Genomic DNA, 56,049 nt, shown 5'->3' on the forward strand with positions numbered 1-56,049 from the left:
CCGGTAGGACCCGTAGAAGACGAGGATGCGATTGCTCATGGTGGCAGGCTAGCACGAAACGGCGGGACGGCCCCAACCGATCTGCCGCGCTATCGTTTTCGCCCGAATTCCAGCGTTTGCGACGGCGTCTCGCCGAACTGGTCGCGATAGCTTCGGGAGAAATCGCTGAGGTGCCAGAAGCCGAAAGCCAGCGCGACGGCCTTCACGCTCTCGGCGCCGGCCAGCAGCCGTTGGCGTACCAGCCACAGCCTGCGCATCCGCAAAAAGCGATGCAGGCTCATGCCGCGATAACGGCGGACGACGTCATGCATGGTGCGGACGGAGAGCCCGAGCTTGCGCGCGATCTCCTCGCTATAGATCGGTTGGGAGAGGTCGTCGGACAGCAGCGCGCGGATGTCCTGGAATATCTTGAAGTTCCGCTCATCGTTGGGGCGCAAAACCCAGCGCGCGGAAACCACGCTTTCGAACGCCTGGTCGACGGCGCCGAGCAGCGACTCCTTCATGGCCGCGGCCTTCAACGGTATCTCGGCGGCCTCAACCGGCTCCCACGCAGCGGCCAGCACCTCGCGGACCACGTCGCGCAGCTGGCCCAATCCGGCCGCGCTCACCTCGAATATCTTGAAGGTCGAGGCAGCTCCCGGCCATCCGCGATCGGTCACCTCCGGCCTGAAGACCACCGAGGCAATTTGCCTCTGCACCTCCTCGATCGTGGTGTAAGCGGCGCCACTGCTGCCAATGACGATGACCGGACGAGCCCGCTGCGAGCCATTGAAGCGAATGGGCACGTCGAGGTCGTCCATCGTGAAGCCGATCGCCGTGCAATTCTCCACGAGTTGGGCGTCGACAACGCGAGGAAACGCGTGCGTCAAATTCACGTCGCAGCCGGGCAACGACAAGATGGTCTGCTCAGCCGAAATCCTCCGTACAAAAGGCGTGAATTCGAAATTCAGGCCCCGTATGGCATTCCGAAATTCATCGACATCAGAGAAGCGAAATATTCTGGGCGCCAACCCGGGCGCATCATCAATACTATTCATGGCAATATGAAACGAAGCATCGCAACCGATGCGCGTCCGGCGACGATGCCGGTTCAATTCCTCCCCTTCGGCTGTCCTGTTAGCCCGAAAGAATCATCCTGACTTGCCCCGATAGTTGGCGAGCGTCCCGGCCAAAGGACAAGCCGGCGCTTCAAGGCTCGCCAAATTTCGATATCGTTTCCGGCCGCTTCGGCGGTGCATGGATACCCGGACCGTCGAAGTCTAAAATCCAAATTAACGCCTCTCTGGCGCAATAGGCCGGTTAATTCGTCAAAGTCCTTTTTAGAATTCAGGCTCCTGCCATGATGGCAAATTCACCTGCCGATATTCTTGCTGAGTTGGAAGAAGCGGTCGCAGCCTGCCCGCCGGAGCGCTGCGCCCGTATCTTGTCAGGCATCATTCGCCTGCTCGCATCCGGCCGCGACAAGCCTCAAGACCTGCTGGTCAATGTGGTCGATGGCGTCTTGCTTCGGCTGATGGGGCGGGTCGCGCCCACCGCGCTCGCTCAACTGAGCGAGGCACTTGCCGGACTGAATGTTGCACCGCAGGACACGTTGCGACATCTGGCATCCCACGAAGACCCGGTTATCGCATGCCCCGTCCTGCTCAAATCGCAGGCGCTCTCGACCGGCGACCTCGCCGCGGTCGTGAGATCCTGTGGTGAAACCCATCAGCTCGCGATCTGCGCCCGTGACGGGGTCGAAGCGGCCGTGGCTGAAGCGCTGGTCACGTGTGGCACGCGCGCGGTCCGCCTTGCCCTGATCAAGAACCCCGGAGCCAGGTTCTCCGATGCGGTCTGCGCCCTGCTCATCGAGAACAGTGCGGCGGACGACGAGATCACGAAGGCAATGGCGCTCCGGCCCGGCATACCTGACATCGTCCTGCGCAAGCTGCTCTCGGCGCCACCCGGGCCGAAGGCCCCCGCCAAGCCCAATGCCTCCGCCCAGCCCCCGGCCCAGAGCGCAGCAACAGCCCCCGCGCCTGTTGCGCCGAAGCGGCCGCGCCCCGACGACTATGCGAGCGCAAGGCCTGAGATCGTCGCACTCAACCGCGTCGGCAAGCTCAACGATTCCACGGTGAACCGTTTCGTGATCCGCGGCGAGACCGCCAATCTGTTCACCGCCTTGTCGGTGCTGTCAGGGGCTCCGACCGAAATCGTCGAGCACCTCATGAACGACGACGATTGCGAGGGCCTGGTGATGGCCTGCCGGGCATCGCGTCTGAACTGGGCGACCACGCTCGCGATCCTGAGCAACCGCAGCGGCGCCCGGCTCTCTTTCGCGCAGCGCGAACGCGCGCAACTGATTTTCGAAACGCTTCTTTTGTCGACCAGCCAATGGACCGTGCGCTGGGGGGAAATCGCAGCAAGCGCCAATACATGCGATCCGGGAAATCGCGGTGCGAAAATGGGGGTTAACCGATGAGGTTCGATGGTCGCAAGGACTCTCGTGTGAAAATGGACCACCGCCAACCCGTCAATTTGATGGGTTCGGACGGCACCTGGCGGCGCACTTGCGTCCTGCTCGATGTATCGAACACCGGCGCAAAAATCGAGGTCGAGGGCACACTCGACGTACTGCAAGCCAAGGAGTTTTTCCTGGTGCTGTCGTCGACGGGGCTGGCGTATCGGCGCTGCGAGCTGGTTTGGATCGATGGCACAATGGCCGGCGTTCACTTCGTCAATGGCGATACACGGAAAAAGCCGGCGAGTGCGAAGGCGACCGCTGAGAAGACCAAGTAGGCGGCAAGACTCAAAACATCATCAAGCTCGTCAACTCAGCATAGTTCAGGTCACCCGTGCAGAACGCGCGAACCATCACCGGCCCCGTCAAAGACGGCGGCAACATCCGAGCGGCGCAATCAGCACGTCCGTTTGTGCACGTGCTCGCAGATACATCCGACAAATTGTCGGGCGCTTGCACTGTTCTGGAACGGCAATTCACCGTTGCGGGCGAACGGCTCGATGCGGAGGCAAAGCTATCGCAAGTGCCGTTCGCGATCGTCATTCGTGCGGAATTGCGGGATGTCGGCGCAATCGCAGCGCTCAAGAAGCGCGCGGCCAAGATGGCCAAGGCGCAAAAGCGAATTTTTCTTGTCGAGCACAACTCCCATGCATCTGTTTCACAGGCCTATGCGCTCGGCGCGACGCTGGTTCTTCCGGGAACGATGAATCGGATCAAGTTGCTGGCAGCGCTGGCCGATGAGGCCGACGCGGCACCCAGCAACAAGTCGCAGCCGGACAACGCCGTCGAGACCGCGGCAACCGCCATCGCATCGATGTTCACGGCCGTCACCACGGGCGAGCCGCTCGACGTCGACGGCACCAAGGACGCAGGCCGCAAGATTGCCGAACGCATCACCGAGCATGGCCTGTCCGAATGGCTCACGACCGTGCGGCGCCACCACGAGGGAACCTACCAGCACTGCCTGCTCGTAACAGGCGTGGCGATCGACTTCGGACTGAGCCTCGGCGTTCGGCGAATGGATCTGGAGCGCCTGTATTCGGCCGCCATGTTCCACGATATCGGCAAGGCCCAGATCCCGCTTGCGATCCTTGACAAGCCCGGCCGGCTCGATCCCGAAGAGCGCGCCATGATCGAGACGCACCCGGCAGCAGGTTACGATTTTCTCAAGGGCCACGAGAAGATCTCGCCGGAAATTCTCGATGCCGTCCGGCACCACCACGAATATCTCGACGGCAGCGGCTATCCGGATGCGCTGGCCAGCGAGAACATCAACGACATCGTGCGCATTCTCACGATTTCGGACATCTTCGCCGCGCTGATCGAACACCGGCACTACAAGCCGACGATGCCGCGCACGGAGGCCTATGGTATTCTCTGCGGGATGACCGGGAAACTCGAGAAGGCGCTGGTCACATCCTTCAAGGAGGTCGCACTCTCACGCTGAGCCCGCGCTAAACCAGCGGGCGGATAATGACGTCATGGGTGCGCCTAGTGCGTCGCCCGGTATTTGATGCGGCGCGAAATCGAGCGGCTGGCCAGTCCTTCGGCAAGCAGCTTCATATCCTCGCGCCGGCCACTGCAGACCAGCCTGCTGAACTCTTCAGGAGTAAAAGGAAGACTGGGATCATCATCGCTCGGACGCCGCATCCGCGGGCCGAAGAACCGTCGAACCAGGCTAGCCAGCCGCCGCATGTCAATTCCCTCGCGCCAGCAACAAACCTTTCAGTCGGCGTATTGTTCCTCCTGCACGATGGAGATTGCAAGAGGCCGCAAGAAGGTCGCACGAAAACTTTCGTAAGGGGATAATTTCCTCCGGCCTCTCCGCGTCAATCGGCGAAGCCCACGAAGCGTACGAAATCCTCGTTGCCCTCGCGACCCGAACGAACGGCGTTCGCGGCAAAGCTGTCGTCGGGATAGCCCATCGCGACGCAGGTCATGATGACCTCCTCCTCCGGAATCCTGGCGACCTCGCGCACGATATCGGAGCGCATGATGCCCTGCCCGTTGATCACGGAACCGAGCCCGCGATCCCAGGCCGCCAGCACGATACCGTAGCAGAGCGCGCCGAGATCGAAATGACAGACCGCGCCGGGATCGAGCACACGGTCATAGGTGAGCACCAGCGAGACCGGCGCGTCGAACTGGCGGAATCCGCGCAGCACCCAGTCCTGCCGCATCGGCTTGTCGTCGCGCGCGATCCCCATCGCGCTGAACAGTTGCTTGGCGATATCGACCTGTCGGGTGCGATGCACACCCTGGTATTCGCCGTGGCTGACGATGTCACGTTTGACCTTTGCGCCGCCAACCATCTCTTCCATGTTGCGACGCCGCAGCTCTTCCAGCGGGCTGCCGGTGAGCACGTGGACATGCCAGGGCTGGGTGTTCATCGAGGACGGCGCGCGCTTGGCGCTCTCGATGATCGCCTCGACCACGGCACGCGGCACCTGCTCGTTCTTGAAACCGCGCACGCTGCGGCGCGACTGGACCAGCGTTTCGAATTCCACCTCAAGGCCTCCTGCCCGTTCATTCTCCGGCATGACGATTGTAATGCGTCGCCGGTTGCCGATGCGGCGCGCGAAATCTATGCTAACCCGCAAGCAAGACCAAGAACCCCGTCAGGAGCTGTCATGGCCGCACCGCTCGATCCCGTCATCGCCCAGATCATTCCGCTGCTGCCGCTGCGCGATCCCACGACGATGACGCCACAGAGCGCCCGCGATTCCTTGCGCGCACTGGCTGACTCGCGCGCGGCCGTACCGCCGCCGCCCGTCGATGACGTGCAGGATATCAAGGTGAAGGGCGGCGCCGGCCCGCTGAATGCACGGGTCTATCGCATCGGAAGCGCGCCCGCGCCCACTGTTGTGTTCTTCCACGGCGGCGGCTGGGTCGCGGGCGACCTCGAGACCCACGACCGGCAGGCGCGCAACCTTGCGATCGAGACCGGCGCGGTCGTGGTCTCGGTCGACTATCGCCGCCCCCCGGAAACGCGCTTTCCCGGTGCCTTCGAGGACGCTTTCGCGGCTGCCAGCGACGTGTTCAACCGTGTCGCGGAATTTGGCGGCGATGCAAAGCGTCTTGGCGTTGCCGGCGACAGCGCCGGCGGCAATCTCGCGGCCGCCACCGCGATCGCCTGCCGCGATGCCGGCATCAAGCTCGCCGCGCAGCTCCTGGTCTATCCCGTGACCGACGTCGCGGGCAGCTATGCCGACGCGCGCGAGAACGCGCGCTTTCCATCGCGCGCCGAGAATGCCGAGGGCTACTTCCTCTCGCGTGCCGTCATGGAATGGTTCGCCGGCCATTATCTCTCCGACGCCAGTCGCGCCACCGACTGGCGGGTCTCGCCGCTGCGTGCCGCCTCGCTCGCAGGCCTCGCGCCCGCGATCGTGACCACCGCCTGGTACGATCCGCTGCGCGACGAAGGCGCAGCCTATGCGCGGGCGCTGGAGACCGCCGGCGTGCGCGTGAAGCATCACGGGGGCGCCGGCTTGATCCATGGCTATTTCGGCCTCGGCGACGCCTCCGAGGTCGCCCGCGCCGAGGCCCAGCGTGCGCGCGCCGATTTCAGGGCGTTGCTGGTGCGGGGGATTTGATCGCGTTACGGCCCGGCGGAGTCCGCGCCGACGTCCGCGGCGGCAAGCCGCGCCCGGGACTCAGACGGCCATGGATGACGCTCCCGTCAAGGCCATTGCTCCCGTCGACCGCTGGAAAAAATGAAGCGTGGGCCGATGCCGGGCCGCGATCCTGCTTGATTGCGCCACGATTCCGGGCTCCAATTCCCGCGCCATCTTTTGGTTTAGGGAGACACCCATGATGAAGCGAATTTTCCTGGCTGCGATCGTCGCCACTTTTGCAGCAGGCTCGGCGTTTGCGGACGATACTTGCGAGAGCAAGGCGGTCGGCAAGGACGGCAAGGCGCTCGCCGGCGCCGCCAAGACCTCGTTCATGAAGAAGTGCAAGGAAGACGCCTGCACGACCAAGGCTGTCGGCTCCGACGGCAAGGCCCTCGCCGGTGCCGCCAAGAACAGTTTTATGAAGAAGTGCGAGATGGGCGCCTGATCGCTGCGGATTCGCTGCCTCTTTAGCGAGCACTCAGCAAACGAACGCCGTGATGGCCGGGCCAAAGCGCGAAGCACGTTTTCGCGCGTATGTCCCGGCCATCAGCGTTTTGCGCACTGGATCGCCCAAACCAATCCATTCGAGAGCATCACAACCCTAGACAGAACACCTCGGCTGACGGATCATGGCGTGCTGAGCGAATTGGGGCGCATCGACGAGGCTTTCCAGGAAAGGGACGTCAAGATGTGGCAACTCCGAGTGCGTCACCAGATATTGGCAACAGTGAGCGTGCTCTTTGCACTGCTCATCGGTCTTGAAGTCGCGCATGCAAGGGGCGTTGGTCTGCCCAACGTCATGGTACTGGCAACCGGCGGCACGATCGCCGGTACCGGGGCGAGCAGCACCACCGTGGTCGGTTACACCGCAGCCACCGTAGGCATCGAGACCCTGCTGAACGCCGTCCCGGAACTGAAGACGGTGGCCAACGTCAAGGGCGAGCAGGTCTTCCAGATCGCCAGCGAGAACATGAACAATGACTACTGGCTGAAGCTCGCCAAGCGCGTCAACACGCTCCTCGCGCAGGACGACGTCGACGGGATCGTGATCACGCACGGCACCGATACGATCGAGGAAACCAGCTACTTTTTGGACCTGGTGGTCAAGAGCCGGAAACCTGTCGTCATCGTCGGCGCGATGCGGCCGTCGACCGCGATCAGCGCCGACGGACCCGTCAACCTCTTCAATGCGGTGATCCTCGCAGGCAGTGACGAGGCTGTCGGCAAGGGCGTGCTGGTTGCTCTCAACGATCAGATCAACGCGGCGCGCGAGGTCACCAAGAACAACACTTCGACGGCAGACACCTTCCGCACGCCGGAGCTCGGTTTTCTCGGCTACATGCAGGGCAACAAACCGTATTTCTATCGTCAGTCCACGCGCCGGCACACGGCAGACTCCGAATTTGACGTCTCTAACCTCGATACCCTGCCGCAAGTCGATATCGTCTACGGCTATGCCAACATGAACCGGGTCGCGATCGACGCTTTTGTCGCCGCCGGCGCCAAGGGGATCGTGCATGCCGGCACGGGTGACGGCAGCCTTGCCCGACCCGCGGTCGAGCCGGCTCTCGACGAGGCCCACAAGAAGGGGGTCGCGATCGTTCGCAGCAGCCGTGTCGGCAACGGCATCGTCGCGCGCAATGGCGAAGCCAAGGACGACGAACACGACTTCATCGTCTCGGATACGCTCAACCCGCAGAAGGCGCGTATTTTGCTGATGCTGGCGCTGACCAAGACGACCGACAGCAAGGAAATCCAGCGGATGTTCTACACTTATTAGACCATCCGGTGAGGTCTGTTTCGACCATCCGGTGAGGGCTGTAGCCCGGATGGAGCGCAGCGCAATCCGGGTCCCGTGCCACGCTGACGGTCGTACGATGCGGATGGTCTTGCCCCGGATTGCGCTTCGCTCCATCCGGGCTACGCCCCGACTAACGGCGGAAAGCCTCACTCCCGCTTGTAGCGGTAGTCAAAGGCGTCGCCGAGCGGCTTGACCAGGCCGACGGTCGGCGCCGGAAAATGGATCGGCAGGATCAGCGTGTCGGTGTCGGCGACGGAAGCGAAGAACTTCCGCCGCGACACCGCCGACTGCTTCGCATCCCAATCGGGCTTGGCCGACCAGTCCGGCTCGCGGCACTGGATCTGATGGTGCATGAGGTCGCCGGCGACCACCGCGCGCTGTCCCCCAGAGAAAATGTTCACGCAGCAATGACAGGGCGAATGCCCCGGCGTCGGCGTCAGTGTGACGGTGTCGTCCAGCGCATAGTCGTCGTCGACCAGCAACGCCTGCCCCGCCTCGACGATCGGCAGGCAATTGTCGCGGAAGACTGTGCCGGGCGGATTGTTGCCTTTGGCATTCTCGGCTTCCCAGGCCGCGTACTCGCCCTTGTGGAAGACATACTTCGCGTTCGGAAATGTCGGCACCCAGCGGCCATCGCGCAACGTCGTGTTCCAGCCGGTGTGGTCGATGTGCAGATGGGTGCAGAAGACGTAGTCGATCTGCTCGAAGCCGATACCGAGCGCGAACAATTCGTTGCGCCAGCGCTCCTTGCCGGGAAAGTCGAACGGCGGCGGATGACCCTTGTCCTCGCCGGTGCAGGTGTCGACCAGGATGGTGTAGCGCGGCGTGCGCACGACGAACGTCTGATAGGTGATGACCATCATGCCGCGCGCGGTATCAAACACCTCCGGCTCCATCGTCGGCAGATGTCGCCTGAACACGCCGTCGTCATAAGCCGGAAAAAAATCTTGCGGCCGCCGCCACGGCCCTTCCCGCTCGATCACCGCATCGATGGTGATGTCGCCGATCCTCAGCTGCTTCACGCGCCCCTCCTGATTTTTCTCAAGCGTAACGAATGAGTTCACGGCGTTCAAGACGCGTGATCGCAGGCCTGCGTTGCCGAGTTCCCATCACGCTCGCGAGAGAGAGTGAGTTGGGCCCTTGCGACAACGATCGCGCAACGACGCAGGCGCGTCGTTCAAGCGTCACACGCGCGTCGTCGGCGGCACTCGATACTCCACGTGTCATTCCAGGTGAAACGCGCACAGATTGTGCGGCACAAAACACGGGGCAGCACGTGGACAAGAAAAGGCTTTTCTCCCTGATATCGTCGCTCTCGCTCGCAGCATCGTTGGCCGGCACTGCTGTGCCTGCATATGCCGATGAGGATGGCAACGGTCGCGACCGCGGTTCCGACAACGGGCGCGACCACGATCACGGCGGACATCGCTCCCCGCAGTTTCGCACATCGAAATCGCAACCGGCTCCACCGCCGTCCACAACGACATTCCCTCCAACACGTTCCAGGCGATCGTTGGGGCGAGCACATCGAGCCTCAGCGGCTTCGCCGCGCCGATCGGCGGCTACCGCGAGAGCCCGCTCGGTCCCACGCCGCGGCCGGCGGCCTTGCCGCTGTGGGTGCAACTGCGCCAGCAGGGCAAGAAGGTCGTCACCGCGACCTGGCCGGGCGGCGACGGCGCCGACATCTCGATCAACGGCACCGTGGTAGAGCCGGCGCAGCCGATCCGCGTCACCGATTACACCGTGCCGTTCGGCGCCTTCGGCGGCCTCGGTGCCCAGGGCTTTTCGCTCACGCAGACGGACTTCGCTCCGGATCCGGCGGTGGCCACCGCGCTGCAGACGGCCGGCCGCTTCTCGTTCAGCCCGGTGCTGGCGACGTCCAATCCGATCGAGACCTTTTCTTGCGCGTCGGCCACGACCGCAACCTGCACCAGCGCGGCAACGCTCGACCTCAAATACGCCATCCGTGTTGCCGCACTCGACACCACCAACGACAACACGGTGAATTACGACACGCTCGTCTTCTTCGACGTCACCCGCGGCATCACGGCGGGACCGTTCGCGCCGCCGGCGACGGGACCGGCCTATGTCATGTTCGGCGGCGAGAATGCGCCGTTCTTCTTCGACGGCAGCGGCTCCAGGGTCGGCGCGGCCTATTTCGTCTCGCAGCTCGCGCCTGATCTATCGGTGGTGCGCTTGGCCCGCTACGGCGCCAACTTCATCCCGCGCAACGCGCCGGTGCTAGCGGATGTCGACGACATCAACAACAGCATCGGCTTCTGGCGTCCGCAGGCCGACTTCCGCATTCCGGAGCGGCTGAGCCCGGGCTTCACCAATTTCCCCGACGTCGAGATCGAGGCGATGTTCGAGGACATGGTCAAGACCTTCGTGCGCTATCAGGCCGAGATCGGCGAGCGCGCGATCCAACCATCCCGACGCCGACCTCGTGATGGTCTATATCGAGCAACCCGACGGCTCCGAGCATCAGTTCCTGCTCACCGATCCCCGCCAGGGCACCAACCCGAAGGACCCGAACTCGATCGGCGCCAACCAGGATCCCGCCAAGGTCGCGCGCTACGCGTCGTATATCCGCTTCGCCTATCAGACCGCGGACAAGGCGGTGAAACGGATCAGCGACGCGGCCGGCCCCGATAGCAACGTCATCGTCGTCTCCGACCACGGCTTTGCGCCGTTCCACACTTCGGTCAGCATGACCAACATCCTGAAGGACGCCGGCATCGATACCACCAAGGTCGCGATCCGCACCTCGGGTCCCGCGGCCAACATCTACATCAACCTGCAGCAACGCGGGCAAGGCGGCACCGTCGATCCCGCGACTTACCAGGCGCTGCTGGCGCAGATCACCGCAGCCGTGCAAAACGCAGCCGACCCGAACCCGAAGTTCAACGGCTCACTCGATAACGCGAAGATTTTCACGGTGGTCGAGACCCGTCCCGCGCAGTGCGAAGCCGGGCTCGGACAGTGCACCAGCAAAACCATCGGCCAGGATTTTGGCGACGTGTTCGCGTTGATGGCTCCGGGCTACAATTTCGACGGCATCCAAAACCCCGGCGTCGCCCGTCTGATGCCAAACTTCTACGGCGCCCACGGCCACGATCCCAAGCTGCCGGTGATGAGCGCGACCTTCATCGCCTCCGGCCCCGGGATCCGCGACAACACCACGATCCGCCGCATGCGCAATCTCGACGTGGCCCCGACCATCATGCAAATCCTGGGCGTCAGGCCGCACGGCGTCGATGGCGAAGTGCTGAACGAGATTTTGCGGTAGGGACTGACGGTGAGAAAGGATGGGCGCCGATCGGCGCCCATCGCGCGAGTTCATTGCAACTCTCTCGATTTGGTTGTAGCCCGGATGGAGCGAAGCGCAATCCGGGGCCGGACCATCCACCCGCACAACTGCCGGTGGGGCACGAATCCCGGATTGCGCTGCGCTCCATCCGGGCTACCGCCCCAACGCTACGACCGCAACCCCGGCGCTTCCTGCCCGGTGCGCGCGACGTACTCCGTATAGCCGCCGCCGAACTGGTGGATGCCCTCGGGCGTCAGCTCGAGGACGCGGTTCGACAGTGTCGCCAGGAAATGGCGGTCATGCGAGACGAACAGCATGGTGCCCTCGAAATCGGCGAGCGCCGTGATCAGCATCTCTTTGGTAGCAAGATCGAGATGGTTGGTCGGCTCGTCCAGCACCAGAAAATTCGGCGGATCGAACAGCATCTTTGCCATTACCAGGCGTGCCTTCTCGCCACCTGAGAGCACGCGGCAGCGCTTCTCGACGTCGTCGCCTGAGAAGCCGAAGCAGCCGGCGAGCGCGCGCAAGCTCCCCTGCCCCGCGGTCGGAAACTGATCTTCCAGCGACTGGAACACGGTGCGCTCGCCGTCGAGCAAATCCATCGCGTGCTGGGCAAAGTAACCCATCTTGACGCTGCCGCCGATCGCCACCGTGCCCTCGTCCGGCTCGCTCGCCCCGGCAATGAGCTTGAGCAGCGTCGACTTGCCGGCGCCGTTGACGCCCATCACGCACCAGCGCTCCCTGCGGCGGATCATGAAATCCAGCCCGTCATAGATCCGCTTGCTGCCGTAGCCCTTGAACACCTTCTTCAAGGCGACGACATCCTCGCCGGACCGCGGTGCCGGCAGGAAGTCGAAGGCGATGGTCTGGCGGCGGCGCGGCGGCTCGACCCGCTCGATCTTGTCGAGCTTCTTCACCCGGCTCTGCACTTGCGCGGCATGAGATGCGCGCGCCTTGAAGCGCTCGATGAACTTGATCTCCTTGGCGAGCATCGCCTGCTGGCGCTCGAATTGCGCCTGCTGCTGCTTCTCGTTCAGCGCGCGCTGCTGCTCGTAAAATTCGTAATCGCCGGCGTAGGTCGTCAGCGAGCCAGAATCGATCTCGACCACTTTGGAGATCACCCGGTTGATGAACTCGCGGTCATGCGAGGTCATCAGCAGCGTGCCTTCGTAATCATGCAGGAATTTCTCGAGCCAGATCAGGCTTTCGAGATCGAGATGGTTGCTCGGCTCGTCGAGCAGCATGACGTCGGGACGCATCAAAAGAATACGGGCCAGCGCCACGCGCATCTTCCAGCCGCCGGAGAGCTTGCCGACGTCGCCGTCCATCATCTCCTGACTGAAGCCGAGACCGGACAGGGCTTCGCGCGCACGCCCGTCGAGCGCATAGCCGTCGAGCTCCTCGAACGCGTGCTGCACCTCGCCATAGCGGGCGATGATTTCGTCCATCTGGTCGGCTTTGTCAGGATCGGCCATGGCCGCTTCGAGCGCGCGCAATTCGGCCGCGACCTCGCTGACGGGGCCAGCGCCATTCATCACCTCGGCCGCGGCGCTGCGGCCGGACATCTCGCCGACGTCCTGGTTGAAATAGCCGATGGTGATGCCGCGATCGGTCGAGACCTGCCCTTCGTCGGGCAGTTCCTCGCCGGCGATCATCCGGAACAAGGTGGTCTTTCCGGCCCCGTTCGGGCCGACGAGGCCGATCTTCTCGCCCTTGTTGAGGGCAGCGGAGGCTTCGATGAACAGGATCTGGTGGCCGGCTTGCTTGCTGACGTTGTCGAGGCGGATCATGACTATCTTTTGGGGGAATTTTGCGTTGCAGCGTAATAAGCCATGCGGGCCCCCAGGGGAAGCCCGGCCGGACCCGGTTTCGCCTCGCCGGACCTCAAAACCCGCCAGTTTGCCCGGGATCTAGGCCTTATAGACCTCGACCGTCTGCATCATGCCCATCTCCTCATGGTTCATCATGTGGCAGTGGAGCATGTAGACGCCGGTGAAATCCAGGAAGCGCGAGCGGAACACGACCTCGCCCCCCTTGCGCTCGACGATGACGGAATCCCGCCATTCCGGCACGGCCAGCGCCTTGCCGTTGACCGAGACCACCTGGAACGGATTGGTGTGGATGTGGAAGACGTGGTCGTCGTGGTCATGCGTGTTGACTATAGTCCACTCCTCGACCGCGCCGAGCTTGACCCGTTGGTCGATCCGGCCGGGATCGAACTTCTTGCCGTCGACGAAGAACTCGAATTCCTGCCAATGGCCGGCGGCATCGGCTTCCGGCGCGGTCGCGGACAACACCACCTTGCGGCGGTTGGTGATCTCGTTGTCCTTGATGCTCGCGAGCGGCGGCGCCGGCAGGGTGCCGGGCAGCTGCATCTCCATCGGCGCACCCGCCACCACGATCCGGGCCAGCGGCCCGACCGGTGACGGGTGGCCCTGATCATAAGGTGCGGCGCTGAAGGCGTAGGTGCCGGGGCTGCCGGCCTTGACCAGAATGTCCGCGCGCTGGCCGGGCGCGATCAGGAGCTGCTTCAGCTTCTGCACCGCGCCGAGCTGGATGCCGTCATAGGCGATCGCATGCAGATCGTGCCTCTCGAGGTCGAGCAGCATGTCATCCTGATAGGCGGCATTGAGGATGCGCCAGCGCTGCACTTCGCCGGGGCGCATCTCGATCACGGGGCGGCGCTGGCCGTTGATCGCAAGGAAGCGCGTCGCCGTCTCCGGAAACAGCGTCTCGAAATTCTCGATCATACCGCTGGCGTCATAGACCACCTGGGTCAGCACCAGCAGCCGCTCGCGCGCGGCCGTGATCTCGGGCACGCCGGCGAAATCGCCCTCGACGATGAGGGCGCCCACCATGCCGCTCGACATCTGGATGTCGGCGCTGCCGTGATGGTGCGGGTGATACCAATAGGTGCCGCTGGTATGGTCGGCCGGCAACGCGATCTCGATATTGTAGCTGTGACCCGGCGCCATCGAGCGCATGACATTGTCGGCGATCCCGCTCGGGCTCGCATGCGCGCCGTGGAAATGGAAATTGGTGTTGTTGAACTGATGCGGATGGCTGATGTCGGCGGGCAACCCGTCGCGGTTCGGCGGCAGATCGTTGATCAGCTTGATGCGCAGCGTCTCGCCGGGCTTCATCCGCAGGGTCGGGCCGGGACTGCCGCCTTCATAGGACCTGACATAGAGCCTGACGCCGCCGATCTGGCGGTAGGCGTAGGCGCAGCGCAAATTCGTGCTCAGCACGCCGTTGACCGACCGGCGCACCTCCGGCTCGACCAGCGGCTGGTCCATGGCCGGCGGCGGCGCTTCCGGCACCATGCCTATTGTCGGCGACATGTCGGCGGCGTGGGCCATGCCCGCGTGGTCGTGCATGGCATGCTGGGCCTTGGCGGTGCCTCCAATCAGCGACAATGCCCCGGCCGCGCCGAGCAACTGCCGCCGCGACAGCCTCGCCGTGCCCGCCACATTGCGCTCCGGAGAGCCGTCGTTCGGATCGTGCTGCATGCGTCTCCGCCCCTTGTGTCGCGAACCGTCTTATTCGATTCGACTGCAAATCAAGCGGGAAAACCATGCTTCTCAATCCGGGCACGTGCGAGAGCAAGGCGTCTTCATCGGATGGTAACGCGCCGCTGGTTTTGATTTCGCAGTGGCGAATCATGACAGCTTCAGGCCAGCGTTGGCGCGTACCCATTCCAGAGTTCCTGGCAGCGATGCCGTCAGCGTCGCGACCACCTGAAAACCTTGTACAAGGATGAGATCATGCGGCCTTCGCGACGCGAGTTCGTGAAGTGGTTGTCGGCGGGCGGCATTTCGGTCAGCCTGTCGCATCTCGCTGCGGCGGCAAACGCGCCCTTCGCGGCACACGAGACGCTGCCCGGACGCGGGCAATTCAATCCCGCGACTAAGGGCGCCGGCCGCGTCGACGGCGTCGCAAAGGTTACCGGCGCAAAACTCTACGCCTCCGACTTCCGCGCCAACGACCTGCCCGGCTGGCCGCAGACCACCTCGCATGCGATCCTGGTGCGCGCCAATGACGCCACCCACGTCTACACCGGCATGGACCTCGCCCGCCTCACCGGTCCGCTGAAGCCTTCGGTCGTCGTCACGGCTGATGATCTCGACCGCATCGGCACGCAGGTGCCGGAATTCTATGCCGGCGACCTGTTCTGCCCGCTCGGCAAGACGCCGCTCTATCTCGGACAGCCGGTCGCGCTGTTGATCTTCGAAAAGTTCGACGCCTTCGACCAGGCCCGCCTCGTCCTTCGCGACGGCACCTTCGTCAAGTTCGGTGAAGAAACCGGCCCCGTGATCGCGCCCGATTACGGCTCCTACCGCTTCACCCGTGTCGCAGACCCCTCGCCCGACAAGCCCGACATCTATTCGCCGATCCAGGCCGGCTGGGTTTCGCCCAAGAAGGTGCAGACCACAGCGCTGCCGGTGTGGTCGCCGCTCGCCAGGGAGATGCCGGCCGACTACGTCAAGGCGGCCAAGCTTGGCGATCAAATCCGCGCTGAGTTGGCCGCGGACGACGCTTCTCTGCTCGTGCTCGACCGCGAGTTCGAGACGCAATCGGTCGACCCGATGTTCCTGGAGCCGGAATGCGGGCTCGCCTGGTACAGCGGCAAGGAAGGCAATAAGGGCGGCAATCTCGAGCTGGTGCTCGGCGTGCAGTCGCCCTACGAGGCCGCGGAATCGCTGGCGCACCTGCTCGGCAAGGCCCACGCGCCCTACAAGCCGTCGCATATCAACGCGCAGTTCGCCCATGTCGGCGGCGGCTTTGGCGGCCGCGACCACACGCCGTTCATCCTCTACGTCGCGCTCGCTGCGATCTGTTTCCCCGGCAAGCCGGTGCGGCTGGCGCATGACCGCTACCAGCAATTCCAGGGCGGCATCAAACGCCACCCGATCAAGATGCGCTCGCGGATCGGTATCGATCGTTCGACCGGCCTGATCAAGGCGTTCGCCGCCGATCACATCCTCGACGGCGGCGGGCTGCAGAACTTCTCCGCCAATGTCGCGGTGGTGGCCGCGACAGGCGCGATCGGCATCTACGACATCCCCAAGGTCGACGTCACCACGATCGCGCTGCATTCGCGCGGCGTCACGGCCGGCTCGATGCGTGGCTATGGCACGCTGCAGACCATGACCGCGCTCGAAGCGCTGATCGATGAAGCGGCCTCCGAGCTGAAACTCGACCCGATCGAATTCCGCCGCCGCAATGCACTGAAGCAGAACGGCCGGACCATGACCGGAAATCCCTACATCGTCTCGGTGCGCACGCCGGAAATCCTCGACAAGCTCGAAAAGCATCCGATCTGGCAGCAGCGCGCGCAGCTCAGGCAAACCTCAGGTGATCGGCTGGTCGGCACCGGGGTTGCCTGCGTCACCAAGGACTACGGCTCCGGCGCGGACTGCTCGCTCGGCCGCGTCGAGCTCGGCGCCGACGGCAAGGTTTCGATTTTCTGCGACCATGTCGAGATGGGCAACGGCATCGGCACGGCGCTGGCCAATCGCGTCGCCCGCCATCTCGGCGCCATCGCCGACGAGGTTTCGGTTGCGCGCGTCGACAGCTACGACGTGCTCGGCCTCGTCACATCGGGCGATCCCTACACGATGGACCAAAAGACCCAGGACACGGCAGAGCGAAATCCGCGTTGGGTCCCCGCGATCTCCTCGGCGACATCGGCCTCGATCGGCGCCCATGTCGGCACGCATTCCGCCGCGGAAGCCGCCCGCGTGATCTTCCGCTTCGGCCTGTGGCCTGCGGCACTGGAGCTGTGGCGCATTCCAAAGACCGACGCCCGCGCAAAGCAATGGGCGAGCGCGAGCTGGCAACACGGCCAGCTCACGATGCCCGGCCTCGCGCCGCTGGCGCTGCCGACGCTTGCCGCAACCGCGCATGCGCACGGCTTCATCACCGGCGCGGTCGCGCACAGTTTTTCGCGCTGGGCCTGGTCGCGGGCGCGCTTCCCCCTGTTCGGCGAGCGATATCGCGCCGAGATCGATGCGCTCGCGATCCGCCGCGGCAACAACAAGTTCGAGCGGATCAATCGTGTCAGCGTCAAGTTCCCGCCAACCGACAATAACCGCATCGGCACCGCCTACACCTCGATGTGTGGCACCCTCGTCCGCGTCGAGATCGAGCGCGCCACGGGCGCGATCCGCATCGCGAAGGCCTACAGCGTGTTCGAATGTGGCACCGCGCTCGTGCCAGAGGTGGTGATGGGCCAATCCCATGGCGGCTTCGCCATGGGCGTCGGCTACGCGCTCCTCGAAACGCTCCCACCTTTCGAGGGCGGCCCCGGCAACGGCGAATGGAATCTCGGCCGCTACCTCGTCGCGCGCGGCTCCGATCTTCCCTTGCGCGATCTCGAGATCGAGATGCTGAAGCCGCTCACCCCTGACGAGGCCCCGAAGGGTATGGCGGAAGTCGTCATGATCCCGATCGTGCCGGCGCTGATCAATGCCATCCATGACGCCACCGGCCATCGTTTCCGCGCGCTGCCGGTGACTGCAAATCTCCTGAAGGGAGTGCTCGCGTGACGACCCTCAGCCTCACCATCAACGGCCAAAAACATGGCCCGATGGATGTCCGCGACGATCTCTCGATGAACGATTTCCTGCGCGAGATGCTCGGCATGACCGGCACCAAGTTCGGCTGCGGCGCCGCGCAATGCCTGAGCTGCGCCATCATCGTCGACGAGCCCGACGGCTCGAGCACCACCAGCCCGACCTGCGTCGCGCCGGCCGTGAATTTCAACGGCAAGTCGATCCGCACCGTCGAAGGACATGCGAAGGACGGCCAGCTCTCGGCCCTGCAACAAGCCTTCATCGATCACTTCGCCTTCCAATGCGGCTATTGCACCGCAGGCTTCCTCAATGAAGGTCAGGTGCTGCTCGAACGTCTCTCGCGCTCGCCGGTCGCCCGCGCGGCGCTGGAGCAGACCATCGCGGACGCGCTCGACGGTCACCTGTGCCGCTGCACCGGCTACATCAAATACCACGAGGCCGTGCGCGACGTGATCCTCGCCGATTCAGATCGCTATCTCGTCGCCGCCAAATGAGTGCGCCAGCGATGTCACACGTCAGGATCATGACTGTCATTGCGGCATTGACGAGCAGCCTTTGTGCAGGCTACGCCGCGTCGGATACGACGAGCCACGGCCTCGCCTCGCCTGAGAGCTTCGCGAACATCACAGACACCGAAGAGCGTTCGGCGGCGATCTTCACCGAACTCGGCAAGGTGCTGACGCATCCGCGCTGCACCAATTGCCATCCAGCCGGCGACAGCCCGCGCCAGGGCGACACGCCCCGCCTTCACCAGCCACCGGTCACACGCGGAGCCGACGGCCACGGCCTGGAGGCCATGCGCTGCAACACCTGCCACCAGAAGACCAATTTCGAACCTGGCCGCATGCCCGGTCATCCCGAATGGCACCTCGCCCCGCGCGAGATGGCCTGGGAAGGCAAGACTGTCGGTGAGATCTGCGAGCAGATCAGGGACCCCGCCCGCAACGGCGGCCGCAAGGTCGAAGCGCTGATCGACCACATCGGCAAGGACACCCTCGTCGGCTGGGCCTGGAAGCCCGGCTTCGGCCGCTCACCTGCCCCCGGCACGCAGGCACAGGCCGGCGCGCTGGTCGAGGCCTGGGTGAAGACCGGAGCGGCGTGTCCGACGCCGTGATGAGGCTGGTGCGGGCATTCTTGAATGCCGGCTTCCGGGGTTAAGACGGAAGTCGCCTCTCTTGCCGGCACCGATGGCTAATGACCCGACGCGGGTCTTTGCGTGACCATCATCACAGATCGGCGGCTTGCCTTCCGGCATGCTCTGACTAATTTGGACGGCATTGCATCAGGGGCAGCAATGGGCGTGATTCGACTGCTTGGTTTGACCTTTTGTTCCGTCTGGCTGGCTTGCGGGCCGGCGATGGCCGAACGGCGCGTGGCGCTGGTCATCGGCAATTCGGCCTACAAGAACGTGGCCCGGCTTACCAATCCGGCGAACGATGCCACCCTGGTCGGCAACATGTTCAAGAAAGCAGGATTCGACGCGGTCGACATCAAGCTTGACCTCAATGTCGCGGAGATGCGCAGGGCGCTGCGTGACTTCGGCGGCAAGACGAGGGATGCCGAGGTCGCGGTGATCTATTACGCCGGGCATGGCATCGAACTTGATGGCACCAACTACCTGATCCCCACGGACGCAACGCTGGAGACCGATAGCGACGTTCTCGACGAGACGATTGCTCTGGATCGCGCGCTGTTCGCGGTCGAACCCGCGAAGCAACTTCGCCTCATCATTCTCGATGCCTGCCGCGACAATCCGTTCGCCACGACGATGAAGCGCACGGTCGCTGCCCGCGCCATCGGGCGCGGCCTCGCCAAGATCGAGCCGACGAGCCCAAACACCATGATCGCTTTCGCAGCGAAGGCAGGGTCGACGGCGTCAGATGGCGACTCCAAAAACAGTCCGTTCGCGGCGGCCCTGGTCGAGCGCCTCCCCACGCCGGGGCTGGACCTGGGCAAGGCATTTCGCTTCGTCCGCGACGATGTCCTGAAGAAAACCGGCAACAAGCAGGAGCCCTATGTCTACGGTTCGCTCGGCGGCGATGATTTGGCGCTGATTCCCGCGAAGCCTGTGGCGGCGGCGCCGCAAGGGCCGCAAGCGAACTCGCAGGATGGAATCCGCAGGGACTATGAGCTTGCCCTGCAGACAGGAAACCGGGACGGATGGGAAGCATTCCTTCAGGCCTATCCCGACGGGTTCTATGCAGGCCTGGCTCGCGCGCAGTTGAAGAACGTCGCAGCCGAAGAGGCGCGAGCGGCTGCTGTCGCCAAGGCGCGCCAGGCTGAAGACGAAAAGGCGCGGCTCACGGCTGAGCGCGCGAACAAGGCCGAACAGGAGAAGGCGGCGGCCGCCGCCAAGGCTGCAGAGAACGTACGAATTGCAGCTGAGAAGACCAAGCAGGTCGAGGAGGCCAAGGCGGCGGCAGCCGAGCAGCGCAGGAAGGATGCCGAGGCCGCCGTAACCAAGAAGGTGTTGGCCGACAAGATCGAGAACGACAAGGCGGCTGCCGAGCTGGTTGCAAAACAACCAGCCGACAAGCCAGAGGGCGAGCAACAGGTCGCAGCAGTCGCCCCAACACAATCGCCGTCCAGTCTCTCGCCGCAGGAGACCGCTAAGCTGGTCCAGTCCGAACTCCGTCGCGTGGGATGTCTCATCGGAACATCGGACGGAGAGTGGAACGCGACGTCGCAGCGGTCGCTCACGCTATTCAATAAGCATGCCGGGACGAAGTTCGATACCAAACAGGCAAGCTTCGACGCCCTTGATGCGATCAAGGGCAAGCAGGGTCGTGTCTGCCCGTTGGTCTGCGACCACGGGTTCACGGCTGATGGCGACGCATGCGTGAAGATCGCTTGCCGCGCTGGCTATCGCGTCAACGACGATAACCGGTGCGAGAAGGTTCAGGACAAGAAGCCTGTTGCGACCCGTCAGGATGCCAAGCCGCGAGACGACGAGAGAAAGAAGGGCGAGGCCGCACCAGCGAAGCCTCAGGCCAAGGGCCAGATCTATTGCAACAGTACGGGCTGCCGTCCAGTTCGGTCGGGCTGTCGCCTTGAAAGCGTGGGCGGTCAGGCAGGGTATATGCGGAGTGGAGGCGGCGCCGGCATGGCTGTCGAAGTCTGCAACTGAGGAGTTCGCTTCTTACGGATATGGTGCGCCGATTTTCTGTGAAGCAGACGTATCCAGCACTTTGGTCAATGTCCGCTTGGTATTTCGGTATTACGTTGACAGTGCACTTGATCATCACCGTCAGACAGCACTTCGATCCGCGCCAGCCGGCGCTTAGGGCGGAGCGCGTTAAATTGAGTGCACTGTCACGTAATGCGGAACACGGGGCCCATCCAACGTTCATCCCGGGATCTGCATCACCCTTGCCGCCCTTTGGTAGATGCGCCTGAGATCGTCCACCAGATGAAATGCATCTTCGAACTGTCTGAAATTATAGGCGGGTTGGAGATGTCTGAGACGCGCCCATTCGGCGTCGGCCTCTTCCATTCGTCCCGCCGTCGCGAGCGTCAGGACCGCGATCGCGCGCGCGTGGATGTGAGCATTGGGTTGCTCGGCGCCGCGAAGGGCAAAGACGGCCGCCTCCTCGGTTTTTCCGAGCCGCAACAGACCGAAGGTCCGCGCGCCGAAGATCGCAAACAGCATCGGGTCCAGAGGGCTGAGAAGAGCTGCGGTGTCCGCGGCTTCGACAGCGCGCCCGGGGTCCCCGATCTGGCAATGGACCATTGCCAGGGAGTAATGAGCCGATGCGTAGCTCGGGCTTAAGCGCGTGGCCTGGTCAAGCGCGGTAATTGCACTCTCGTGGTCTCGTCGAAGCCACAGCGCTCGACCCATCGCCCAATGTGCGGCCGGATCGCTCGGGTCCACCTCTAGCCCCTGTCCAGCCGTGTCAAGAGCTGAAGCGATTTCCTGCTCTCTTTCGCGTGTCTTCAGGACGAAGGCATTCTGGAAGTGCGTAAAGGACAAGCCGGCGTAGCTTCGCGAGAAAGTCGGGTCGAGAGCGATTGCTCTGCTGAATAACCTCTGCGCATCGCGATTATTCTCGTTTGTAAATCGGTACATATTGGCGAGGCCACGATGATACGCCTGCCATGCATCGAGCGAGGTCGGCGGTATGAGGAGGGCCCGGTTGCGTTCAATGATGTGAATCTCCGCATCGAGACCTGCCACGATCTGCGAGGCCAATGGCTTCCCTGCGGAGAAAGCGTCGCCGATTTTGCAAGAAAGCTCGTTGGCCCAGAAGATACGTCCGCTTGCGGGCTCGATCAGCTCAATTGATGCGAGATACTCCGCTCCACGGCGCTCCAGGCGGCCGATCGCAACATATTGCGCGTTGACGCGGGCGGCCGCGACAGCTGGCAATTCACCGCTCAACGAACATGCGGTGCTCCGGGCGATGGTGCTGACGCTCCGCAGCTTGGCGATGCCGAAAATAATGTCGCTGGTAACGCTGCCGGCGTCTGCGACCTCCTCGGGTGTCGCCGCCGCGAACGGCATGACGAGGAGTATCGGCCGGCTCGTGCGCGCGACCTGCTGATGGCTCGTGGCATCGGGGCTGGAGCCTTGGCGGTTCGCCTTGGCAGGTTTGGCACGCTGTTGTTGCGCCGTCGCAAAAGCCGATCTGAGCGATGCCGGGTCAATGCCTTCGCTCTGAAACCGCTTGATGGACGCATCGATCTGCATCCTGGCTTCGGCATGGAGCGCGCTGTTCGTCAACGCGCGAACGAGCCCGACGTGAGCTGCTTCATCGAACGGCGCGACGTCGATGAGCTCCCGCAACACTTCAATGCGATCCTCGGGCGACAATATCGCGCCAAGGCGCTCCAGCAGCTGTTGGCGCATTTGACCAAAGCGGTGCCGCTGGCCCGCGAGCCAGTTTTCGAACGATGGCGCCCTTTCGACCGAGATGCCTTCAAGAAAGTCGCCACGGAATAGAGCTAGCAGCGACCGAAGGTCACCCGGCGATCCACTGGTCAGCGTCGTTTCGATTTGCCGCGCAACCCTGAGGGCGTCGACTTCGAGCGCATTGGCTTCGATCTGAACCTGCTTGCGATCGGCGATCAGCCGGATTGCTGCCGGACCGTCGACCAATGGCCGCAGCTTGGAAAGGCACCAGCGCAACTCGGCTCGCGGATCATCGGCGACATCCCAAAGCAGCTCGCACAGTTTTTCGCGGGAGATAGGCCGCGCCGCCATCGCGAGGTAGGCAAGGAGAGCGCGGACCTTGCGCGAAGGCGGCTGGGGCAGCGAGCTTCCATTCCGGATGACCTGCAACGGTCCCAACAAAAGCACGCGGTCCGCCGGCAGGCTCGCCATTTCCATGATCGCTCCAACGCTCGCTCCAACGATGGCGGCCTACAGCAGGAGGTCTTGGACATCGTGTGATAACTCGGGGACTAGCACAATTCGAGTCTCACGCGGAAGAGAACCGTCCAGCCTAATCGGCTATTTAGCGGCGATTTTGATAAGAGTCGTGCGATCTCGGGAGACGCAATCATGACATCCGCGGCATTCCCCTACAAAAAGCAGCGGTGCAAGATTCTTGGCCGTGAGATGGCATATGTGGAGGTGGGAAAAGGCGATCCCATCGTGTTGCTGCACGGCAATCCAACCTCGTCCTATCTGTGGCGTAACGTGTTGCCGCATCTGGAACCGCTGGGCGGCTGCATTGCGCCCGATCTGATCGGCATGGGCGACTCCGACAAGCTGCCTGACAGTGGGCCTGGTTCCTATCGGTTCGTTGAGCACCGCCGTTACCTCGGTGCCCTGCTCGAGGCGCTGAATGTGCACGAACGCGTTACTTTGGTCATCCACGACTGGGGTTCCACCCTCGGCTTCGACTGGGCCAACCATCATCGCGATGCCGTGAAAGGCATCGCCTATATGGAGGCGATGGTGGGCCGACAGTATTGGGACCATTGGGACAAATTCGGAATGCGGCCGGTCCTGGAGGCTTTGCGATCCGAAGCCGGTGAGCAGATGGTCCTGCAAGACAACTTCTTCATCGAGAAGATCTTGCCGGGGGCGATACTGCGCAAGCTCACTGACGCGGAGATGGCGGAGTACCGCCGGCCCTTCACCGAACCCGGCGAGGGCCGGCGGCCGACGCTGACGTTTCCTCGGGAAATCCCGATCGAAGGCGATCCCGCCGACGTTACGGCGGCCGTGGACGCCTATGCGGATTGGCTCGAGAGCAGCCATGTGCCGAAGCTGTTCTTGAAGGCCGAGCCCGGTGGAATCCTCGCGGAGGGCAAGGTTCTTGAACAGGCCCGAAGCTTTCCGGCACAAACCGAAGTGACGATCAAGGGAGTCCATTTTGTCCAGGAGGATTCGCCGGACGAAATCGGCAGAGCCATCGCAGCCTGGATGAAGAATCTGGGCTGACGGGCAGATCGACGGCCGAGCCTCATCGATCACAGACCCGACGGCGCGCGGTAATGACGAGCGAAGAGACAGTAACACCCGACAGGATGAACGCCTTCTCCGATGGCGTCTTCGCGGTGATCATCACGGAGTCATTAACGAGGATTATTTCTATGGTAGAATCCACAACCGCGCTGACGTTCGTACTCGTTCACGGAGCATGGGCGGACGGCTCGAGCTGGCGGAAGGTGATCGAAGCGCTTGAGGCCAACGGCGCAAAGGCGATAGCTGCTCCTATCCCGCTCACAAGCGTTTCAGACGACGTTCGCGCTCTGGATCGTTGCCTGGCAAGGGTCGAAGGGCCGATCGTCCTGGTCGCGCACGCCTATGCCGGCGCCGTGATCTCAGGTTCGAAGAACGAGCACGTCGAGGGCCTGGTCTTCGTCGCGGCCCTGGCACCCGACGAAGGCGAGACCGTCGGGGAAGTTTTCGGCCGCGGGAAGCCGCATCCGAAGGCTCCGCAACTGGCTCCTGACAGTGACGGCTTCATCTGGCTGCCGGAAAGCGCGTTTGCGGCGGCTTTCGCGCAGAACGCCAGCCCGAAGCAGAATGCACTGTTCGCCGCCGTGCAGCGGCCCATCCATGGGGCCTGCCTGCAGGAGAAGGCTGCAAAGCCGCTCTGGAAGACCTTGCCGTCCTGGTACCTCCTGGCGGAGCAGGATCGCATGATCAACCCCGAGACGCAGGATTTCATGGCGCAGCGAATGAAGGCCAGGATTCGGCGGCTGGATGTCGATCATACGCCGATAGCGACGGCCCCCGAGCGTGTGGTCGAATTGCTGCTCGAAGCCGAAAAAGCCGTCTCCGCCTGATTTGACTGATCGAACGCGAAACATAGGAGAGATCCGATGAGTCCCATCAGATACCGAGCAGTCGAGGTCGACGGCATCAAGGTGTTTTATCGCGAGGCGCCGAAGGTCGGTGCGCCGAAGCTGTTGCTCTTGCACGGATTTCCCACGTCAGGTCACATGTTCCGCGACCTGATGCCGCTGCTTGCCGACAAATTCCATCTCGTTGCGCCGGACCTTCCCGGCTTCGGGCTAACCGACATGCCGCCGCGGGAAAGCTTCAGTTACACGTTCGATAACATCGCGCGCGTGATCGATCGCTTCACGGAGATCATCGGGTTCGATCGGTTCGCACTTTACGTTTTCGACTACGGCGCGCCGACCGGTTTCCGAATGGCCGTTCGTCATCCCGATCGTATCACTGCGATCATATCGCAGAACGGTAACGCCTACGAAGAGGGTTTGAGTGACGGGTGGACCCCGATCCGGGCCTACTGGGAAGATACCTCGGAGGCAAACCGAAAAACACTTCGCGCTTTCCTCACGCCCGAAACGACAAGCTGGCAATACACGCACGGTGTACCCGATCCGACCAGCGTGTCACCAGACGGTCAGAACCTCGACAACTACTATCTGGCTCGTTCCGGCGCAGATGAAATCCAGCTCGACCTCTTTGGCGATTACAAGAGTAACGTCGCGCTCTACCCGTCATTCCAGCACTACTTCCGCACGCACAAGCCGCCGTTTTTGGCGGTGTGGGGCAAGAACGATCCGTTCTTCCTGCCGCCGGGCGCAGAAGCGTTCAAGCGCGACATTCCAGATGCCGAGGTCCACTTCTTCGACACCGGCCACTTCGCGCTGGAGACGCACTGCGCCGAAATCGCAAAGGTCATAGGCGATTTCCTGGAAGAAGCGCGAACAACTAGCAACAAGTGAGGATATCTCGAATGTCGAAGTCTGTTGCCATTATTACTGGTGCCAGCCAGGGTATCGGCCGTGCCACCGCAATACGCCTTGCCCGTGATTTCTCGGAGCTCGTGCTGGTCGCGCGCAATCGCGCCAATCTGGACGAGACGGCGGAGGCAGTGAAGGCCGCCGGCGCAAAACCGCTGGTTATCAACGCAGACCTGGCCGATCCCGCCGCGGCACAGGCGGTCGCCGACCAAGCGCTCACGGCATTCGGCCGGATCGATGCCCTGGTCAACATCGCGGGGGCGGTACCGCAGATCGACCTGTTTGAGATGACCGATGCGCAGTGGGAGGGCGCTCTCGCGCTGAAGCTCCACGGCGCACGCCGCCTCACGATCGCCGCCTGGACGGCGTTGAAGGCGGCGCGGGGCTCGGTCGTGCTGATGTCTGGGAATTCCGCCCTCTTTCCGAAAGCGCCTTACGCTGCGGTTGGGACCATCAATGCTGCCATTGTCGCACTGGCAAAAGCATTCTCCGACCGCGGTATCGCCGATGGCGTGCAAGTCAACAGCGTACTGCCGGGACCAGTGATGACGGGACGTCGCCGTTCCTATCTTCAGCACTGGGCCCCGCTGCACAACATGACGGTCGAGGAGGCAACGGCAAACTTTCCGAAGGAAGCCGGTATCGCTCGCTATGGAGAGCCCGAGGAGATTGCCGAGTTGATGGCGTTCCTCGTGTCACCCGGCGCCCGCTGGATGACCGGCTCGACGCTGCGCATGGACGGCGGCGAGGTCAAATCGATCTGATGACCTAGAGGCCCTGTCGGCCAGACAAACAGATGCTGTCACATGCCAGCAGCAAAGCGGACGCGACGATTTTATGAGGGAACGCCCGTTCCGGCATCATGTCGAAGAGAACATTTCGACGAACGCCCTGATCGTGCTGGAGACCTTGTCTTCGGAGACATGCCAGGCGGCCCCATCGTCTGCCGCGTAATAATCGCCGGCATTCGAGCCTGCCCATCGGAAAACTTCGAACGATGGCCAGTAGAGGATGTTCGAGATGTTCGACTGGTTCACCACCTCATGCGCAACCAGCCGCATGGTGCTCTTCGACAGGCAGTCGGCCTGGACCGCCGACTCGAATTCAAAGGACGCCTGCAATGGCACCGGTGAGACCGTGACGACGATCTTGATCCCGGGCGAGATGCTCCTGATGAAATCGAGCAGGTAGAGGACGTTGTCGACATTTTCTTTGACGCTCGTGGTCCGGAACAGATATTTTCCGCAAGCGCCCTCGAATTCAGGGCGGTCGGCCGCGGCAGGACGAAGCTGCCGGTGTCCCTGTCGAAGAAGGCCGGGGCGACACCGAGCGTCAGGATGAACACATCGCTGCTCTTGATGACCTGAAGCGTGTTTTCCTTGCTCCAGCCCGGCGGCAGCAGTTCAACGAACCTGCGCTGAATGGCTTCATCGATGTCGGCGTCGCGAAGCCAATCGACGAACACTCGGTTGGCGAACGTCGTGTTGATATATTCCGAAATCTCCATGTGGTGGCTGGTGTAGCCGCTGTCGATCAGGTTTTTGGATAGATTCCTGGCGAAGCACGATCCCATCGTGAAGAACCGCGTGGCCTTTTCGATGAACTTCGGCGCGCTGTTCAGATTGACGGCAATATGATTGCGGATCAGCTTGCGAAGATCTCCGGTGAAGTCGTGCGTCTCCGGATAACGTCCTACCTTCCTGGTGTTGTCAGCGGTATCCGACGTGGCTCTGCCCAGTTGCGATTTGGCGAATTTCAGCGTCTCCTTATTCGTCTCGGTATCGAACCCCCGGGGATCGAGCGCCATCGCCTTTTCAAGACTGGCAATCGACTCTTCGAAGGCGTTACACCGCGTCAGAACTTCGCTGAGATGAAAGTGATCGTCGGCGCGATTTGACGCGTGGGCCAGCTTGCGAAGCAGTTCGATGGCTCTGGCGTTGGGCCCGATATTGCTGCACCTCAAGGCCGCGCCCCTGATGAGGTTCAGATTATCCTCGGTCGGACTGTCGTAGATCCCGGGATTGTCGTCCAGAATCGACAACAGCAGATCGCGCGCCTCGGCGTGCTTCTTGTGGGTGCCGTCCTCGATGAGATGCGCGTAGATGAAGCGCGCGTTGACATCCCTGCTGTCGAGCTGAAGCAGCTTCCTGAACGTCAATTGCGCGCTGATGTAGTCCTTGTCTTCGATATATTTGTTGCCGAGCTCGGTGAGCTGGCCAATCAAAATCTCGAGCTTGCTGGCCGTATTGGGTTTCGCGTTCTTGGACAAATTGCGCCCTTGTTTCCCGATGGCATGCCTTGATGGGCCGCGGACGCAGATACAAGCGCAAGTAGAACGATTCGAATGGCCCCTTCACAAGGTGTTAGCAGGCATCGATTTGTGTAAAGGAAGCATTAACCAAACTTGGTGGGCATGACGCTTCCGTTCCCAAGACCGACCTGCGGATATGCCCGCTTCAGGTTGGCCTCGAACGGCAAGGCGGCCCCAACGAACTTACGAGCACACACCCTACGCCCGTCGCATCAGCTTGAGCGATGCCGCCAGCCGCAGGCTGCGCTTGCCGGCGAGCGCGATGCCTTCGAGCTCGCCGCTCTCAGCCGTGCAGGTCCCGGAGAAGCCGATCCCGACCTCGTAGCCGCCGAACACGGGATTGTCGCCCTTCGCCGGCGTGTGCTCCTGGTTGAGCATCTCGCCCTTCCAGCGGCCGTCGGCCGAAGAGTACGAGCCGAGATAGTAGAAGAACGCATCGCCGCCGAGGATGCGGCCGTCGATCAGCAGCATCACGCCCGAGAGGCCGGCATCGACGCCGTCGAGCGCGCGCAGGCTTACCCCGTAGAGACCGTTGACGATGCCGCCCTCTCCGATCGTGCCGCGCGGCGGCAGCGCCTCATCATCGTCGAGCCGCGTGAGATTGGCCCAGAAATGACCGCCCGGCATCGTGTCCGCGCTGCCCTCGAGACGGATCCGATTGCCGATCAACCGGCCGCGCGCGCCGATCGCGGCGACATCGGCGCCCATCAGCGGCTTGAAATGCGGATCGTCATTGTGCCGCTCGGTGATGACTTCGGCGATGATCTCGCCGTCACGCTGGACATAGGTTCCAAGATGCGCGAAAGCGGAATTGCCGCCCAGCATCTTGCCGTCATGCAGGCACATGATGCTGCGGCCGACGGCATCGTTGATGCCGTAGTCGACCTTGTAAAGCCCGTCGAGCAAAGTCATGAACCCGCAAAATCAATGAGAAACGCGGGCTACCTAGCACTGTCGCCGTACCGATACCATCCGGCTTATCCGCACAGGGGCCGTGCGCGGAGCCGATCGTGCCATGATGCCAGCATGCACCTGTTTTGCCCGACGGGTCAAGTAAATTTCGCAAAATCCGCATTTGGCGACTTCGCGGCCGGTGGCCTTGAATTTCAACCACTTGGCTACTGTGCATGGGGTTGTTTTCGCCTGTCGAACCCGCAAGTGCCCACGCGCGACCAAGCGGCATGGACCAGATTGAACCTTCAGCCGACGAGGCGATCGCGGTCTTCATCGCCAGCGCGGCGAAGCAGCCCCTGCTCGATGCCGCCTTCGAACTCTGGCGCTTGCGCTACCGGCTGGATTCGATCGCGGGCCGCCCGACCGCCGAAGAGGTGCGGATCAATTGCACCCTGACGCCGGAGCAGCTGACTGCGAAATATCGCTACGACCGCGACCACGCCCATGAAGGGCCGAGATGACGACGCGATCAGGCAGGCGATCGTGACCGCCGTCAAATTCGAGGACGTGACCTTCAAGCATTTCAACTGGAATGGCGACTTCTGGGACTGCGTGGTGCGCGCGGTGGCGCAGGCTGCCAGGCAATATCCGGATTTTATCGAGACGACCTATCGCGACGCCCGCAACAATCTCGCTTACTACGAAGTAGCTGCTAAGGCTCGAGTCCCGACTGGCGCAGGACGGGCACGACCTCCGGCGACGCCAGATAGCGCAGCAACGCCTCGGCTGCTTCGGCCTGTTTCGCATTCACCATGCGGCCAGCGGAGAACACGGCCGGCGTCTGCAAATCATGCGGGACCGGACCGATCACCTCGATGCCCGCGACCTGTTTCAGCTCGCTGATCTGCTGCACGGCCAGGTCAGCCTCGCCGCCGACGAGCCGCTCGGCCGTAAAGCCCTGCTCGACGATGGTGGCCTTGGCGTTGATCTCGGCCGCGATGCCCATGCGCACGATCAGCTGGGCGAAGTACACACCGCTTGCGCCCAGCCGCGAGTAGGCAACGGATCGCGCCGCAAGCAGCGTCTTGCGCAGCGCAGTCTCGCTGGCGATGTCGGGATGGGCCGCGCCTTTCCGCACGGCAAGGCCGACATAGGAGCGCGCCAAATCGGCTGCGCTGTCTGCGGTCACCCGGCCCTCGCCGATCATTTCGTCGAGCCCTTCGCGCGTGAGGATCACGAGGTCAGCGGACTCGCCGGCACGCAAGCGCTTGAGCAGCGCCAAGGTCGGCGCGAAATCGGCATCAACGTGAATGCCATGCGCCGCCTCGAAGGCGGACGACAGGCTGCGCATCGCGCCCATCAGGCCGAGCGTCGAGAGCATGCGAACTTTTTCCATCGGCGATTTCCCCGGTAGCGATCAGGCACGATGCATCAGCTTGAGCGCGGCGGTCAGGCGCAGGCTGCGCTTGCCGGCGAGCGCGGTTGCTTCCAGCACCGCCTGCTCGTCGTCATAACTGCCGGAGAAGCCGATGCCGACCTCGTGGCCGCCAAAGATCGGATCGTCCGTGGCGGGCGTGTGCTCCTGGTTGAGGATCTGCCCCTTCCACCGGCCGTTCGCTGCGGTGTAGCTGCCGAGATAGTAGAACGAGGCGTCGCCGCCGAGGATGCGGCCCTGGTTCAGCAGCATCACGCCGGTCAAGCCGCCATCGACGCCGTCAAGCATGCGCAGATGAATCGAATAGAGCCCGTCGGCGATGCTGGCTTCGCCGACGCCGCCGGCGATCGGCACCTCGTCCTCCGTGATCGGCGTCATCAGCGATTGGAAGGGAATGCCGGGCAGCTCCTTCAGTTCGCCCTTGAAGCGGTAGAGATCGCCGTCGGCAAAACCCTTCGCGATCAGCGTCGCATCATCGGTGCCGGCCATGGCGCGGTAATTCGGATCGGGGTTGTGGCGGACGGTCTTGATGACGATGTCGACGCCGTCTGCGGTTTTCTCGTAGGTCCCGATGTGGGCGAATGCCGAATTGCCGCCGAGCATCTTGCCGTTGCCGGCATGCATCACGCTCCGGCCGACGCTGTCGCCGAGCTGAAATCGCACCTTGTAGAAGCCTTCAAACACCAGCCGTGTCCCCGGCCCCGCGCGCATCCTGCGGGCACTCTATCCCGGTTTGGGCTGAGATGGACAGGCTCCAGGCCGGCATGGCCGCCAGACCCACAATAAGTGCTGTCATCAGAATGCAAAAATCCGCCGGAGCCTTGCAGCTCCGGCGGATTTGTAAGCGAACCCGGGCCAGCCCCCCAGGCCCAAGCCGGGAGGATCTTAGGCCGCGGCCTTCTTGTCAGCCGGGACGGACGCGATCGTCTTCAGTATCTGCGAAGCGATCTGGTATGGGTCGCCCTGCGAGTTCGGACGACGGTCTTCCAGATAGCCCTTGTACCCATTGTTGGCGAAGGAGTGCGGGACGCGGATCGAAGCGCCGCGGTCGGCAATGCCGTAGCTGAACTTGTTCCACGGCGCGGTCTCGTGCTTGCCGGTCAGACGCTTGTCGTTGTCCGGGCCGTAGACGGCGATGTGGTCCATCAGGTTCTTGTCGAAGGCCGCCATCAGCGCCTCGAAGTACTCCTTGCCGCCGACCGTACGCATGTACTCGGTCGAGAAGTTGGCGTGCATGCCCGAGCCGTTCCAGTCGGTGTCGCCGAGCGGCTTGCAGTGGAACTCGATGTCGATGCCGTACTTCTCGGTCAGGCGCAGCATCAGGTAACGGGCCATCCACATTTCGTCAGCGGCCTTCTTGGAGCCCTTGCCAAAAATCTGGAATTCCCACTGGCCCTTGGCGACTTCCGCGTTGATGCCTTCATGGTTGATGCCGGCCGCGAGGCAGAGGTCGAGATGCTCTTCGACGATCTTGCGGGCGACGTCGCCGACATTGGAGAAGCCGACGCCCGTATAGTACGGGCCCTGCGGCGCCGGATAGCCGGCGGTCGGGAAGCCAAGCGGACGGCCGTCCTTGTAGAAGAAGTATTCCTGCTCGAACCCGAACCAGGCGCCGGCATCGTCGAGGATGGTGGCGCGCTTGTTGGAGGCGTGCGGGGTCTTGCCATCGGGCATCATGACTTCGCACATCACCAGCACGCCGTTGGTGCGGGCGCCGTCCGGGAACACCGCGACCGGCTTCAGCACGCAATCGGAGCTGTGGCCTTCGGCCTGCTGGGTGGAGGAGCCATCGAAGCCCCACAGCGGAAGCTGCTCGAGCGTCGGGAACGACGCAAATTCCTTGATCTGAGTCTTGCCGCGCAAGTTCGGAGTCGGCGTATATCCGTCGAGCCAAATGTACTCGAGCTTATACTTGGTCATTGAGCCTCTCTGTAGATGATGCGAACGGTGGGGTTGAGAGCCCCGCACGTTTGTACCCGGCCATCATCGGCCGGCCCTTTACAAGCATTTAACGTGCCAAAAGGCCGCAGCGTTGGAGGTTTTCCACCGCGGTGGAACCGGCTCGCCCGTGGCAAACTGTCCAGAGGGACGTGCGTCATACGAGCGCACCTTCGCGTGAAGCTGCACTGCAAAAAACCTGCAGAAAACGCCTGATTCTGGAGCAGGCGGGCCCCTGCCGCAGGTTGCCGATGAAACGCGCATCAACGTCCGGCAACTTTCGCAAAGCCCGGCGCCCTGTCCGGCAACCTTTGCAATGGCCCAAGCGTTAGCCACCAACAGGGTGCCTTGCGCGATGCAGACAGTCGACTGCCCACAAAATAGGCGAGAACTGATTTCCTTTTCAGCACTTTGCATTTCGGAGTGCGCGGCCAATATAGCGATTCCAGTAACCACTATCGAACGAGTCGAGCGCACCATGGAGGCCAAGGCGCTTCGACGAAGGAGCAAATCGCAATGATGAACAATGGTCTGAGTCGCGGATCTGCAACGATCTACCAATTCCCGACCGGCGGCCGCGCGGCTCTTGCCGGACGCCGCTATCGCGAGACCCGCCTTCCCGCTGATCACGCCTCGCTTCCCGCGGACGTCTCGATCTGCAGCGATAGCTGGTACCACCAGGACGCGGTCGACGAAGCAAAGCCCGAGTGGGAACGCTAATGCCTGCGTCAGGTTTGATACCGCCGCGCTCTTTCGAGCGCTCAGCGGAAGTTTGAAAAAGGGTCGAAACGACTACGTTTCGACCCTCTTTGATTCCGGACCGAAAGATGCCCTTCAGATCACCGCGCAAGCTCTCACCTGCTGCTTGCGCGCCTGTCGCCGTCATAAAGCGCAACAATGAATGGCGTATCATCGGCGTTACGGTAGTTCCGTAACGTTTTCGTATCGTCCTGCCGCGGACCGGAAATCCCAGCCGCCAGCATGGTGCTCCCCAAAAGAATGGCCTTGTGCCGGCCCATGTTCGCCCCCTGTAATAGACCTCACGGACACCCCCAGTGCTTCCGGTGGAACCATAGCCCAAGATGAGTTCATGTCAGATTCCCCTGCCCGTCATCTCGCCCTGCAAGGCGCCGGCAATTTTCGCGACCTCGGCGGTTACGCCACAAGCGACGGCCGCACCACGCGCTGGCGCCACATCTTCCGCTCCAACCATCTCGGCCAACTCACCGCTGAAGACATCGAGGTCGTCCGCGCGCTGGGTGTCAAAAGCGCGTTCGACTTCCGCGGCGTCGAGGAACGTGCGGCCGGTGTCTGTCTCGTCAACGAGATCACAGTGCATTCGCTGCCGATCGAGCCGACGGTGGTGGCTTCACTGCGCGCCGAGCTCGCCAGGGGCGCGCTGACTGCGCCGGTCGCGCTTGAGCTCATGCGCGAGTCCTATCGCAACTATGTCCGCCACAACACGCACAGCTTCCGCATGCTGTTCGGCCATCTCCTGGAAGACCGCGCCCCGCTCGTGATCCACTGCACCGCTGGCAAGGACCGCACCGGCTTCGCCAGCGCACTGATCCTGCATGCGCTCGGCGTGCCCGATGACGTCATTGCGGAGGATTATCTGCTGACCAATCGCCACTACAAGCGCGATGTATCGAGCGTCTCCGATCTGCCCGCCGACGTCCTCGACGCCATCGGCTCGGTCAACGTTTCCTATCTTAAGGCCGCCTTCGATGCCGTCGACCGCGACTATGGCGATGTCGAAACTTACCTGCGCGACGGCCTCAAGCTCGGCATAGCCGAGCGGACCGCGCTGAAGGAGCGTTACCTTCAGGCGTGAGCGACGGGGCGCCTCACACCGTCGGAGCTGCGGCCTTGATGATGGAATTGGTCAGCGCGAGCGACACCTGCATGGTACTCCAATTGCTCTGATGCAGCTTCAGATCATCCTCCGGATCGAGCAGCTGCTCGAACGAAGCGTTGTTTAGCACGTGCCAGTGCCGCGTGAGCGCCCAACGCTGGAACAGGTTGACCTTGGCGTCCTCCGCCGCGGCTCGGATCGCCGAAACCATCTTCTCCGCGAGATCGGCGTTGTCGTCGAACAGCATGGCCGTCACATATTGCGGATCGATCAGGATGACATCCATGGTCGGGTGATTGCGCAGGAGGGCCAATCCCCTGGTGATGCTCGCGACCACTTCGTCGAAGTTGAATTCCTTCTGGCGAAAGACCGCGTTGGTCCCGACCTGCCAGAGCACCAGAGCAGGATTGTCAGCAAAGATATCGTCTTCGAACCGAGGCACTTCCAATGGCGCTTCCTGGCCGCCCTGGCCGCGGTTGAGCACGTCGATCCGGATGTTCGGATGGGGATCGTCATCCTTGTAGTGTTTTCTCAAATACAGCTCGAGCCGCGCGGGATAGGGAACGACATTGCGAAGTCCGGCAGTCGAGGACGACCCCATCGCCACCACGCGCACGGGGCCTCTTCTGCCCAACGCCGCCCGGAAATTCTCAAGCGGACGCTTCAATTCAACGATCTCTGGAGGATTATCGAGAGTCGGCAAGTCATCAGACATGAAACACCCTCCGTCGCCATCTAAAGTTGCACTTATAACCCAGCCTTGATGCCGCCGCCATTGCAAGTCCACTTCGCCTCACGCAATAGTCAGCGCGAATTGAGACGACGGAGGTTATCGTGCAAGGAAAAATCATTGTCGTGACCGGTGCGCTCGGCGCGCTTGGCAAGGTGGTCGCAGACGTCGCGCAATCACGTGGCGCATGGGTCGCCGGTATCGATCACGCGCCCTCTCAAATGCAGGCGACGGCCGAGCGCATCGAGATCGGCGGCGTCGACCTGTCGGACGCGGCGCAGGCGAAGACAGCGATCGAGGTTGCCGCGAAGCATTTCGGCAAGCTGGACGCCTTGGTCAACATCGCCGGCGGCTTTGCCTTCGAGACCGTCGGCGACGGCGATATCAAGACCTGGCACCGCATGCATGCGCTGAACGTGCTGACGGCCCTCAACACCTCGCACGCGGCGCTGTCATATCTCGCCGCTTCGAAGGCTGGCCGCATCGTCAATATCGGCGCCATGGGCGCGCTCCAGGCTGGCTCCGGCATGGGGCCCTACGCGGCGTCGAAGGCAGGCGTGCACCGCCTCACCGAGGCGCTCGCCAGCGAATGGAAGGGCAAGGTCACCGTGAACGCGGTGTTGCCGTCGATCATCGACACCAAGGCCAACCGCGCCGACATGCCAAAAGCGGACTTCTCCAAATGGGTGACGCCGCAGGAGCTTGCCGAGGTGATCCTGTTCCTCGCGAGCGATGCCGCGAGCGGCGTCACCGGCGCACTCATTCCGGTGAGCGGACGCGTGTGATCAATCCGGCACCAGCAGCCGCAGATCGCCCTTGAAACGGATGCTCTGTTTGCCGGCGAGGGCCATGCCTTCGCCGTAGGCGGTCTCGTCGGTGTAGGTGCCGCTGAAGCCGATGGTGACGACCTTGCGGCCCCACACCGGTCGCTGGTCGAACGAGGGCGAATGCTCCTCGTTGGTCAGCTCGCCTTTCCACTTGCCGTCGGCCGAGGTGTAGTTGCCGTAGGCGAAGAAGAAAGAATCGCCGCCCCTCATGGTGCCGTCGCGCAGGACCATGACGCCCTGGTTGCCGCCCTGAACGGCATCCAGCATCTCGATCCGAATGTGATAGAGCCCGTTCCTGATTGTCATATTCGCGAGCGCCCGCCTGTTCCCACGCGCGGGGATATAGCTGGCTTGACCGTGTTCGGGCAAATGCCGGTTAGCCGAGTCCGATCCGGGCTAGACTGCCCACAACTGATTCTCCGATCGGAAACTCGCTTTGGAAACCGCGCTCTACCTGCCCGTCAAACGCTTCCTCGAAGAACTAGGCTTCTCCGTGAAGGGCGAGATCGGCGGCTGCGATCTCGTGGGCCTGAGCTCTGGTGATCCGCCGATCGTCGTGATCGGCGAGCTCAAGCTTGCCTTCAATCTCGAAGTGATCCTGCAAGCTGTCGACCGCGCGCCGGCCGGCGACGAGGTCTGGATCGCCGCAAAGATGTCGATCCGTGGCAAGGGCCGCGAGAGCGACGCGCGCTATCGCAATCTCTGCCGCCGCCTCGGCTTCGGTATGTTGGGGGTGACCGACAACGGCCAGGTCGAAGTGCTGGTGAAGCCGCCGACGGCAGCACCCCGCCGTGAGCCGAAGACGCGCTCGCGGCTGGTCGCCGAACATCAGCGCCGCCAGGGTGATCCCGTGCTTGGCGGCAGCACCCGCGCGCCGATCATGACGGCCTACCGGCAGCAGGCGCTGGTCTGCGCATCACAACTCACTGCGGGTCCGCGGCCCGTGCGCGAATTGCGCGAGCGATGTCCCGATGCCGGCAAGATTCTCCTGCACAACGTCTATGGCTGGTTCGAACGCGCCGAGCGCGGGATCTATCAGCTGACTGAGGCCGGCCACGCCGCGCTGAAGCGCTGGCCGCAGGCACCGGTCAAAACCATCGCGCGCGAGGCATCCCTGCCCTAGCGGCCATTATTATTCTGGGGGAACGGCATGATCGTGGTGACAGCCAGTGTGACGGTCTGGCCCGAGACATTTGAGGAGGCGCGCCGCCTCAGCCTGGAACATGTCCATCGGTCGCGCGAGGAGTCTGGCTGCATCTCGCATGCAGTGCATGTCGACTGCGAGAGCCCGCTCAGGCTGGTGTTCATCGAGCAATGGGCCCACCGTGACGCGCTTGCAGCCCATTTTGCGGTACCCACGTCCGGCGAATTCGTCCGGGTCCTGCGCTCACTGGCCGCAGGACCGTCGACGCTCGAACTTTACGACGCGACCAGGCTTGAGAAGCTGTGATGCATAGCTGAGATGCCATACCAATTTCATATTGCAATGCAACATGGACCGCACTAGGTATCGCGGCATCAAAACGAGGCCGTTATGAACGCAGACTGGAACACCAAATATGGCACGCGGCGCGTGCGCCACGATCCGCCCACCCTGGACGAGGCGATCTTCGCCGCCGTCGGCATCACCGACGACCAGGAGCAGCAGGCCGAGATCGCTGCAGCGCTGATGGGCATGCCGCTCGAAATCGTTCAGGCCGAGGTGAAGAAGCAGGCGCGCACCAACAGCCGCATCACTGCGACGCGCGTGATCGCCGGCGAGCAGGGTGCCCAGCGCTCAGTCGTGGTTGAACGCCGCGTCGTCCGCCGCTTCGGCAACGACAAGCGCACCGGCACCTAAGCGCTTATTTCACGACCCACAATACGGAGCGGACCGGTTTTGCCGGTCCGCTTTTTTGATTCAGGCCTTTTGATTTCAGGCCGCGCGATTACCGTACATGCTGGAGATCAGCTTCCAGCAGGTCGAGTTGAAGCTGAGAAGAGCGCGGCCGGCCTTGAACGGGGCCGCGGCGAGATCAGCAAGCTCGGCCTCGGGCGTCCTGGCGAGATCAATCGTTCCGGTTGATTCCCCATGGCGGAAAGCGAGATGCGCACCAAACTTCGTGGCGAGGGCCCGCATGGCGTGATTCTCCGCGCCTGTGGTGATGCGCAGGCGCTTGTAGCCTTTCCAGCGCGCTTCAGCGATCAGGCGGCTGAATAGCACCGTGCCGACGTTCTGGCGGCGCGCGGAGGCTTCCACGCTGAAGGCGACTTCGGGCAGCGAATCGCTCTCCGACGGATGCAGCTCGGCCGCGCCGCGGACCACGCCGTCGACGATATAGGCAACGATCACAGTGCCATCTTCGGCGCAGCGCGCGGCGTAACGCTCGATGAAGCTGTCGTCGAGAAAGCCGTTGAAACGGTCATGCCGGCTCGCGGCATCCAGTCTCAGCAGATGATCGCGCAAAAGCGGCAATTCTTCCTGCTGGCTCAAAGTTCGCAAATAGCCCGGAACGGACGTCGTGCGGTCGGTCTCTTCAAGTACCACGTCAAAACTCCTCTTGGTGTCCCTCGAGGAGGCGTTCGAATCCCTAGGTCCCCGATATTGTGCGTCGCAGCAAAATTTTCAAGCTGGGAACCTGCTCAAGTTTGAGGCAGCCGAACTGACTAATTCGTTAACAAAATCAAGGCCCCGTAGTCCTACAGGACCAGCTGGGTCTGGGTCACGACCGCGACCAGCTTACCGTCCTCGGTCTCCAGCCGGGTGGTCCAAACTTGGGTCCGGCGACCCCGATGAACCGGTGTGGCGGTGGCGATGAGAGTGGTTCCCTCCTTGGCGCCGCCTATGAAGTTGGTCTTGCTCTCCAGCGTGGTCGTGCCCTTGGCGTCCTCTGGCAAATTGATCACGGTCGCGGCCGCGCCGACGGAATCGGCGAACGCCATCACCGCACCGCCATGGATGGTGTGATGCAGCGTGCAGAGATCCGGCCTCACCGTCATCCGCGCCACCACGCGATCCTTCTCGGCGTCGACGAACTCGACGCCCTTGAGCTCGGCGAACGGCATCTTCATCGCTTTAAGCTTTTCGAGCGGTGTCATCGTTTCCCCTCCCAATTCGTTGTTGTCTCAGCGTGAATGGCTTCGCGTGGCAAAGCAATGACGTCCGAGGTAGTGGCTGCCGTGACATCGGCACTTTGATTTGCGCATATGCTCCTCCCATGCGCCACTTCCCGCCTCGCCGCATTGTCTGCCTGACCGAAGAGACCGTCGAAACGCTCTATCTCCTGGGCGAGCAGGACCGCATCGTCGGCGTCTCCGGCTATGCCGTCCGCCCGCCGCGGGTGCGGCGCGAGAAGCCGCGGGTGTCGGCCTTCGTCTCCGCGGACATCCCAAAAGTCCTGGCGCTGGAACCGGAGCTGGTCCTGGCCTTCTCCGATCTCCAGGCCGCCATCGCCGCCGATCTCGTCCGCGCCGGCATCGACGTCCACGTCTTCAACCAGCGCGACGTCGCCGGAATTTGTGCGATGATCCGCACGCTGGGCGCGCTGGTTGGTGCGGCCAAGCGCGCAGAGGAACTCGTCCAAGGTTTTGAGCGGCGCCTCGCCGCGATCGCAGCCACGCCCCGCCCCTCGCCGCGGCCAAAGGTCTATTTCGAGGAGTGGGACGATCCCCTGATCTCCGGCATCGGATGGGTGTCCGAGTTGATCGAGATCGCCGGCGGTGAGGATGTGTTTCCGGAGCTGCGGCATCGACAGGCAGCGAAGGATCGCATCATCTCCGCGAATGCGGTGCGTAAGGCCGCCCCCGATGTGATCCTCGCCTCATGGTGCGGCAAGAAGGTCGTGTCCGCCCGCATCAAGCAGCGTGATGGCTGGAACGAGATTCCGGCCGTGCGTGATGACCGCATCGTCGAGATCAAGTCGCCGATCATCCTGCAGCCGGGGCCGGCGGCGCTGACGGATGGGCTGGATGCGATTGTGACGGCGTTGTGGGGGTGAAGGACTTCCGATCTCTCCGTCGTCATTGCGAGCGCAGCGAAGCAATCCAGACTCTCTCCGCGGAGGGATTCTGGATTGCTTCGTCGCAAGGGGTCCTCGCAATGACGTTGAGAGAGACTTCGTCCCTCACGTCACCGCATTGACGACCTGGTATTCCGGGCGGCGCCACACCTCGCCGTTGATCACTTCTTCGATGATCTCGGCTGCGCGGATGATCTCATCCTCGCCAATATAAAGCGGCGTGATGCCGAACCGCATAATGTCAGGCGCGCGGAAATCGCCGATGAGACCGCGGGCGATCCCGGCCTGCATGGCGGCGTAGCCGCCCTCAAAGACGAACGACACTTGCGAGCCGCGGCACTCGTGCGCGCGTGGGGTCACGAGTTTGAGTTGCGGACAGCGGCATTCGACTTCCGCGATCAGGAGATCGCCGAGCGATAGCGAGCGGGCGCGCACCTCCTTGATATCGACTCGGTCCCAGATATCGAGCGAGGCCTCCAGCGCCGCCATCGCCAGCACCGGCGGCGTGCCGACGCGCATACGCTCGACACCGCCGGCGGCCGCGTAGGCAAGCTCGAATGCAAAGGGTTTTGCGTGCCCCATCCATCCGGACAGCGCGGCGTGCGCTTCGTCGGCATGGCGCGGTGAGACATAGAGGAAGGCCGGCGCGCCCGGGCCAGCATTGATGTATTTGTAAGTGCACCCCGCAGCGAAATCGGCGCCGCAGCCTGCGAGATCGACCGGCAGCGCTCCAGCCGAGTGGGCGAGATCCCAGACGGTGACGATGCCGAGAGCATGTGCCTTTGCAGTCAGCTTCGCCATGTCGTGGCGGCGGCCGGTGCGGTAGTCGACCTCGGTGAGGTACAGCACCGCAATCTCTTTCGACAAAGCGGCCTCGATCTCCTCCGGCGCCACCAGGTGCAATTGATGGCCGCGCCCGAGCGTCGCAATCAAGCCTTCGGCCATGTAGAGATCGGTCGGGAAATTGCCGGTGTCCGACAGGACGACCTTGCGCGATGCGTTCATGTCGAGCGCGGCGGCGAGCGCCTGATAGACTTTTAGCGACAGCGTATCGCCCACCATCACGGAGCCCGCTTCCGCGCCGATCAGCCGCGCGATGCGGTCGCCGACGTGGCGCGGCTGGGCATACCAGCCGGCCGTGTTCCAGGCGCGGATCAGCTCGTTGCCCCACTCGATGGTAATGACGCGGCTAACGCGCTCGGCAACGCCAAGCGGCAACGCACCGAGCGAATTGCCGTCGAGATAGATCACACCGTCAGGCAGATGGAACAGCGCTCTGGTGTCGTCGTAGACGCGAAGCTTGGTCATAGCCTTCTCTACAAAATCGTGCGCACCCGCCAGAGTTCGGGGAACAGCTCGATCTCCAGCATGCGCTTGAGGTAGCTGACGCCACCGGTGCCGCCCGTGCCGCGCTTGAAGCCGATGACGCGTTCGACCGTCGTGACATGGTTGAAGCGCCAGCGCCGGAAATAGTCCTCGAAATCGACCAGCTTCTCCGCGAGCTCGTACAGCATCCAGTGCGTCTCCGGCGCCTCGTAGACGATACGCCAGGCCTGCAGCACGCCCTCGCTAAAGCTGTGGGTCTCACGGACGTCACGCGCGAGCACTGAGGCCGGCATCTTCAGTCCGTTGCGATCCGCAAGCCGCAGCACCTCGTCATAGAGGCTCGGCGTTGCGAGTTCAGCTTCGAGCAGCCTGGTCGTTTCCACATCGTGCGCGTGTGGCTTCAGCATGGCGTGGTTGCGGTTGCCGAGCAGATATTCGATCAGCCGGTACTGGCGCGACTGAAAGCCGGAGGACTGGCCGAGCTGGGAACGGAAGCGCGTATATTCGCTCGGAGTCATCGTGCGCAGCACGTCCCAGGCGTTGTTGAGCTGCTCGAAGATGCGCGACATCCGCGCCAGCATCTTCATGGCGGGGGCCACCTCGTCGTTGGCAATGGCGCGGCGTGCTGCGCTGAGCTCGTGGATGGCAAGCCGCATCCAGAGCTCAGTGGTCTGATGCTGGATGATGAACAGCATCTCGTCATGCGCTTCGGACAGCGGATGCTGCGCGCCGAGGATCGCGTCCAGCGCCAGATAATTGCCGTAGGACATGCGCCGGGCGAAATCGGTCTCGGCGCCTTCGCTCGAGGGATCGTAATCGCTGGACGTCATGACTAGCCCTTTCGATCGATCATCGCTGCCCTCCTCAGTCGAGGCCAATCAGCCGCGCGGTAATCGGCGACGACGGATCCTTGAGCCCGTCGATCACGGTAAAATGGTTCAGTCCGGGATCGACAACGAGGCGCGTCGGCACATCAAAGCCGGTCCAGACGTTGGCCAGCAAGTCGGACTGACGGATGAATTCGGGCCGTTCGCTGCCGCCGACCCAGGCGGTCACAGGCGAATGCCCGCGCGGCAGATGCAGCGCCGCGCTTTCGAGCGTCGCCTCCTCCATGGTCATGCGCAACGTCTCGTTCATCCTGGTCTTGAGCAGCGGCCGCAGATCATGCAGGCCGCTGATCGAGAGCGTTCCGGCGATGCGGTTGAAGACGGCGGGCTCGAGCTGGCTGTCGTCGCAGAGCATGCGCGTGACGAGATGGCCGCCGGCGGAATGGCCGGCGAGCCGGATCGGCCCCGCGACGAGCGACGCCGCTTTCGCGATCGCTGCAGTCATCTCCGCGGTGATGTCAGAGATACCAGCGGCCGGCGTCAGCGTGTAGCTCGGCAGCGCCACCGTCCAACCGTGATGCCGCGCGCCTTCGGCGAGATCCGTCCAGGTCGATTTGTCGAAGCGCATCCAGTAGCCGCCGTGCACGAACACGACGAGACCCTTGCTGTCGCCATCGGGCAGGATCAGGTCCAAACGCTGGCGCTCACCGGAGCCGTAGGCGATGTCGGGACGAAAACCCTTCAGCCCGGCGCGGTAGGCCGCCGCCCGCTCCGCCCATTGTGCCGGCATCTTGTCCGAGCCCGGGATATGGGCCGAATTGGCGTAAGCGTCATCCCAATCGCGCATCGTTACTCCCGAGGGCTCGTCCAGCCGGGCGCCAGTCTGCCACCGGTCAAGGCGGCATCCTAGTCTTTCTTTTAAGCTTAAAGGAGTTGGCGGAGCCGGCGGATTGGGCAGCTGCCGCCCCAGCACCGGCGCCGAGAAATCGGAAAAGATCGTGGGCACGGCGCAAGTGCGCCTTCGCCCACGAGAGCTGTGACTTAGGCAGCCGCTACGCCTTCTCCACCCCGCACCACTCCGCGATGAACAGTGCCATCGCCTTCGTCGTCTTCTTCAGCGACTCCAGATCGACGAATTCGTTGAAGCCATGCATCTCGCCGCCGCTGGCACCGAAGCACAGGCTGGGGATGCCGTAGTTCAGGCCGTAGAAACGGGTATCGGTGAGTGCGGTGAAGACGAGATCTTCGACCGCACCGCCATAGACCTTGTTGAAGGCTTTGCCGAAGGCGGCTTCGGGCGCGGCGGAATCGGTCAGTTCATAGCCTTCCGACAGGAAGCCCGACCATTCGACCTCCGGTGGATTGTTGGCGAGGAAGCGGTGGTTGCGCGAGGCAGCAGCAACGCAGGCCATGATCTCCTTCTGGTGATCGGCGACCGACCAACCCGGCAGGATGGCGATGCGGCAATCGACATCACACCAGGCCGGTACGCTGGAGGCCCAGTCGCCGCCCTTGATGATGCCGGGATTGAAATTGATGGGATGGTTGAGAGTCTTGAAATGACGGTCGGCCTTGGCGCGCTCGTTCCACTCGATCTCGAGTTTCTGCAGCGCGTGGACGAGATGATAGGCAGCCATGATTGCATTCGATCCGGAGCCTGCAAAGGCGACATGGGTCGGATGACCCTTCACGCGCAGGCGAAACCAGATCACGCCGACCTGAGAACGCACCATCTTGCCGGCGGTGGGCTCCGGGATGAAGCAGGCATCGGCCCGGTAGCCGCGCTGAAGCGTCGAGAGTGCGCCGATGCCGGTGCTCTCCTCCTCGATAACCGACTGGACGTGGATCCGCGCGGTCGGCTTGAAGCCGGCCGCTTTGATCGCATCCAGGGCATAGAGCGCGCCGATAGTGCCGGATTTCATGTCGCAGGCGCCGCGACCGAACATCTTGCCACCCTTGATGACGGGCGAGAACGGCGGCGTGTCCCACAATTCCAGCGGCCCTGCAGGAACCACGTCGCAGTGGCCCTGGAGGATCAGCGATTTGCCAGCTTCGGTCGTCGGGCGATAGGTGCCGACCACCGAGCGTGCCTTGGAGAAATCATGCTCGATCGGCCCGAAGCCGCGCAGATCCTTGAGATCGTCGACATCGATGTGCCAGTCGTCGACCTCATAGCCCCGCGCGCGCAGGAGGTCGCCGATCATGTCCTGGCACGGTCCCTCCGCCCCGCGGGTCGAGGGGATCGCGACAAAATCTCGCGTGGTCGCAAGCTGGGTTTCGAAGCCGGCATCGACGGCGTCAAGAATCCTCTGCTGCGTTTCGGCATTCATCAGGCAACTCCGGCATCCAGTTGGTCAAGGCTGCGCGCAAGCTAGCCGATTTCAGCCGTTCGGGTACTCCACAAAATAAGCATCCCGCAATGCATCTTCGAGCAGTCGGCCTTCCGAATAGCCATTCAGCGTCGCCGGCCGGCTCACGCCATCGAGCAGCCGCGGGCATGGTTCCGGCGCGCCGAGGACGGTGCGGACCGGAATGCGCTCGGCATAAATGGGCATTTCGTAGTCCTCATCGTCGTCGGCGACACCCTTGGCGCGGACCTTTGCGGAAGCTTCCTCGATCTCCATCGCGATGAAGGAGGTCGCCTTGATCTCCTGGGTGTTGCTCGCCCGCAGGCTCGCAGTGCGATCCGGGAAGAAGCGGTCGACCATCGCGACCACCGCGCGCTCTTTCTCCACGGGGTCGGTGACGAGGTAGGCGGTGCCGAATGCCATCACCGCGCGGTAGTCGGCGGAATGGTTGAAGCCGCAGCGCGCCAGCACCAGACTGTCGAGATGCGCGACCGTCAGACACACCCGCTCGCCCCTGGTCTGGCTGCGCAGCATGCGGCTGGCGCTCGAGCCGTGCCAATACAGCTTCGTCCCCTCGCGCCAGAAGAAGGTCGGCGTGCAATAGGGCTGGCCGTCGATGACATAGGAGACGTGGCACAGTATCGAGGAATCCAGAATGCGGTGAACCGTCTCGTGATCGTAGAAGCCGCGATCGTGCCGGCGCTTCACCTGGTTGCGCGCTGACGTCGGGTAGGAATCTTGGCTTTCGGTCTGGCTCACGGCCGCTCCTGTCGGGATTGGAACAATTCCAGAGCAGTTGTAGTGGCGCATTTGGTCTGCGATAGTTCCAATTCCATGCAAAAAATTCCGACCAATTCTCCCGCCTCGGCCAAAGCCGAGTTGCCGCTCGATCTCACCGGCCCGCACATCACCGCCAGTGCCTCCGCGCCGCACCGGCTGTACCAGGCGCTGTGCGAGATGATCGTCTCTGGCCTCGTCAAACCCGGAGAGCCACTGCCGCCATCGCGGACGCTGGCCAAGCAGACCGGCTTTCGGCGCAACGCCGTCGTCACCGCCTATGAGCGGCTGATCGCCGACGGATTTGCGCAAGCCACGGTCGGCTCCGGCACCTTCGTCGCCGCGCGCATTCCGGCGCGCGCCGCCGCACCGAAGAAGCCGAGGGTGATGCTCGAAACTCCCAGGCAAGGCGCACTCTCACTCGGCTGCACCCATATCGACGAGCGAGCGTTGCAACGTTTGCGCGCCTTCGTCGGCCGGCGCATGCGCGCTTTCGGTGCCGAGCATCTGCATTACGGCGACCCGCGCGGCAGCCGCGAATTGCGCGTCGCGATCGCCGATCATCTGCTGTCGGCGCGGGGTCTGCGCTGCGACCCAGACCAGATCATGCTGACATCGGGCACGCTGCATACGCTGCGCATCGTTCTCGGCGCGATCCTGAAGGCCGACGATCAGGTCTGGTGCGAAGACCCCGGCTATCCCATTGCGCGCAAGACCATCGCGCAATGCGGCTATCGCACCGTGCCCATTCCCGTCGACGCGCACGGCCTGCAGGTCGCAAGGGGCCGCACCGCCGCCCCGTCCGCGCGTGCGGCCTATGTGACGCCGTCGCATCAGTTTCCGCTGGGCGTGCAGATGTCGATGCCGCGACGGCTTGAACTGCTCGACTGGGCCAGGCAGGCCGGCGCCTTTGTGTTCGAGGACGATTACGACAGCGAGTTCCGCTATGACGGCGCGCCGCTGATGTCACTCGCCGGCGTCGATCACCTCCAGCGCGTGATCTACATGGGCACGTTCGCCAAGACGCTCTTTCCGGGTCTGCGCATCGGCTATTGCGCCCTGCCCGAGCGCCTGATCGGCGACGTCACGGCCGCACGCGCCGCGCTCGACCGGTTTCCCGGAACGCTGATGGAAGGCGCGGTTGCAGACATGCTCAATTCCGGCGCGTTCACCGCAAACCTGAAGCGCGTGCGCAAGCTTTATCGCGAGGCGCGCGATGCGCTTGCCGAAACACTCGAAGCGACGTCGGATGGCGCGCTGTCGGTCCCGGTGCCGTCGCAGGGCTTGCATCTCGTCGCGCGGCTAGATCCGTCGGTTGCCCCGGCGATTGCAGCTGAAGCGAAGCAGGCAGCGGGCGCGGAAGGCTGGCTGCTCGCCGATACCTATGCGCGAGCGCGGCCGCTCCCGGGCTTCGTGCTGGGATTTTCGGGGCACGCGGTTCCGCAACTGGTCGCATCTGCCGAAAGGCTCGCGCGGGAAGTGCGCACCGCCTTGCGCAGCAAAGGCAAATCGGTCCGGCGCGCGTGACAAAGGTTCACTATGAGAATCGTGCGCCGCTCCCTACATTGCGGCATCAATGCCGGGACCTCTAGTCATGTCACTCTGCCGCACAATCCGTCTTTCGCTCCTGATCTCAATCGCGCTCGCGACGACAGCGCGAGCAGGCACCGTCGGCCGCGAGCAGGACATCGTGGATCTCAGGCTCGGTCAGCGTGTGATGGTGGATGACGGAACCTGTCCGGCCGGACAGGTCAAGGAAGTGCGCGGTTCGAAGATGACCGACAAGGGCGTGGTACGAACAGCCACCTGCGTGGCACGGTTCGGTCCGAAGTCGAGGTAACGGCTAGGACTTCGCGGGGTCGAACATGCACTGCAGGGTCGGCTTGGCGATCTTTGTGAAGGTCGCGCCGATCTCGCTTTGCTTTGCTGTCGGCACCCAATCGGTCTCGATCGTGGGAACACCGGTCTCGCTGATGCCGCGCAGCAGCGCCTCGCGCAGGTCGCGATCCTCGACGACTGCCGCGGCATGATCGTGCAGACAGCCGCAGACCTCCTCCGGATGCTCCCAGCGTCCAAGCATGCGCGGGGCACATTGCCGCACGAATTCGGTACGCGGGTCAGGCAGCCGGTTCGGTGCGCGCACCTGCGCCTGGACGGAACTGATCGTCAGAAGGGAGAGGAATGTTGCGGCGCAGAGACGAAGGTACATGATGGCTTTTGCCGGCTGATTTTCTTGTTGCTGATCAGAAGCGCGCTGCGAGAACGATTGGCTGCGACGCCGTGGTCGTAACCGGCGAGCCGCTGTACTGGAAGGTGCCGATACCAGGCAGATTGCCGTCCGGCGCACCCGCGAACGAGGAACCAGCGAGCACGAAGCCGAAAGCAAGGATGAAGCTGAGCGCGCGCATGGACATGTCCCCGAATCGCGTGGCCGGCGGTGTGCCGTCGTCGTTGTCACGCTGATAACCATCAGCGGTTTCTCCCGTGATGCGCCCAAAGCCGAAAATGGTTTCGTTCCCAATGAGAATTGTTTCGTCGCCGGCGATGCGACGAAACAATTCTTGGAAAACATCAATCATTTCAGGTGGGGCGCGTGACGGTTTGAACGCGTTTGGGAGCAACCGTCCAACTCGCTTGATGCACCGGCTCGCCCGGCGCGATGGCCTTGCAATCAGGCCGCGGCTACGAGACCGCGCCGCAGGCGTTCGTGCGGCTGACCGGCTCGCATCTCGCGAAACCGCGCGCTGGCGGCGATCACATCGCTGAGTGAACGCAAGTGCGTCACTGAGTGAAGAAGTCTCCGCACTTCTGGACGTTCGCATCAGCGGGTCCCCACGGCATGATCGGCACCGACGAGGTCGAGTTCTTCGGCGATCCCTCGATCAGCCTGTCCGAATAGACCATGTAGACCAGCACATTGCGCTTGGCGTCGCAGCCGCGCACGATCTGCATCTTCTTGAAGAAGAGCGAACGGCGCTTGCGGAACATGTCGTCGCCCTGCTCCATCTTGTCCTTGAATTTGATCGGACCGATCTGGCGGCAGGCGAGCGAGACATCGGAAACCTCCTCGGCAAGCCCCAGCCAGCCCTTGAAGCCGCCCTTCTCAGGCACGGTGAAATGACAGGCGACGCCCTCGATCTCGGGATCGTCGAGGCCGTAGGTCGCGAGCTTGTCATTCGGGCTCATCCATTTGAACACGGTGGAGCGGCGGAAGATCAGATCCGGCTCGTCAGCGGCCTGCGCGGACGCCATCGGCATGGTCAGCAACAAGAAGAATAAAGCGAGGCCTTTCAAGCGGATGCCGGAAAGATCGGGGAAACGAGATGACATGAAGTTCTCCGGTAACAAGTTCCATCAATGTAGGCATGAGACAGCCTGTGAGGAAGATGACGGGCGACGGACGCGGTCGCCGTTTACCGCTCTGTGAGGCTTTTCTGATACGAATTAGACAAAAGTCGCCGACGGCAGAACCGCCGTGCTGGTGAACGCGTATCCCCTCTGCGACACTAACGTCTGATTTGGATTGTGGATTCGAGGAATGAATAGCGTGAACGGGTCCAGTTCTTCGGCCGCGCTGGCACGGCTGTGGCAGGTCGCGATTTTGGCGGTAGCGGGTGTGATCGGTACGGCGAGCCAGGCAGAAGCAGCGTTCTATTATTATTCGGACTCCGATGGAGCCTACGGCCGGCAGGAGTGGCACCCTGAGGAGCCGCGACTGAAGCCGCAGAAACACGGCTCAGGCGCCAAGAACAAGAAACAGACGCTCGTCGAGAAGGAGACCGGCGCTAAGCCGCAAGGTCCGCTTGTTATCGTCGTCTCGATCGATCGGCAGAAGGTGACAGTCTTCGACTCCAACGGCATGTTCGCGGAGTCTCCGGTATCGAGCGGCATGAAGGGCCACTCGACGCCGATGGGCGTCTTCAGCATCATCCAGAAGCACAAATTCCACCATTCCAACATCTATAGCGGCGCGCCGATGCCGTACATGCAGCGGATCACCTGGTCCGGCATCGCCATGCATGCCGGCGTGCTGCCGGGCTATCCAGCCTCGCACGGCTGCATCCGTATGCCGATGGCGTTCGCGGTGAAGATGTGGAACTGGACCAAGATGGGCGCGCGCGTGATTGTCACGCCCGGCCAGATGACGCCGCAAAACTTCTCCCATCCGATGCTCGCCTCGCTGCGCGTCCCGCCGCAGCCCGCGGCAAGCCTCGAGCCGGCGACGAGCGTCGGCGACAAGGCAGACAAGGGCGCGCCTGAGACCAAGGTCACCGAAGCGAAGCCGGTTGAGACGAAAACCGCCAGCGCCGACGGCGTGCTCGAGCTGCGCTCCACCGTCGGCCACACCGTGAAGTCGGACGTGACCACGGGCATTGCACCGGTCCGCGAGGAAGCGGCCGCATCAGCCGACAAGGGCGTGGCCACCGCAAAGACCGCCGAACCCTCTGAACCGGCGAAGCAGCCCGACACGGCTGCGAAAACAGACGACGTCGCCAAGGCCGCCAGCGCTGAAGCGAAACCGTCCGAAGCAGCTGAAGCACCCAAGGCGACGACGGACGAGAAGCCGGCCGACAAGGTGGAAGCCGCGAAGTCGGAGCCGACCGACGTCCTCAAGACGGAAGCGGCAAAGTCCGAACCAGTGGAATCCGAGCCGGTCAAGGCTGACGCGGCGACGGCCGAGAAGGACCAGACCCGCGTCGCCGATCCGGCACCGTCCGTGAAGCCGGACCTGCCGAAGCGGACCGGCCAGATCGCGGTGTTCATCAGCCGCAAGGATTCCAAGCTCTACGTGCGGCAGAACTTTGCGCCGCTGTTCGATGTGCCCGTGACGATCGCGGCAAGCGACCGGCCGCTGGGCACTCACGTATTCACCGCCGAGATCGACAAGTCCGATTCCAGTGCGCTGCATTGGTCCGTCGTGTCCCTCCCGGTTGCCGTCCGCGCGGCCGCGCGCGACGACAGCCACGCGGCGCGCCGCCAGCGCGGCGCCGCCGTGATCCCTGTCGCCGCAAAACCGGCGATCACGCCGGATAGCCCGGCCGAGGCACTGGATCGCATCACGATCCCTGCCGACGCCATGGCGAAGATCAACGAGATGCTCACCACCGGCGGCTCAGTCATCGTCTCCGACCAGGGCATCAACCAGGGCGAAACCGGAGAAGGCACCGACTTCATCGTCCGCCTGTACTAAGCCCGGCACCGCCGATAACGCGGTGTTGAGCGTGCTGGTCGCATCGGCGGAGTAAGCTCCGCCCCGGATCACATCCGGGGGACACCGCCATGCTGAACCGCAGGACCATGCTCACCACGGCACTTCTCGCAGCAGCCACATCGGCACCGCGCGCGCGGGCCGATGGCGGGATGAGCCGGATGTCCGCCTACGCGTTCTCATTCCCTGCTCTCTCCGGCGAGGAGATTCGGCTGGCCGCGTTCACGGGCAAGCCTGTGCTGGTCGTGAACACCGCTTCGCTATGCGGCTACACCCCGCAATATGCAGGGCTCCAGGAGCTCTGGAGCGAGTTTCGCGACCGCGGGCTCACCGTGATTGGCGTGCCCTCCAACGATTTCGGCGGCCAGGAGCCCGGCGGCACCAGCGAGATCTCGGAGACCACCCACCATCAATACGGCGTTACCTTCCCCATCACCGCCAAAGCCATCGTGGTCGGGGCGAAGGCGCATCCCTTCTATAAATGGGCCGCCGAGGCGCGACCCAAGGACGTTCCGCGCTGGAACTTTCACAAATACCTGGTCGGCCGCGATGGCTATATCGCCGGGGTCTTTGGCTCCGCCGTCGAGCCTGCCGACACGCGCATCAAGACGACGATTGCCAGGGCCTTGGCGGACAGTTGACGCATCACGCCCGAACAGGCCTGGGCACAATTGTGGCGGAGCGCCAAACAGCCGTTGCAATGGCGATGGAGCACCATCTAGGCTAGGATGACCAAGGGCGGGAAGGTTCGGCCGGAGGCTAAAAAGCCGCGGCGGAACAACGGGACCAATCTCGAGGACAACACCATGCGTGTGGCGGCAGGACTGATTTTGGCAAGCGCGATGTCTGTCGCGCTGACAGGTGCGGCATGGTCGCAGACCCCGGCCGCGAAACCCGTAGCCGCCACAGCTGCGACCCCTGCACCGGCGCCAGCAGCTCCGGCAACCGCTGCAGCTCCTGCCGCACCGCAAGCCGCCGCCTTCCCACCCCCGCCGCAACAGGCGCCACAGCCGGCGCGTGCGGCCTGTAACAATCCGAACGCGCTGGGCGTCGCCCGCACCGTGGAGATCGACACGACAGGCGGTCCCGGCTTCGGCTTCGAGCATTTCAAGGAGCTCGACTTCCTGCGCGACAAGGAGGTCGTCCTGACGTTCGACGACGGTCCCTGGCCGCACAACACGCCCGCCGTGCTGAAGGCGCTCGCCGATCAGTGCACCACCGGCATCTTCTTCTCGATCGGCAAGCACGCCACCTACGAGCCGGAGCTCCTGAAGCAGGTCTATGCGGCCGGCCACACCATCGGCACCCATACCTGGTCGCACGCCAACCTCAACAACAAGAAGCTGACCGAAGCGCAGCGCAAGGAGGAGATCGAGAAGGGCATCAGCGCCGTCAAATGGGCGCTCGGCGGCATCTCGCCTGCAGCGTTCTTCCGCTTCCCGGCGCTGCAACATCCGCCGGAGATGGTCACCTATCTCGGCAACCGCAACGTCGCGATCTTCTCCTGCGACATCGACTCCTTCGACTTCAAGGCTTCGAAGCCCGAGAAGGTGATCGACACGGTGATGAAGGGACTCGACAGGAAGGGCAAGGGCATCATCCTGATGCACGATTTCCAGAAGCACACGGCGGAAGCGCTGCCCGAGCTTCTGAACCGTCTCAAGGCCGGTGGCTACAAGATCGTGGCAATGCGCGCCAAGGCGCCGGTCGCCTCGCTCCCCGAATACGACCAGGAGCTGATGAAGGACGTCAAGCTGCCGACGGTGAGCACGCGGCCGGTCAATTCCGTGGTGACGACCGTTTCCGAATAGCCGTCGCTTGTCTTTCCATTTCGAAGGCTACGTCATCGTCTCGGCGGACGGCATGCTCGCCGACGCAAGCCGCGTCATGCCCGACAGCCTGAAGTTCGAAGGCGACAAGCTGTTCTTCGAGCAGGCGCTCGATGGCGCGGCGCTGATCGTGCACGGCCGCAACTCGCATGAGCAGCAGCAAAACTCGCCCAGGCGCAAGCGGCTGATCACCACCCGCAAGATCAGGGCCCTCACCGTCGATCCGGAGATGCCGAACGCGACGCTGTGGAATCCGGATCATGCGAGCTTCGAGGAGGCCTGCGCGTTTGCCGACGTTGCCTCGGGGCGGGTCGCGATCATCGGCGGCCCCGTCGTGTTCGACATGTTCATGGACCGCTACGACACGTTCTGGCTGTCGGAAGCCCCGCATGTATGCCTGCCCGACGGCGAGGGCTGTTTCGTCGACGTGCCGGAGCGGACGCCGCATGAGGTGCTGACGTCACACGGGATGAAGCCGGACACGCCGTATCTGCTCGACGCGGTCCATGGCGTGACTGTAACGCCGTGGCGGCCGGCGAGAGGCTCCGCCTCAAACTCGAAAACAACCCCATGCACAGTACCGGTGTCGTGATACCCGGGCGCAACGCGTTTGTTTTCCACGCATAAGGATCTACATCGCGGCTACAAGGCCTACGGCGTCGGAAGGTGATAGACCAGCGAACCGCGCAGCGTGTGGATCGTGCCGCCCGCGCTCACGCTCGTGAAGAGGACGCCATCCGTCAGATCGTCACGCGTTGCGACATGGGTCATGCGATACTCGGCACGGGCCGAGATCCTGTCGCTGAAGAAGCGCTCGAAGCCGCCACCGAAGGTGGCGCCATGATATTCGCGCTCCGGACTGGTGCTCTGAATGCCGAAGACACTGTAGGTGATGGAGCACGCGGTCGAGCCGGTGTAGCCGCCGAGCAGATAGACGAGCGTCTCCGGCGACACGAGATAACCAGCGCGTGCGCCGACGCTCCGGCCCCATTTCACCGATGCAAGATCCGACGTAACCGTTGTTCCGGCGCCGGCACCCGTTGCCGTGATGCTCGCTCCGCCATTCGTCGCCACATCGATCAGGCCGAACGCGCCGACGACCCATTTCGGCGCGATCTGACGATCATAGCCGATGGTGAAGGTCCCGCCGACGTCTGCGCCGCCAAGGCCGGCCGCGTTGAAATCCAGCGCGCCGGGAAGCGAGGCCGCGACATGGGGCGTGAGCGCGTCGCCCCCGATGCCGGCGCCAACATAAACACCCGTCCATGCCGGATTGAGCGCTGGCGCGGCCGCTGCGGTCGTCGCGGGGCCGCCGAACTGCCCGAAACGATAGGCGGCGCCGATCCGGATCACGTGCTCGGAGAGGTCAGTCGTCCAGACCGCGCCGAGCGGGTCGACCGTCGTGTTGTGACCAAGCGCGACATAGCGATATTCGCCGCGCAGCGAGACATTGCTGGAGAGACGATATTCCGCGCCGGCGCCGACCGTGTAGCCGCGCGAGGTCTGGGCGGATTCCTGCATCGTGAATACAGGGCCGCCGAACGTGCCGGTGGCGCTCCAATTGTTGATGCGCATTTCGCTGTATCCGGCGAGGCCGTAGAGCAGGATATCGGGCGTCGCCAGAAATCCCGCACGGCCGCCGATCGTCCAACCCTGGTCGAGTGACGGCATCACGGCAGACAGATTTGCCGCCCCAAAGAGGGTTGCGTTGACTGCCGTTCGCTGGCGCGACCAGTCGTAGTCGACGAAGCCACCGACCACGAAGCGCGGCCCAACCTGGACGTCGAAGCCGGCGAACGCGGACAGTCCGAGATCGGCGCCCTGCAAGCCGTCGAGGCTGAACAGCGAAGGGCCGCCGCCGACCGGCGTCAGGTTCGACCGCCCCGAGGCGAAATCGAATCCCAAGCCTGCGCCGACATAGAACTGGGTCCAGTTCGCCACAGGGGCCAGTCGCGGCGGCGCCTTCACGGGCAAGTCGGCTGCGTCAGCCGCCGTTACGGCAAAGGCTGCGACATGCGCGACTCCGAGAACAACAACCGCACGCGCCAAACGTCGCTTCGAATGAACCAAGTCCAGCCCCCAACACCCCGTGCCGGTTGCGCTCATACAACCGATCGACAGCTAGTATTCGCTTTCGACAGAGTCCGACAAGGCGAGATACGCGCGCGCTACACAGCGTCCGCGATTTTGCGGAACTGCTGTGATCTCAAAACCATAATGTGTGAATGAAGGTTCACGCGATCGACGCGTGAAAGCCGCTGGAGACGCCTGCTCGGCTACACGTCCCCGTAGGCCGTCTCGGCCGAGCGTGTGGCGCGGCCAAAGCCCATGATCATGAACAGCGCGCCGATGATGGAGAGGTTCTTCAGTGCGTCGACCACCATCTTGGCGTTCTCGGGCGCGGTCTGATTCCAGAAATCGTTGAACAGGACCGTGGAGACCGCGATGTAGACGATCATCAGCATTGCAAAAAAGCGTGCGCCGAAATTCAGCGCGATCATCAGTCCTGCGATGATCTCGAGGCCGCCGATCGCGATCGCCAGAAGCTGCGGGGTGGTCATCGCGGTCGCCGTCTCGACTTGCTTGGCATAAGGCGCGACCACATCGGGCACCACGACCTTGGTAGCGATGAAGTCCGCCGTCGCCTGAATGGCGATGAGCTTGGTTGCGCCCGTATAGATGAACAGCACGGCGAACAGGATTCGCCCGAAAGTCACGAACGCTGGCATGGTCGGCCTCTTGGCTCAGGCTTTTTGAAATCGGCGTCTTGACGAGAGTACCGGGCGATTATGAAGGCTAGTGCGCCGGTTTACAAACGGGGAAATGGCCAACTGCGAGCAATTCAAAGTTGGCGGCGTGCTTCCCCTCTCCCCCTGTGGGAGAGGGGAAGCACGCCGCAAAGCGGCGAGACGGGTGAGGGGTATCCATCGGCACGGGCTGCTCTGGCACTCTCGTCTCGTGGAGAGATACCCCTCATCCGGCGCTTCGCGCCACCTTCTCCCACGAGGGGAGAAGGATTACACCGTCAGCGCAGCGACACCGCCTCCTTACGTGAACTTACGTAAACAACGTCGGCTGCTGCCGGGCCGCGCGCTCCTGCGCTTCGACCGCGGCGACCGCCGTCATGTTGAGGATGCCGCGCGCGGTCACCGATGGGGTGAGGATATGGGCGGGCCGCGCCGGGCCGATCAGGATCGGGCCGACCGGCAGCGCGTCCGCCAGCGACTTGATCATCTGATAGGCGACATTGGCGGTGTCCAGCGTCGGCATGATCATGATGTTGGCCTCGCCCTCGAGCTTGGAGTGCGGCAGCACCATTTTTCGCGCAGCGGCGGAAAGCGCAGTGTCGCCCTGCATCTCGCCGTCGGCCTCGATCTCCGGATGCTTTTCCTTCAGCAACTGGGTCGCCCGGCGCATCTTGCGCGAGGAGTCGGTGTCGTAGCTGCCGAAATCCGAATGCGAGACGAATGCGATCCTGGGCTTGAGCGCGAAGCGCTGGACGTGGACAGCCGCGAGCGAGGCAATCTCGGCGAGCTCTTCCGCGCTCGGATTGGGGCGCACCTGGGTGTCGGCGATGAAGAAAGCGCCCTTGCTGGTGATCAGCAGCGCCAGCGCGGCATAGTCGCTGACGCCAGGCGCAAAACCGATGATCTCGCGGACATGACGCAGATGATGCATGTAGCGGCCTTCGACGCCGCAGAGCATGGCATCCGCCTCCCCGCGCGTCACTGCGAGCGCCGCGATCACCGTGTTGTTGGTGCGCACCACCGTGCGTG

Annotated in this window: 59 protein-coding genes (2 of these 59 cut by a window edge); 31 read left to right on the forward strand and 28 right to left on the reverse strand. The window is 63.2% G+C overall.

Annotated elements, in window-relative coordinates; all coding sequences use genetic code 11:
- Both ABIA96_RS09000 and ABIA96_RS09005 read right to left on the reverse strand, forming a co-directional pair.
- Positions 1-39 carry the 5' end (the start) of an NADPH-dependent FMN reductase gene (locus tag ABIA96_RS09000; RefSeq protein ID WP_354136687.1) on the reverse strand. The gene continues 552 nt to the left of window position 1, outside the view, so the window shows 39 of its 591 coding nt (coding positions 1-39); its start codon is at positions 37-39; its stop codon lies off the left edge, out of view.
- A gap of 50 nt (positions 40-89) precedes the next feature.
- On the reverse strand, positions 90-875 hold the full coding sequence (locus ABIA96_RS09005; protein ID WP_354136688.1) for a helix-turn-helix domain-containing protein: 786 nt from the start codon (positions 873-875) through the stop codon (positions 90-92).
- Here ABIA96_RS09005 and ABIA96_RS09010 point away from each other — a divergent pair.
- The 4 genes from ABIA96_RS09010 to ABIA96_RS09025 all read left to right on the forward strand — a co-directional run bounded on the left by ABIA96_RS09010 (position 861) and on the right by ABIA96_RS09025 (position 3,947).
- A complete protein-coding gene (locus ABIA96_RS09010) occupies positions 861-1,139 on the forward strand; it encodes a hypothetical protein (protein ID WP_354136689.1) in 279 nt (92 codons plus the stop codon). The genes ABIA96_RS09005 and ABIA96_RS09010 overlap by 15 nt on opposite strands.
- Positions 1,140-1,339: 200 nt before the next feature.
- Complete coding sequence (locus tag ABIA96_RS09015; protein ID WP_354136690.1) at positions 1,340-2,461, forward strand: DUF2336 domain-containing protein; 1,122 nt, start codon at positions 1,340-1,342, stop codon at positions 2,459-2,461.
- Entirely contained in the window at positions 2,458-2,778 is a 321-nt protein-coding gene (locus ABIA96_RS09020; protein WP_354136691.1) for a PilZ domain-containing protein, read from the forward strand. The genes ABIA96_RS09015 and ABIA96_RS09020 overlap by 4 nt, the downstream gene beginning before the upstream one ends.
- Positions 2,779-2,834: 56 nt before the next feature.
- The gene (locus tag ABIA96_RS09025) at positions 2,835-3,947 is read left to right on the forward strand and encodes an HD-GYP domain-containing protein (protein ID WP_354136692.1); all 1,113 of its coding nucleotides are present in this window, start codon (positions 2,835-2,837) and stop codon (positions 3,945-3,947) included.
- 44 nt (positions 3,948-3,991) lie between these two features.
- Here ABIA96_RS09025 and ABIA96_RS09030 read toward each other — a convergent pair whose 3' ends face one another.
- Together ABIA96_RS09030 and ABIA96_RS09035 are read right to left on the reverse strand one after the other, a co-directional pair.
- Positions 3,992-4,195, reverse strand: a complete 204-nt coding sequence (locus ABIA96_RS09030; protein ID WP_354136693.1) for a hypothetical protein — start codon at positions 4,193-4,195, stop codon at positions 3,992-3,994.
- A gap of 134 nt (positions 4,196-4,329) precedes the next feature.
- A complete protein-coding gene (locus ABIA96_RS09035; RefSeq protein ID WP_354136694.1) occupies positions 4,330-5,007 on the reverse strand; it encodes a nitroreductase in 678 nt (225 codons plus the stop codon).
- Between the two features lie 123 nt (positions 5,008-5,130).
- Here ABIA96_RS09035 and ABIA96_RS09040 point away from each other — a divergent pair, with 123 nt between their 5' ends.
- From ABIA96_RS09040 to ABIA96_RS09050, 3 genes are all read left to right on the forward strand, one after another.
- Positions 5,131-6,093 (forward strand): alpha/beta hydrolase, encoded by a 963-nt coding sequence (locus ABIA96_RS09040; protein WP_354136695.1) that lies wholly within the window; start codon positions 5,131-5,133, stop codon positions 6,091-6,093.
- 217 nt (positions 6,094-6,310) lie between these two features.
- Positions 6,311-6,559, forward strand: a complete 249-nt coding sequence (locus ABIA96_RS09045; protein WP_354136696.1) for a hypothetical protein — start codon at positions 6,311-6,313, stop codon at positions 6,557-6,559.
- A 243-nt stretch (positions 6,560-6,802) separates the two neighbouring features.
- The gene (locus tag ABIA96_RS09050) at positions 6,803-7,894 is read left to right on the forward strand and encodes a type II asparaginase (protein WP_502918808.1); all 1,092 of its coding nucleotides are present in this window, start codon (positions 6,803-6,805) and stop codon (positions 7,892-7,894) included.
- A gap of 167 nt (positions 7,895-8,061) precedes the next feature.
- Here ABIA96_RS09050 and ABIA96_RS09055 read toward each other — a convergent pair whose 3' ends face one another.
- Entirely contained in the window at positions 8,062-8,937 is an 876-nt protein-coding gene (locus tag ABIA96_RS09055; RefSeq protein WP_354136698.1) for an MBL fold metallo-hydrolase, read from the reverse strand.
- Positions 8,938-10,364: 1,427 nt separating this feature from the next.
- On the opposite strand from ABIA96_RS09055, the gene ABIA96_RS09060 reads away from it, so the two are divergent.
- Entirely contained in the window at positions 10,365-11,204 is an 840-nt protein-coding gene (locus ABIA96_RS09060; protein ID WP_354136699.1) for an alkaline phosphatase family protein, read from the forward strand.
- Positions 11,205-11,392: 188 nt separating this feature from the next.
- Here the strand turns inward: ABIA96_RS09060 and ABIA96_RS09065 are convergent, their stop codons facing one another.
- Positions 11,393-13,015, reverse strand: a complete 1,623-nt coding sequence (locus tag ABIA96_RS09065; RefSeq protein ID WP_354136700.1) for an ABC-F family ATP-binding cassette domain-containing protein — start codon at positions 13,013-13,015, stop codon at positions 11,393-11,395.
- Between the two features lie 120 nt (positions 13,016-13,135).
- Positions 13,136-14,734: a multicopper oxidase family protein gene (locus tag ABIA96_RS09070; protein ID WP_354136701.1), complete on the reverse strand. Its 1,599-nt coding sequence runs from the start codon at positions 14,732-14,734 to the stop codon at positions 13,136-13,138.
- A gap of 255 nt (positions 14,735-14,989) precedes the next feature.
- Here ABIA96_RS09070 and ABIA96_RS09075 point away from each other — a divergent pair, with 255 nt between their 5' ends.
- From ABIA96_RS09075 to ABIA96_RS09090, 4 genes are all read left to right on the forward strand, one after another.
- Positions 14,990-17,773 carry a xanthine dehydrogenase family protein molybdopterin-binding subunit gene (locus ABIA96_RS09075; RefSeq protein WP_354136702.1) on the forward strand — a complete coding sequence of 928 codons (2,784 nt, stop codon included), beginning with the start codon at positions 14,990-14,992 and terminating at the stop codon, positions 17,771-17,773.
- Positions 17,770-18,294, forward strand: coding sequence for a (2Fe-2S)-binding protein (locus ABIA96_RS09080; protein ID WP_354136703.1), 525 nt, complete (start codon positions 17,770-17,772; stop codon positions 18,292-18,294). The genes ABIA96_RS09075 and ABIA96_RS09080 overlap by 4 nt, the downstream gene beginning before the upstream one ends.
- 29 nt (positions 18,295-18,323) lie before the next feature.
- On the forward strand, positions 18,324-18,914 hold the full coding sequence (locus ABIA96_RS09085; RefSeq protein WP_502918809.1) for an Isoquinoline 1-oxidoreductase subunit: 591 nt from the start codon (positions 18,324-18,326) through the stop codon (positions 18,912-18,914).
- Between the two features lie 180 nt (positions 18,915-19,094).
- Complete coding sequence (locus ABIA96_RS09090) at positions 19,095-20,927, forward strand: caspase family protein (RefSeq protein WP_354136705.1); 1,833 nt, start codon at positions 19,095-19,097, stop codon at positions 20,925-20,927.
- Positions 20,928-21,146: 219 nt separating this feature from the next.
- Here ABIA96_RS09090 and ABIA96_RS09095 read toward each other — a convergent pair whose 3' ends face one another.
- Positions 21,147-23,126 (reverse strand): AfsR/SARP family transcriptional regulator, encoded by a 1,980-nt coding sequence (locus ABIA96_RS09095; protein WP_354136706.1) that lies wholly within the window; start codon positions 23,124-23,126, stop codon positions 21,147-21,149.
- A 174-nt stretch (positions 23,127-23,300) separates the two neighbouring features.
- On the opposite strand from ABIA96_RS09095, the gene ABIA96_RS09100 reads away from it, so the two are divergent.
- The 4 genes from ABIA96_RS09100 (at position 23,301) to ABIA96_RS09115 (ending at position 26,733) form a co-directional block, all read left to right on the forward strand.
- A complete protein-coding gene (locus ABIA96_RS09100) occupies positions 23,301-24,188 on the forward strand; it encodes a haloalkane dehalogenase (protein ID WP_354136707.1) in 888 nt (295 codons plus the stop codon).
- Positions 24,189-24,340: 152 nt separating this feature from the next.
- Positions 24,341-25,039, forward strand: coding sequence for an alpha/beta hydrolase (locus ABIA96_RS09105; protein ID WP_354136708.1), 699 nt, complete (start codon positions 24,341-24,343; stop codon positions 25,037-25,039).
- 36 nt (positions 25,040-25,075) lie between these two features.
- Positions 25,076-25,951, forward strand: coding sequence for an alpha/beta fold hydrolase (locus ABIA96_RS09110; protein WP_354136709.1), 876 nt, complete (start codon positions 25,076-25,078; stop codon positions 25,949-25,951).
- Positions 25,952-25,962: 11 nt separating this feature from the next.
- Positions 25,963-26,733: an SDR family oxidoreductase gene (locus tag ABIA96_RS09115; protein WP_354136710.1), complete on the forward strand. Its 771-nt coding sequence runs from the start codon at positions 25,963-25,965 to the stop codon at positions 26,731-26,733.
- Between the two features lie 96 nt (positions 26,734-26,829).
- Here the strand turns inward: ABIA96_RS09115 and ABIA96_RS09120 are convergent, their stop codons facing one another.
- Positions 26,830-27,357 carry a GSCFA domain-containing protein gene (locus ABIA96_RS09120; protein ID WP_354137119.1) on the reverse strand — a complete coding sequence of 176 codons (528 nt, stop codon included), beginning with the start codon at positions 27,355-27,357 and terminating at the stop codon, positions 26,830-26,832.
- Between the two features lie 683 nt (positions 27,358-28,040).
- On the opposite strand from ABIA96_RS09120, the gene ABIA96_RS09125 reads away from it, so the two are divergent.
- Positions 28,041-28,271 carry a hypothetical protein gene (locus tag ABIA96_RS09125; RefSeq protein ID WP_354136711.1) on the forward strand — a complete coding sequence of 77 codons (231 nt, stop codon included), beginning with the start codon at positions 28,041-28,043 and terminating at the stop codon, positions 28,269-28,271.
- A 207-nt stretch (positions 28,272-28,478) separates the two neighbouring features.
- Here ABIA96_RS09125 and ABIA96_RS09130 read toward each other — a convergent pair whose 3' ends face one another.
- Entirely contained in the window at positions 28,479-29,186 is a 708-nt protein-coding gene (locus ABIA96_RS09130) for a GrlR family regulatory protein (protein WP_354137120.1), read from the reverse strand.
- Between the two features lie 275 nt (positions 29,187-29,461).
- Between ABIA96_RS09130 and ABIA96_RS09135 the strand changes: the two genes are divergently transcribed.
- Positions 29,462-29,695: a hypothetical protein gene (locus ABIA96_RS09135; protein ID WP_354136712.1), complete on the forward strand. Its 234-nt coding sequence runs from the start codon at positions 29,462-29,464 to the stop codon at positions 29,693-29,695.
- Between the two features lie 191 nt (positions 29,696-29,886).
- Here the strand turns inward: ABIA96_RS09135 and ABIA96_RS09140 are convergent, their stop codons facing one another.
- The 3 genes from ABIA96_RS09140 to ABIA96_RS09150 form a co-directional block, all read right to left on the reverse strand.
- On the reverse strand, positions 29,887-30,570 hold the full coding sequence (locus ABIA96_RS09140; protein ID WP_354136713.1) for a substrate-binding domain-containing protein: 684 nt from the start codon (positions 30,568-30,570) through the stop codon (positions 29,887-29,889).
- A gap of 21 nt (positions 30,571-30,591) precedes the next feature.
- Positions 30,592-31,293: a GrlR family regulatory protein gene (locus tag ABIA96_RS09145; protein WP_354136714.1), complete on the reverse strand. Its 702-nt coding sequence runs from the start codon at positions 31,291-31,293 to the stop codon at positions 30,592-30,594.
- Between the two features lie 201 nt (positions 31,294-31,494).
- Complete coding sequence (locus ABIA96_RS09150; RefSeq protein WP_354136715.1) at positions 31,495-32,529, reverse strand: glutamine synthetase beta-grasp domain-containing protein; 1,035 nt, start codon at positions 32,527-32,529, stop codon at positions 31,495-31,497.
- 534 nt (positions 32,530-33,063) lie between these two features.
- On the opposite strand from ABIA96_RS09150, the gene ABIA96_RS09155 reads away from it, so the two are divergent.
- Together ABIA96_RS09155 and ABIA96_RS09160 are read left to right on the forward strand one after the other, a co-directional pair.
- A complete protein-coding gene (locus ABIA96_RS09155; protein ID WP_354136716.1) occupies positions 33,064-33,267 on the forward strand; it encodes a DUF2735 domain-containing protein in 204 nt (67 codons plus the stop codon).
- Between the two features lie 370 nt (positions 33,268-33,637).
- On the forward strand, positions 33,638-34,381 hold the full coding sequence (locus ABIA96_RS09160) for a tyrosine-protein phosphatase (RefSeq protein WP_354136717.1): 744 nt from the start codon (positions 33,638-33,640) through the stop codon (positions 34,379-34,381).
- Positions 34,382-34,394: 13 nt separating this feature from the next.
- On the opposite strand, the gene ABIA96_RS09165 is transcribed toward ABIA96_RS09160, so the two are convergent.
- Complete coding sequence (locus ABIA96_RS09165) at positions 34,395-35,183, reverse strand: SGNH/GDSL hydrolase family protein (protein ID WP_354136718.1); 789 nt, start codon at positions 35,181-35,183, stop codon at positions 34,395-34,397.
- Positions 35,184-35,236: 53 nt separating this feature from the next.
- On the opposite strand from ABIA96_RS09165, the gene ABIA96_RS09170 reads away from it, so the two are divergent.
- Positions 35,237-35,917 (forward strand): SDR family oxidoreductase, encoded by a 681-nt coding sequence (locus tag ABIA96_RS09170; protein WP_354136719.1) that lies wholly within the window; start codon positions 35,237-35,239, stop codon positions 35,915-35,917.
- Here the strand turns inward: ABIA96_RS09170 and ABIA96_RS09175 are convergent, their stop codons facing one another.
- On the reverse strand, positions 35,918-36,265 hold the full coding sequence (locus ABIA96_RS09175; RefSeq protein ID WP_354136720.1) for a GrlR family regulatory protein: 348 nt from the start codon (positions 36,263-36,265) through the stop codon (positions 35,918-35,920).
- A gap of 130 nt (positions 36,266-36,395) precedes the next feature.
- Here ABIA96_RS09175 and ABIA96_RS09180 point away from each other — a divergent pair, with 130 nt between their 5' ends.
- The 3 genes from ABIA96_RS09180 (at position 36,396) to ABIA96_RS09190 (ending at position 37,799) form a co-directional block, all read left to right on the forward strand.
- Positions 36,396-37,082 (forward strand): DUF2161 domain-containing phosphodiesterase, encoded by a 687-nt coding sequence (locus ABIA96_RS09180; RefSeq protein WP_354136721.1) that lies wholly within the window; start codon positions 36,396-36,398, stop codon positions 37,080-37,082.
- A 27-nt stretch (positions 37,083-37,109) separates the two neighbouring features.
- Entirely contained in the window at positions 37,110-37,409 is a 300-nt protein-coding gene (locus tag ABIA96_RS09185; protein ID WP_354136722.1) for a putative quinol monooxygenase, read from the forward strand.
- Between the two features lie 84 nt (positions 37,410-37,493).
- Positions 37,494-37,799 carry a hypothetical protein gene (locus ABIA96_RS09190; protein ID WP_354136723.1) on the forward strand — a complete coding sequence of 102 codons (306 nt, stop codon included), beginning with the start codon at positions 37,494-37,496 and terminating at the stop codon, positions 37,797-37,799.
- 75 nt (positions 37,800-37,874) lie between these two features.
- Here ABIA96_RS09190 and ABIA96_RS09195 read toward each other — a convergent pair whose 3' ends face one another.
- Both ABIA96_RS09195 and ABIA96_RS09200 read right to left on the reverse strand, forming a co-directional pair.
- Positions 37,875-38,486, reverse strand: a complete 612-nt coding sequence (locus ABIA96_RS09195) for a GNAT family N-acetyltransferase (RefSeq protein WP_354136724.1) — start codon at positions 38,484-38,486, stop codon at positions 37,875-37,877.
- A gap of 152 nt (positions 38,487-38,638) precedes the next feature.
- Positions 38,639-39,037 carry a PaaI family thioesterase gene (locus tag ABIA96_RS09200; protein WP_354136725.1) on the reverse strand — a complete coding sequence of 133 codons (399 nt, stop codon included), beginning with the start codon at positions 39,035-39,037 and terminating at the stop codon, positions 38,639-38,641.
- 119 nt (positions 39,038-39,156) lie between these two features.
- On the opposite strand from ABIA96_RS09200, the gene ABIA96_RS09205 reads away from it, so the two are divergent.
- On the forward strand, positions 39,157-39,936 hold the full coding sequence (locus tag ABIA96_RS09205) for a cobalamin-binding protein (RefSeq protein ID WP_354136726.1): 780 nt from the start codon (positions 39,157-39,159) through the stop codon (positions 39,934-39,936).
- Between the two features lie 126 nt (positions 39,937-40,062).
- Here ABIA96_RS09205 and kynU read toward each other — a convergent pair whose 3' ends face one another.
- The 5 genes from kynU to ABIA96_RS09230 all read right to left on the reverse strand — a co-directional run bounded on the left by kynU (position 40,063) and on the right by ABIA96_RS09230 (position 45,217).
- Positions 40,063-41,265 (reverse strand): kynureninase, encoded by a 1,203-nt coding sequence (kynU, locus tag ABIA96_RS09210; protein WP_354136727.1) that lies wholly within the window; start codon positions 41,263-41,265, stop codon positions 40,063-40,065.
- Positions 41,266-41,273: 8 nt separating this feature from the next.
- Positions 41,274-42,113: a tryptophan 2,3-dioxygenase gene (gene kynA, locus ABIA96_RS09215; RefSeq protein ID WP_354136728.1), complete on the reverse strand. Its 840-nt coding sequence runs from the start codon at positions 42,111-42,113 to the stop codon at positions 41,274-41,276.
- 34 nt (positions 42,114-42,147) lie between these two features.
- Positions 42,148-42,957 (reverse strand): hormone-sensitive lipase, encoded by an 810-nt coding sequence (locus ABIA96_RS09220; RefSeq protein WP_354136729.1) that lies wholly within the window; start codon positions 42,955-42,957, stop codon positions 42,148-42,150.
- 205 nt (positions 42,958-43,162) lie between these two features.
- Positions 43,163-44,440, reverse strand: a complete 1,278-nt coding sequence (locus ABIA96_RS09225) for an ArgE/DapE family deacylase (RefSeq protein WP_354136730.1) — start codon at positions 44,438-44,440, stop codon at positions 43,163-43,165.
- Between the two features lie 51 nt (positions 44,441-44,491).
- A complete protein-coding gene (locus tag ABIA96_RS09230; RefSeq protein ID WP_354136731.1) occupies positions 44,492-45,217 on the reverse strand; it encodes a pyridoxamine 5'-phosphate oxidase family protein in 726 nt (241 codons plus the stop codon).
- A gap of 75 nt (positions 45,218-45,292) precedes the next feature.
- Here ABIA96_RS09230 and pdxR point away from each other — a divergent pair, with 75 nt between their 5' ends.
- Entirely contained in the window at positions 45,293-46,762 is a 1,470-nt protein-coding gene (gene pdxR, locus ABIA96_RS09235; RefSeq protein ID WP_354136732.1) for a MocR-like pyridoxine biosynthesis transcription factor PdxR, read from the forward strand.
- Between the two features lie 67 nt (positions 46,763-46,829).
- Complete coding sequence (locus ABIA96_RS09240) at positions 46,830-47,075, forward strand: DUF6719 family protein (protein WP_354136733.1); 246 nt, start codon at positions 46,830-46,832, stop codon at positions 47,073-47,075.
- A gap of 3 nt (positions 47,076-47,078) precedes the next feature.
- On the opposite strand, the gene ABIA96_RS09245 is transcribed toward ABIA96_RS09240, so the two are convergent.
- The 3 genes from ABIA96_RS09245 to ABIA96_RS09255 form a co-directional block, all read right to left on the reverse strand.
- A complete protein-coding gene (locus ABIA96_RS09245) occupies positions 47,079-47,444 on the reverse strand; it encodes a hypothetical protein (protein ID WP_354136734.1) in 366 nt (121 codons plus the stop codon).
- 34 nt (positions 47,445-47,478) lie between these two features.
- Positions 47,479-47,814 carry a hypothetical protein gene (locus ABIA96_RS09250; RefSeq protein ID WP_354137139.1) on the reverse strand — a complete coding sequence of 112 codons (336 nt, stop codon included), beginning with the start codon at positions 47,812-47,814 and terminating at the stop codon, positions 47,479-47,481.
- A gap of 202 nt (positions 47,815-48,016) precedes the next feature.
- The gene (locus ABIA96_RS09255; protein WP_354136735.1) at positions 48,017-48,565 is read right to left on the reverse strand and encodes a CreA family protein; all 549 of its coding nucleotides are present in this window, start codon (positions 48,563-48,565) and stop codon (positions 48,017-48,019) included.
- Positions 48,566-48,773: 208 nt separating this feature from the next.
- On the opposite strand from ABIA96_RS09255, the gene ABIA96_RS09260 reads away from it, so the two are divergent.
- From ABIA96_RS09260 to ABIA96_RS09275, 4 genes are all read left to right on the forward strand, one after another.
- Positions 48,774-50,426 carry a L,D-transpeptidase family protein gene (locus ABIA96_RS09260; RefSeq protein ID WP_354136736.1) on the forward strand — a complete coding sequence of 551 codons (1,653 nt, stop codon included), beginning with the start codon at positions 48,774-48,776 and terminating at the stop codon, positions 50,424-50,426.
- Positions 50,427-50,515: 89 nt separating this feature from the next.
- On the forward strand, positions 50,516-51,085 hold the full coding sequence (locus ABIA96_RS09265; protein WP_354136737.1) for a glutathione peroxidase: 570 nt from the start codon (positions 50,516-50,518) through the stop codon (positions 51,083-51,085).
- 165 nt (positions 51,086-51,250) lie between these two features.
- Entirely contained in the window at positions 51,251-52,255 is a 1,005-nt protein-coding gene (locus tag ABIA96_RS09270; protein WP_354136738.1) for a polysaccharide deacetylase family protein, read from the forward strand.
- A 7-nt stretch (positions 52,256-52,262) separates the two neighbouring features.
- Complete coding sequence (locus ABIA96_RS09275; RefSeq protein ID WP_354136739.1) at positions 52,263-52,865, forward strand: dihydrofolate reductase family protein; 603 nt, start codon at positions 52,263-52,265, stop codon at positions 52,863-52,865.
- Positions 52,866-52,924: 59 nt separating this feature from the next.
- On the opposite strand, the gene ABIA96_RS09280 is transcribed toward ABIA96_RS09275, so the two are convergent.
- From ABIA96_RS09280 to ABIA96_RS09290, 3 genes are all read right to left on the reverse strand, one after another.
- Positions 52,925-54,322: an outer membrane protein gene (locus tag ABIA96_RS09280; protein ID WP_354136740.1), complete on the reverse strand. Its 1,398-nt coding sequence runs from the start codon at positions 54,320-54,322 to the stop codon at positions 52,925-52,927.
- A gap of 227 nt (positions 54,323-54,549) precedes the next feature.
- The gene (locus ABIA96_RS09285; protein ID WP_354136741.1) at positions 54,550-55,002 is read right to left on the reverse strand and encodes a DoxX family protein; all 453 of its coding nucleotides are present in this window, start codon (positions 55,000-55,002) and stop codon (positions 54,550-54,552) included.
- A 328-nt stretch (positions 55,003-55,330) separates the two neighbouring features.
- A protein-coding gene (locus ABIA96_RS09290) for an NADP-dependent malic enzyme (RefSeq protein WP_354136742.1) crosses the window boundary here: on the reverse strand, positions 55,331-56,049 show its end. It continues 1,591 nt past the right edge of the window; the window shows 719 of its 2,310 coding nt (coding positions 1,592-2,310); its start codon lies beyond the right edge, outside the window — the gene reads right to left on this strand; the stop codon is at positions 55,331-55,333.

Origin of the sequence: Bradyrhizobium sp. LB11.1, from assembly GCF_040549385.1 — a bacterium.
Lineage (GTDB): Bacteria > Pseudomonadota > Alphaproteobacteria > Rhizobiales > Xanthobacteraceae > Bradyrhizobium.

Bases quoted from the DNA above. Each gene is read 5' to 3' on its own strand.
- ABIA96_RS09015 (WP_354136690.1), top strand. From the start codon at position 1,340: ATGATGGCAAATTCACCTGCCGATATTCTTGCTGAGTTGGAAGAAGCG.
- ABIA96_RS09020 (WP_354136691.1), top strand. From the start codon at position 2,458: ATGAGGTTCGATGGTCGCAAGGACTCTCGTGTGAAAATGGACCACCGC.
- ABIA96_RS09030 (WP_354136693.1), bottom strand. From the start codon at position 4,195: ATGCGGCGGCTGGCTAGCCTGGTTCGACGGTTCTTCGGCCCGCGGATG.
- ABIA96_RS09040 (WP_354136695.1), top strand. From the start codon at position 5,131: ATGGCCGCACCGCTCGATCCCGTCATCGCCCAGATCATTCCGCTGCTG.
- ABIA96_RS09045 (WP_354136696.1), top strand. From the start codon at position 6,311: ATGATGAAGCGAATTTTCCTGGCTGCGATCGTCGCCACTTTTGCAGCA.
- ABIA96_RS09050 (WP_502918808.1), top strand. From the start codon at position 6,803: ATGTGGCAACTCCGAGTGCGTCACCAGATATTGGCAACAGTGAGCGTG.
- ABIA96_RS09060 (WP_354136699.1), top strand. From the start codon at position 10,365: ATGGTCTATATCGAGCAACCCGACGGCTCCGAGCATCAGTTCCTGCTC.
- ABIA96_RS09065 (WP_354136700.1), bottom strand. From the start codon at position 13,015: ATGATCCGCCTCGACAACGTCAGCAAGCAAGCCGGCCACCAGATCCTG.
- ABIA96_RS09070 (WP_354136701.1), bottom strand. From the start codon at position 14,734: ATGCAGCACGATCCGAACGACGGCTCTCCGGAGCGCAATGTGGCGGGC.
- ABIA96_RS09075 (WP_354136702.1), top strand. From the start codon at position 14,990: ATGCGGCCTTCGCGACGCGAGTTCGTGAAGTGGTTGTCGGCGGGCGGC.
- ABIA96_RS09085 (WP_502918809.1), top strand. From the start codon at position 18,324: ATGACTGTCATTGCGGCATTGACGAGCAGCCTTTGTGCAGGCTACGCC.
- ABIA96_RS09090 (WP_354136705.1), top strand. From the start codon at position 19,095: ATGGGCGTGATTCGACTGCTTGGTTTGACCTTTTGTTCCGTCTGGCTG.
- ABIA96_RS09095 (WP_354136706.1), bottom strand. From the start codon at position 23,126: ATGGAAATGGCGAGCCTGCCGGCGGACCGCGTGCTTTTGTTGGGACCG.
- ABIA96_RS09100 (WP_354136707.1), top strand. From the start codon at position 23,301: ATGACATCCGCGGCATTCCCCTACAAAAAGCAGCGGTGCAAGATTCTT.
- ABIA96_RS09105 (WP_354136708.1), top strand. From the start codon at position 24,341: ATGGTAGAATCCACAACCGCGCTGACGTTCGTACTCGTTCACGGAGCA.
- ABIA96_RS09110 (WP_354136709.1), top strand. From the start codon at position 25,076: ATGAGTCCCATCAGATACCGAGCAGTCGAGGTCGACGGCATCAAGGTG.
- ABIA96_RS09115 (WP_354136710.1), top strand. From the start codon at position 25,963: ATGTCGAAGTCTGTTGCCATTATTACTGGTGCCAGCCAGGGTATCGGC.
- ABIA96_RS09135 (WP_354136712.1), top strand. From the start codon at position 29,462: ATGGACCAGATTGAACCTTCAGCCGACGAGGCGATCGCGGTCTTCATC.
- ABIA96_RS09140 (WP_354136713.1), bottom strand. From the start codon at position 30,570: ATGGAAAAAGTTCGCATGCTCTCGACGCTCGGCCTGATGGGCGCGATG.
- ABIA96_RS09150 (WP_354136715.1), bottom strand. From the start codon at position 32,529: ATGACCAAGTATAAGCTCGAGTACATTTGGCTCGACGGATATACGCCG.
- ABIA96_RS09155 (WP_354136716.1), top strand. From the start codon at position 33,064: ATGATGAACAATGGTCTGAGTCGCGGATCTGCAACGATCTACCAATTC.
- ABIA96_RS09160 (WP_354136717.1), top strand. From the start codon at position 33,638: ATGTCAGATTCCCCTGCCCGTCATCTCGCCCTGCAAGGCGCCGGCAAT.
- ABIA96_RS09175 (WP_354136720.1), bottom strand. From the start codon at position 36,265: ATGACAATCAGGAACGGGCTCTATCACATTCGGATCGAGATGCTGGAT.
- ABIA96_RS09185 (WP_354136722.1), top strand. From the start codon at position 37,110: ATGATCGTGGTGACAGCCAGTGTGACGGTCTGGCCCGAGACATTTGAG.
- ABIA96_RS09190 (WP_354136723.1), top strand. From the start codon at position 37,494: ATGAACGCAGACTGGAACACCAAATATGGCACGCGGCGCGTGCGCCAC.
- ABIA96_RS09200 (WP_354136725.1), bottom strand. From the start codon at position 39,037: ATGACACCGCTCGAAAAGCTTAAAGCGATGAAGATGCCGTTCGCCGAG.
- ABIA96_RS09205 (WP_354136726.1), top strand. From the start codon at position 39,157: ATGCGCCACTTCCCGCCTCGCCGCATTGTCTGCCTGACCGAAGAGACC.
- kynU (WP_354136727.1), bottom strand. From the start codon at position 41,265: ATGACCAAGCTTCGCGTCTACGACGACACCAGAGCGCTGTTCCATCTG.
- kynA (WP_354136728.1), bottom strand. From the start codon at position 42,113: ATGACGTCCAGCGATTACGATCCCTCGAGCGAAGGCGCCGAGACCGAT.
- ABIA96_RS09220 (WP_354136729.1), bottom strand. From the start codon at position 42,957: ATGCGCGATTGGGATGACGCTTACGCCAATTCGGCCCATATCCCGGGC.
- ABIA96_RS09225 (WP_354136730.1), bottom strand. From the start codon at position 44,440: ATGAATGCCGAAACGCAGCAGAGGATTCTTGACGCCGTCGATGCCGGC.
- pdxR (WP_354136732.1), top strand. From the start codon at position 45,293: ATGCAAAAAATTCCGACCAATTCTCCCGCCTCGGCCAAAGCCGAGTTG.
- ABIA96_RS09240 (WP_354136733.1), top strand. From the start codon at position 46,830: ATGTCACTCTGCCGCACAATCCGTCTTTCGCTCCTGATCTCAATCGCG.
- ABIA96_RS09245 (WP_354136734.1), bottom strand. From the start codon at position 47,444: ATGTACCTTCGTCTCTGCGCCGCAACATTCCTCTCCCTTCTGACGATC.
- ABIA96_RS09250 (WP_354137139.1), bottom strand. From the start codon at position 47,814: ATGATTGATGTTTTCCAAGAATTGTTTCGTCGCATCGCCGGCGACGAA.
- ABIA96_RS09255 (WP_354136735.1), bottom strand. From the start codon at position 48,565: ATGTCATCTCGTTTCCCCGATCTTTCCGGCATCCGCTTGAAAGGCCTC.
- ABIA96_RS09260 (WP_354136736.1), top strand. From the start codon at position 48,774: ATGAATAGCGTGAACGGGTCCAGTTCTTCGGCCGCGCTGGCACGGCTG.
- ABIA96_RS09265 (WP_354136737.1), top strand. From the start codon at position 50,516: ATGCTGAACCGCAGGACCATGCTCACCACGGCACTTCTCGCAGCAGCC.
- ABIA96_RS09270 (WP_354136738.1), top strand. From the start codon at position 51,251: ATGCGTGTGGCGGCAGGACTGATTTTGGCAAGCGCGATGTCTGTCGCG.
- ABIA96_RS09285 (WP_354136741.1), bottom strand. From the start codon at position 55,002: ATGCCAGCGTTCGTGACTTTCGGGCGAATCCTGTTCGCCGTGCTGTTC.